Source organism: Hydrogenophaga sp. (assembly GCF_050182545.1).
In the GTDB taxonomy this organism is placed as follows: Bacteria; Pseudomonadota; Gammaproteobacteria; order Burkholderiales; family Burkholderiaceae_C; genus Hydrogenophaga.
In genome coordinates this window covers 1-56,795 of record NZ_JBFXCD010000016.1, presented here as the reverse complement: position 1 = coordinate 56,795, position 56,795 = coordinate 1, and the positions used below count along the sequence as shown (strand labels likewise).

Genomic DNA, 56,795 nt, shown 5'->3' with positions numbered 1-56,795 from the left:
TTGCCTCCACGCAGGTAGCCAACGCGCGCATCGAATCGCGCGGGCGCGGCGCACAGAACGAAGCGCTTTCAATTGGCTGGTTGGCGCGCTTCTTTTTGAGCGTTATCCCGTTCTGAAGCCAATGCATGATGAATCACCCCCGCCGCACTGCGTGCGACCCCCTCAAGGGGGCGGCGCTGGCAGCCCGGCAAAGCCGGCTCTGCGGCGCCCTTGAATCTCTGCACTTCGCGCCGGATCAGTTGGACCCATGAAATGACTATCGACCGCTTCTTCCGATTCTTGATGGTGCTGTGCAGCGCGCTGGCCGTGTTGCCGGTCAGTGCCCAGGCCATCCGCATCAAGGAAATCGCGGCGGTGCAGGGCGTGCGCAGCAACCAGCTCACCGGCTACGGCCTGGTCGTGGGCCTGGACGGCACCGGCGACCAGACCACGCAGATGCCCTACACCGCGCAGAGCCTGAACAACTACCTGCAGCAGCTGGGTCTGTCGCTGCCGCCGGGCGCGAGCATGCAGCTCAAGAACGTGGCGGCCGTGATGGTCACCGCGCAACTGCCGGCCTTCGCCCAGCCGGGCCAGATGATCGACGTGACCGTGTCCTCGGTGGGCAATGCCAAGTCGCTGCGCGGCGGCACGCTCATCACCACGCCGCTCAAGGGTGCCGACGGCGAGATCTACGCGCTCGCGCAGGGCAACCTGCTGGTCGGCGGCGCGGGCGCCTCGGCCGGTGGCAGCAAGGTGCAGATCAACCACCTGAGCGCGGGGCGCGTGCCCGGTGGCGCGCAGGTCGAGCGCGCGGTGGCCACGCCCTTCGCGCTGGGCGAGACCATCGACCTCGGCCTGAACTCGAACGATTTCCAGACCGCCAGCCGCGTCACCGACGCCATCAACAAGGTGATGGGCGCGGGCGTGGCCAACGCCGTGGACGGCCGCGTGGTGCGCCTGCGCGCGCCGGCCAACCCGAACGAGCGCGTGAGCTTTCTCGCCCGGGTGGAAGACATCCGGCTCGACGCCGCGGTGCCCACCGCGCGCGTCATCATCAACTCGCGCACCGGCTCCATCGTCATGAACCAGGCGGTCACGCTGGGTGCGTGCGCCGTCTCGCACGGCAACCTGTCGGTGAGCATCAGCTCCACCCCGGTGGTCAGCCAGCCCAACCCGCTGTCCGTGGGCGGCCAGACCGTGGTGAGCGAGAAGGCCGACATCCAGATCGCCCAGGAAAAGGGCTCGCTCATCAAGCTCGACACCGCGCCGCAACTGGCCGACGTGGTGCGCGCGCTGAATTCCCTCGGCGCGACGCCGCAGGACCTGCTGGCCATCCTGCAGGCCATCAAGGCGTCGGGTGCGCTGAACGCCGAGCTCGAGGTGATATGAACACCAACGCCCTCATGCCCAGCGGCCTGGCCGCCGACCCGACAGCGCTGAACGCGCTGCGCTACGGCTCGGGCAAGGGCGACGACAAGGCCGCCTTGAAAGAGGCGGCCAAACAGTTTGAATCGCTCTTCATGCGCGAGCTCATCAAGAGCATGCGCGAGGCGACGCAGAAGTCCGGCCTGATGGATGGCGAAGGCAGCAATCTCGGCATGGACCTGCTGGACCAGCAGTTCGCGGTGCAGCTCTCCGGCCTTCCGGGCGGCCTGTCCGAAGCCATCGAGCGCCAGCTTGGCCGCCAGATGGCCGGTGCGAAGAACCCCGTCGACGCCAGTGTCTTCACCCCGGAGCAGCCCCTTGGCACCGACGCCAGCACGGTGGGCCGCGCGAGCGCCGGTTCGCGCCAGGCGGGATTCGTGGAACAGCACGGCCAGGCCGCCGCCGCCGCCGCGCGCGAGTCGGGCATTCCCGCCAGCTTCATGCTGGGCCAGGCCGGCCACGAAACCGGCTGGGGCCGCAGCGAGATCCGCCACGCGGACGGTTCGCCCTCGCACAACCTGTTCGGCATCAAGGCCACCGACAGCTGGAAGGGCAAGGTCGCCGAGATCACCACCACCGAATACGTGAACGGCGAGGCGCGCAAGGTCACCGCGAAGTTCCGCGCCTACGACTCCTACGCCGACTCGTTCCGCGACTACGCCCGCCTCATCGGCAACAGCCCGCGCTACGAGGGCGTGATGGACCAGCTTGGCTCCGTCCAGGGTTTCGCCAGCGGGCTGCAGAAGGCCGGCTACGCGACCGACCCGAACTACGCGGCCAAACTCAGTCGCGCCATCAACACCACCCTGAGCCTGCAGCGGGCGCAGGGCTGAACGAGACACCCCGACCATGTCCGCCCTCAACATCGGTGCCCGCGCGCTCAACGCCAACCTGGCGGCCCTGCAGGTCATCGGCAACAACATTGCCAACGTCAACACGCCGGGCTATTCGCGCCAGAACGTGCTGCAGCAGACCTCCGGCTACCAGAAGATGGGCAACGGCTACTTCGGCAAGGGCATGGAGATCGCCACCGTCGAACGCTCGCACAACGCCTACCTCACGCGCGAGGCGCAGATGACCGGCTCCGTGGCTGCGGCCGACGCGTTGCGATACGACCGGCTGCGGCAGCTGGAGAGCGCCTTCCCCATCGGCTCGGCCGGCTTGGGCGCGGCGCTCAACGAGATGCTCAACGCCTGGGGCGACGTCTCGTCCTCGCCGGGCAACCTCACCGCGCGCGTGGTCGTGATCGCCAAGGGCGAGGAACTGGCCTCGCGCCTGCGCAACACCGCCAGCCAGCTCGACGCGTTGCAGCAGGCCACGCAGCAGCAGGTGGAAGGCGCGGTCAATGTCATCAACGGCCTGGCGCGGGACCTGGCCCAGGTCAACGCCCGCCTGACCGAGAGCCGGGGCAGCGGCCACACGCCCAACGACCTGCTGGACCAGCGCGACCAGATCCTGAAAGAGATGAGCAAGCTGGTGCAGGTCAGCACCGTGCCGGCCGACGACGGCAGCGTGAGCGTGTTCGTCGCCGGCAGCCAGCCGCTGGTGCTGGGCCAGCGCGCCAACGCGCTCGCCACCGGGCGCGACAGCACCGACAGCTCGCGCATTGCGCTGTCCTTCGTGCAGGGCGGGCTGAGCACGCCAATCCCCGACAACAGCCTGGGGGGCGGCGAACTCGCCGGCCTCATGCGCTTCATGAACGACGACCTGGTGGACACGCAGAACCTGGTGGGCCGCATCGCCCTGGCCACGGCCACCACGGTGAACAGCCAGCATGCGCTGGGCGTGGACCTGCAGGGCAACCCGGGGCAGAACTTTTTCATCCCACCCGCGGCCGCCGCGGGCCTGCCGGTGCCCACCAACACCGGCAATGCCGACATCAGCGCCACCGTGGCCGACCCGACCGCGCTGGTCGCCTCCGACTACGAGGTGCGCTTTGACGCCGGTGGCATCAACGTGGTGCGCCTGTCCGACGGCACCAGCACGCCCGTGCCGGCGCTGCCCGCCCAGATCGACGGCCTGACCTTCAACCTCGACGCCGGCGCCGCCGCCGTGGGCGACCGCTTCCTGGTGCGTCCGTTCGAGGCCGCCGCGCGCAACCTGCAGGTGGCCATTGGCGCGCCCGACCGGCTCGCCGCGGCCAGCCCGGTCATGGTCACACCCGGCACCGACAACGCCGGCGGCCTGAGCGTGGAGAGCCTGCACGCCTCGTCCATCTCGGCCAACCTCACCGACCCGGTCACCATCACCTTCCTGGCCGACGGCAGCTTCACCGCCACCGGCCTGGGCCCGGGCAACCCGCCGCCGGACAACGCCGGCCCGCCCCCGAGCTACAACTACGCGCCCGGCCAGGCGATCACCCTCAACGGCTGGAGCCTCACGCTGCGCGGCAGCCCCACGGCGGGCGACACCTTCAACATCGACCCCGCGCCCGCCGGTTCGATCGCGCAGAACGCCGGCAACGCCACCGGCATGCTGGGCTTGCGCGACCTGCCCACCTTCGACGGCGTGCCCCTGTCCGACGGCTACGTCAGCATGTTCTCGGACGTCGGCATGCGCGTGCAGGGTGCCGAGTTCGCCGCCAGCTTCTCGGGCCAGATCGCCTCCACGGCAGAGACCGCGCGCGCCAATGTGGCCGGTGTCAACCTCGACGAGGAGGCCGCGCGCCTGCTGCAGTACCAGCAGGCCTACCAGGCCTCGGCCAAGTTTCTCCAGATCGCGCAGAGCACCTTCGACAGCCTGCTGCAGACCGTCGGCCGCTAGATATGAACACCCCCCTGCGCCGCTGTGCGGCTTCCCCCCTCCGTGGCGCGCCTTCGGCGCTTCGAGGGGGGACGGCTTCTTGGGCCGGCGTAGCCGGGCCCTTGAAGCCTCTGGACCAAGTCATCTCGCGCCGGCGGGGTTTTTGTTTGAAGGATTGAGGAATCGCCATGCGAATCTCTACCGCCAACAGTTACGACAACACCATCGCCCTGCTGACCAAGCGCCAGGCCGAGCTGGCCGCGCAGCAGGAGCGTGTGACCACGGGCAAGCGCGTGATGAAGGCCAGCGACGACCCGGTGGCCGCCACGCTGGCCGAGACCGCCGCCAACCGCCTTGCGCGCACCACCGCCGACCTGCGCGCGCTGGAGGCTTCCCGCACCAGCCTGCAACAGGCCGAGAGCGGTCTGGCCGAATCGGGTGATCTGATCCAGAAAGTGCGCGACCTGCTGGTGACCGCCGGCAATGCGACCTTCACCGACGCCGAGCGCGAGGACGTGGCCAAGCAACTCGAAGGCCTGCGCGAGCAGCTCATCGCCGTGGCCAACCGCAAGGACAACGCCGGGCGCACGCTCTACGGCGGCCTTGGCGGCGCGTCCGTCCCCTTCGTGGATCTGTATGGCCCCAGCGGCAATGGCGTGCAGTTCGAGGGCCAGCGCGGCCAGGCCGCCGCGGGCAACAGCGCGCTGCCGCAGGCGCTCGACGGCGACGCCATCTGGATGCGCGTGCCGCAAGGCAACGGCAGCTTCACGCTGACTCTGCCCAACACCAACACCGGCAACGTGCACACCACCATGGGCGAAGTCACCGACGTGGCCCTGCTTACCGGCGACGACTACGACATCACCTTCGCCGAGGTGGCCGGCGTGATGCAGTACACCGTCACCAACGTCAGCACCGGCACGCCCGTGGCCGGCCACGTCGGCCAGCCCTTCGTGGCCAACAGAACGATCGAGTTCGACGGCATGTCGCTGGAGATGCGTGGCGTGCCCGCGGCCGGCGACAGCGTGGAACTGCGCCCCGTGACCGCCCCCACCGACATCTTCTCGGTGGTGCAGAGCGCGGTGGACGCGCTGCGCTACAACGGCCCCAACGAAAGCGCGCACCACACCCAGGCCATGGCGCGCGCGATCACCGAAGTCGATGCCGGCCACGACCGCGTGCTGGCCGCGCGCGGGCGCGCCGGCGAATGGCTCAACCGCGCCGATTCGCTGAACAGCCAGATGGAGAACCGCTCTGTCGACCTGAAAACCGAACAGTCGCGCCTGGAAGACCTGGACATGATCAAGGGCCTGTCGGACCTGGAGATGCAGCGCGTCGGCTTCGAGGCCGCCATCCAGTCCTATGCGCAGGTGCAGCGCCTGTCGCTCTTCAACGCCATCAGCTGATTCCCCGGCTTCCTCTTCCTTGCTCCCATGACGAACCACACCGTGCTCGACAGCATTGCACTGGGCTACGAACCCGTGTGGAACCGCGCACGCGAGCTGGCCGCGGTGCGGCTGGGCGTGCGCGCCATCCACCCCGAAGCCGTCGACGCCGCCCACCTCATGCAGGCCCTGGGCGACGACTGGCCCGAGAGCGCGCCGGTGCTCATCCTGTCGGTGGACAGCCCGCGCCTGCTGCAGCAGACCCTGGCCTGCGAACCCGTGCACAACACCTGGATCGAGGTGCCCGGTTCGCAGTTCGAACAGCCCGAAACCCTGGCCCGCCTGAACGCCGCCGCGCGGCGCGGCCACCGCCTGTTGCGCCACACCGACCTGGAGAGCGTGCGCGACCAGATCACCGCGCCGGCCGATGCGCGCAGCATGGTGCGTCTGAGCACTGCCGACGCCCAGCAACTGTTGGGCACGCCCCGGCCCCGTTTGCCGCTGCAGGACCGCGTGGTCGAAGGCGTGGCCAGCCAGGTGCTGGCGCGCCACTGCCTGGACGAAGCCGGCGCCTGGGGTCTGCTCGGCTGGCCCGATGACGACGTGCTCTACGCGCACCGCCAGGAACCGCTGAACTACGACGCCGTCGTGATCCGGCAGATCCTGCTGGCCATTGGCGATGAAGACTGCTCGATCGAACACCTGGAACGCCTGGTGCGGCAGGACCCGGTGCTGGTCTACCGCATCCTGCTGCTCGTCAACTCCGCCGCCTACGGCCTGCGCCACGACATCGCCTCGCTGCGCCATGCGCTGATGATGCTGGGCTTCAAGGAACTGGGCCGCTGGCTGGCCGAGCAACTGCCCGGCAGCGAACCCGACCAGGACCTGCACCCGGTGCGCTACGCCATGGTGATGCGCTCGCGCCTGGCCCAGCACCTGCTGGCCACCGGCTCGGAAGACAACCTGCGCGGCGAGGTCTATACCACCGCGCTGCTCTCGCAGCTTGACCGCCTGCTGCACCAGCCGCTGGGCGATCTGCTGCACCGCCTGCCCCTGTCGGGCCGCGTGTACGACGCCGTGCTGCGCCGCGACGGCCCCTACCACCCCCTGCTCGACGTGGCGCGTGCCCAGGGCGAAGCCAGCCAGCTGCACCGCCTGCCCGCGGTCTGCCAGCGCCACGAGGTCAGCCTGGAACACGCCAACCGCGCGCTGATCCGCATGCTCGCCACCAGCCGCGACCACGCCAGCCGCAAGTCCGAGCGCATGATGTAGACGGCTTCTGCGCGCGCTACGATCGCGCCCATGAACGCCGCCCCGCCCCCCAACACCCCCCACCACACCAGCGCGCTCGTGCTCTTCTCCGGCGGGCAGGACTCCACCACCTGCCTGGCCCACGCCCTTGCGCGATATCCGCGCGTGGAAACCATCGGCTTCGACTACGGCCAGCGCCACCACGTGGAAATGACGGCGCGCCTGAACGTGCTGCGCGAACTGCGCGAACGGTTTCCGGCCTGGTCAGACCGGCTGGGCGAAGACCACGTGCTCGACCTCGCCGTGCTCGGCAAGGTCAGCGACACCTCGCTCACCCGCGACATGGCCTTTCGCATGGAGGCCAGCGGCCTGCCCAACACCTTCGTGCCCGGGCGCAACCTGCTCTTCCTCACACTCGCCGCCGCGCTCGCCTACCGCCGCGGCATCCAGGTCATCGTCACCGGCGTGTGCGAAACCGACTTCTCGGGCTACCCCGACTGCCGCGACGACACCATGAAGGCGCTGCAGGTGGCACTGTCACTCGGCATGGACCACCGCTTCCTCATCGACACCCCGCTGATGTGGATCGACAAGGCCGCCACGTGGCGCCTGGCCCACGAACTGGGCGAGAACGCGCTGCTGGTCGGTGGTGGCAACGCACTGGTGAACCTGATCGTCGAACACACCCACACCTGCTACCTCGGCGACCGCGAACACCGGCACGCGTGGGGGTATGGCTGCGGCACTTGCCCGGCGTGCGAGCTGAGGGCGCGGGGGTGGGCGGGCTATGTCACCGACGGCACCAACCGGTAGCGCGCACCCGCTGTGTTGTCCGGCGTGAACGTCCATTGCTGGCCGTGGAAGGCCGCCACGGTGGGCCGGTGCGCGATCGACACCAGGGCGCCGTCGCTCTCTTTCACCAGCGCCTGCAGCCGCGCATACAGCGTGGCTTCGGCGGCTTCGTCGAGGGCGCTGGTGGCTTCGTCCACAAACAACCAGCGCGGCTTCTTGATCAGCGCGCGGGCAATGGCCAGGCGTTGCTGTTCGCCGCCGGAGAGCTTCTGGCCCCAGCTGTCGTGGTCGTCGAGCCGGTCGGCCAGCTCGGGCAGCAGGGCCTCGCGCAGCGCGAGTTGCAGGTCGGCGTCGCTGTGGCGATCGGCCGGCTCCGGGTAGGCGAGCGCGTCGCGCAGCGAGCCGTTGGGGAAGTAGGGCCGCTGGGGCAGGAACATCACGCGCGCGTCGAAGTCCGCCGGCCGGTGCAGCAGGCCGCGCGCCCAGGGCCAGATGCCGGCGAGGGCGCGGAACAAGGTGGACTTGCCGCTGCCGGAGGGACCCTTGACGAGCAGCGTGTCGCCGGGCGAGACCTTCAGGCCGCTGGTGGACAGCAGGGCCATGCCGCCGGGCAGGGCCAGCCGCAGGTCTTCAATGGCGAGCGAGCCGTCGGCGCCGGTGTCGGTGGCGGCGCTCTCCTGCGCCGACTGCAGCGCCTGGAAGCTTTCCTCGAAGCTGGTGATGCGGTCGGTGGTGGCGCGCCAGGCCGCCAGGGCGCTGTAGTTGTCCACGAACCAGGAGAGCGAGTCCTGCACGCGGCCGAAGGCGGACGATATCTGGATCAGCTGGCCGAGCTGGATGGCGCCGCTGAAGAAGCGCGGCGCGGCCACGATGAAGGGGAACACCACGGCGGCCTGACCGAAACCGACGGTGAACCAGGTCAGGCGTTTCTGCGCGTTGATGAGCCGGAAATAGTTGGCCAGCACGTCGGTGAAGCGGCCGCCGAGCTGCTGGCGCTCCACCGGTTCGCCGCGGTCAAGGGCGATCGATTCGCTGTATTCGCGCACCCGCACCAGGTGGTGGCGGAAGTCGGCCTCGTAGCGCTGCTGCTTGAAGTTGAGTGCGATCTGCGGGCGGCCGATGTAGTGCGTGGCGATGCTGCCGAGCAGGCAGTAGAGCACCGCCATCCAGACCATGAAGCCGGGGATGGTGTATTCGCTGCCATTGAAGCTGAAGGCGAAGCTGCCCGACAGCGTCCACAGGATGCCGACGAAACTCACCAGGGTGACAACGGCGTTGAGCAGGCCCATGGACAGGCTCACCGAGTAGCTGGTGAAGAGGTTCATGTCCTCGGCGATGCGCTGGTCCGGGTTGTCCGGCGGTGCGTCGGCGCCGCGCGCGAAGCGGGCGAGTTCCAGGTGGTAGAAGGCCTTGTTGGCGAGCCAGCGGTCCAGGTAGTGGCCGGTCATCCATGCGCGCCAGCGCATTTCCAGCAGCTGCGTCAGGTAGAAGCGGTAGACCGCAATGATGATGAAACCGAAGGCCAGGTAGGTGAAGCGGCCGAGTTCGCGCCAGAACACCTCGGCATCCTTGTTCTGCAGCGCGTCGTAGAACACGCGGTTCCATTCGTTGAGCAGCACCAGCATGTAGACCGCGCCCAGGTTGAGCGCGATGATGGCCGCGAGCAGCGCGCGGGCGCGCCACTTCTCGTCCGAATTGAAGTAGGGCATGGCCAAGCGGCCCACCTTGCCCGCGAACGCGCGGAAGCTGCGGAATTTGTCGGTCAGGGTCATGCAATCACCTGGTCTGTGGAGGAAGGAAGCCGATGCAAGACCCGACAGCGCGCCGGAAGGTTCCTGCGCGGCGTGTGGGGTGGGTCAGGGGTTCGAGATGCCGCTGGCCACGTGCCCGGCCGGCACGTGCAGCGCGGCCGATTCGATGTGGCCGGTCTGGTCGTCGAAGAAGAAGTCGGGTTCGAACTCACGCAGGAATTCGCCCTTGGGCAGGCCGCCGAGGAACATGGCTTCGTCGACCTCGATGTTCCAGTTCATCAATGTGCGGATGGCGCGCTCGTGCGCCGGGGCGCTGCGCGCGGTCACCAGCGCGGTGCGCACGCGCATGAGCGGCGTGCCCTCGCTTTGCAGCCGGTGCAGGGCCTCCAGCAGGGGTTTGAACGGCCCGCCGGCCAGCGGCAGTGCGGCCTTGGTGGCTTCGTGCTCCTGGAAGGCCGAGAGGCCGTGCGACTGGAACACGCGTTCGGCCTCGTCGGAGAACAGCACGGCGTCGCCGTCGAAGGCGATGCGCACCTCGTGCGGATGGGCATCGCTGGCGCGCACCGACTGCGGGTAGACCTGCGCGGCGGGTACGCCAGCTTCGAGTGCGGCGCGCACGTCGGCCAGGTGGGTGGAGAGGAACAGGTTGGCGCGCAGCGGGCGCAGGTAGCGCCAGGGCGGCTGGCCGCGCGTGAAGCTGCCGCGCTGGATCGGCAGGCCGTAGTGCTTGGCGGAGCGGAACACGCGCATGCCCGAGACCGGGTCGTTGCGCGACAAGATGACCACCTCGACGCGCTGGGCCTGCTCGTCGTTGAAGGCCAGCAGCTTGTGCACCAGCGAGAACGCCACGCCGGGCAGGGCCGGCTGGTCGAGGCGATCGAGCTGCAGTTTCATGTACGCCCGGTCGTCGCCGGTTTCGAACAGCCGGTTCTCTTCCTCGAAGTCGAACAGCGCACGCGAAGAAATGGCAACGACCAGCTTGCCGTCGAGGGTCACAGCCATGTTCAGGTGACCAGCTGGTTGAGCTGGATGATGGGCATGAGCACGGCCAGCACGATCAGCATCACCACCAGGCCCATGCCGACGATCAGCAGGGGCTCCAGGATGGTGGCCATGTGCATGGCGCGGCGCTGCACCTCGTCGCCCAATTGGCGCGCGGCGCGCTCGAGCATGGCGGGCAACTGGCCGGTTTGCTCACCCAGGCGCGCGAACATCGACACCAGGGGCGGAAACCGCTTCTTGCTGCCCAGCGCCGAGGCCAGCGGCGCGCCCTCGCGCACCAGCACCAGGGCATCGAGCGCGTCGGCGCGCATGGCCTGGTTGGAGAGGGTTTCGGCCGCCGTCTGCAGCGCGCGCAGGATGGGCACGCCCGCGGCCGCCAGCATGGCCAGCGTCGCGGAGAAGCGCGCGGCGTTGTAGCCGCGCGCCAGTCGCCCCACCAGCGGCAGGCGCAGCCAGGTGGCGTCCATGCTCAGGCGCATGCCTTCGTTGCGCCGCGCCAGCACCACGCCGCCCGCGCCCAGCAGCAGCAGGCCCAGCATGAGCCAGCCATAGGCGCGCACGAAGTCGCTCAGGCCGAGCATCACCACCGTGAGGAAGGGCAGGGCGCGCTTGCTGCCGGCAAACACGTTGGCTACCTGCGGCACCACGTAGGACACCAGAAACACCACGATCACGATGGCCACCAGGGTGACGATGGCCGGGTACAGCGAGGCGGCGATGATCTTGTTCTTGAGCGCTTCGCGCGCTTCCAGGTCGTCCGCCAGGCGTTCGAGCACGGTGCCGAGCAGGCCACTTTGTTCGCCGGCCGCGATCACGCCGGTGTAGATGGGTGAGAACTCGCGGGGGTGCTGCGCAAGGGCGCGGGCGAACGGCGAGCCGCCATTCACCTCGGAGCGCAGGGAGGCCATGAGGTTGCGCTGCTTCTCGTCTTCCGCTTCTTCGGTCAGGGCCGAGAGCGCGCGCTCCAGCGGCAGGCCGGCGGCGACCAGGCCGGCGAGCTGGCGCGTCCACACCGCGAGCGCGGTGGCGTTGAACACGCGACCGCCCCACAGGGTGATGTTCAGCCCCGTGGAGACGGCCGCGCCGGTCGAACCCATGGCGGGCTCGACCAACAGCGGCACCAGCGCGCGCGCGCGCAACATGCTGCGCGCTGAGCGGGCGGTGTCGGCGTCGATCAGGCCTTTCTGGGTGGCGCCCTGCGCGTCCAGGGCTTCGAAGGTATAGGCGGGCATGTCGGCGGACGGCTCAGTCTCTTGTCACCGACATCACCTCTTCGGGCGAGGTGATGCCCTCGTCGATCAGGCGCTGACCGTCGGCGCGCATGGAGCGCAGGCCGGCGGCCTCGGCGGCCACGTAGACCTTGCTCTCGGCGGCGCGGTTGTGGATCAGCGCGCGGATCTTGTCGTCGGCCACCATCAGCTCGTAGATGCCGGTGCGGCCCTTGTAGCCGCTGTGGTTGCACTGGGGGCAACCCACCGGGTGCCATTGGCCCTTGTCGTCCTGGCGCCGGCAGTGCACGCACAGGCGGCGCACCAGGCGCTGCGCGAGCACGCCCAGCAGGGAGGAACTGAGCAGGAAGGGCTCGACGCCCATGTCGGTCAGGCGGGTGACGGCGCTGGGCGCGTCGTTGGTGTGCAGCGTGGCCAGCACGAGGTGGCCGGTGAGCGAGGCCTGGATGGCGATCTGCGCGGTCTCGAAATCGCGAATCTCGCCAATCATGATCACGTCCGGATCCTGCCGCAGGATGGCGCGCAAGGCCTTGGCGAAGCTGAGGTCGATGCGCGCATTGACCTGCGTCTGGCCCACGCCCGGCAGCTCGTATTCGATCGGGTCCTCGACCGTCATGATGTTTTGCGCGTTGGCGTCCAGGCGCTGCAGCGCGGCGTAGAGCGTGGTCGTCTTGCCCGAGCCCGTCGGGCCGGTCACGAGAATGATGCCGTGCGGTTGGCCGATCAGCCTGCGGAAGCGTTCCAGCACGTCGCCCTGCATGCCCACCGCCTCCAGACTGAGCTTGCTCTCGCTCTTGTCAAGCAAGCGCAGCACGGCGCGCTCACCGTGCGCGCTGGGCAGGGTGGAGACGCGCACGTCGACCGCGCGCGTGCCGATGCGCAGCGAGATGCGGCCATCCTGCGGCAGGCGCTTCTCGGAGATGTCGAGCTCGGCCATGATCTTCAGGCGCGAGATCAGCGCGGCGTGCAGGGCGCGGTTGGGCTGCACCACCTCGCGCAGCGTGCCGTCCACGCGGAAACGCACGCTGGAGTGGCGCTCGTAGGGCTCGATGTGGATGTCGCTCGCGCCATCGCGCGCGGCCTGCGTGAGCAAGGCATTGAGCATGCGGATGATGGGCGCGTCGTCGGCGGTCTCCAGCAGGTCCTCGATGGCCGGCAGCTCCTGCATCATGCGGCTGAGGTCGGCGTCGCTCTGCACCTCGCTCACCACCGCGGCCGCGCTGGATTCGCCCTGCGCGTAAGCTGCGCTGATGCGTTGCTTGAGGCTCTCGCCGTTTTCCCAGCGGATGTCGTCCACCGCGTGGCAGCGCAGGATTTCCGACAGCGCCGAGAGGCGCCGGGTCTGCGCGCCCGAGTCGGTCGCGGGCGTGCTGCTACCCAGCAGGGTCTGGTTGATGCCGTCGTCTTCGATCAGCCAGTGGTGCTCACGGGCGAACGCGTAGGGCAGCGGGTATTTCACGGCCGCCGCCTCACTGCTGCGGCGTCGCCGGTGCCTGCACGGGCGCGGGGTTGACCGGCGGCGTTGTGCGCGGGTCGGCCAGCGAGCGCACCGGCGCCTGGCCTTCGCGGCCCGTCGGGAAGGTGCCGGGGGCGGCCTGCGGCGGCATCACCGGGGCCTCGTTGACGCCGAGCACCTTGCTCTGGACTGGCTGAGAATCCTTCTGCGCCGAGCGCATGAGCTCGTAGCGGTCCAGTGCCAGGGTGCTGGTCTCGCGCGCGTCACGCACCACCACCGGACGCAGGAACACCATGAGGTTGGTCTTGCGGCGCGAACGCGACTCGCTGCGGAACAGGCCACCGAAGATCGGCACGTCGCCCAGGCCGGGCACCTTTTCCTGGTTGCCGGCGTATTCGTCCTGCAGCAGGCCACCCAGCACCACGATGGAGCCGTCGTCGACCAGCACGGTCGATTCGATGGTGCGCTTGTTGGTGATCAATCCCGTGCTGGAATTGACGGAGGACGGCTGCACGCTGCTGACCTCCTGGAAGATGGTCATCTTGATGGTGCCGTTCTCGCTGATCTGCGGCTTCACGCGCAGCGTCAGGCCCACGTCCTTGCGCTCGATGGTCTGGAACGGGTTGACCGAGCCTTCGTTGCTGCCGGTATTGGTGAACTGGCCAGTCACGAAGGGCACGTTCTGGCCGATCACGATCTTGGCTTCCTCGTTGTCCAGCGTGAGCAGATTGGGTGTGGAAAGAATGTTGCCTTCACCGTTTTCCTGCAGGAAGCGCGCAAGGAAACCCAGCACGTAGACGCCGTTGGTGCGGCGTGCCAGGCCGAAGTTCAGGCCCGTATTGGGGGCCGTTTCACCCTGGGCGAGGTTGACGATGTTGTTGCCGCCGGTGCCGAAGTTGGTGCCGAGCAGGCCGATCACGCGGTCGCCCGAATTGCCGAGCGCGCCCTGCCACTGGATGCCGAACTCGGCCGCCTTCTCGGCGTTGACTTCGGCGATCAGGCTCTCGACGTAGACCTGGGCGCGGCGCGAATCGAGCTGGTCGATCACGGCGCGCAACTGGCGGTACTGCGGTTCGGGCGCGGTGATGATGAGCGAGTTGGTGGCCGGGTCGGCCTGTATCTGGCCGCCTGTGGACGGTGGCGCGCTGGAAGCCACCGCAGCCGTTGCTGGGTTGCCTGCGGCACCGGCCGCAACGCCGGCGGGCAGCGAAACGCGGGTGGTGGAGGTGCCGAGGGCGGAACCGTCGCCAGCACCCGCCTGCCCGGCCAGGGCCGCGCGCAGCGTGGTGGCCAGGGAGGTGGCATCGGCGTTCTTCAGGTAGACCACATGGATGTTGCCGCTCACGTTCTCCGAGGACGGCTGGTCCAGCCGCGCCACCAGGGAGCGCACCAGCGCGAGGCGTGCCGGATTGGCCGCCCGCAGCACCAGGCTGTTGCTGCGGGGTTCGGCCACGAGCGTGGTTTTGTAGGACTGGTCTGTCTGGGCGCCGCCGCCCGCGACGGCCGGGTCGATCAGCCGGCCTACGAGAGCGGCCATGTCAGCGGCCACCGCATGCTGCAGCGGGATGACCTCGACATCGGTCGCCCCCGCCACGTCCAGCGCTGCGATGATGCGACCGATCCGCTGGAGGTTGTCGGCGTAGTCGGTGATCACCAGCGAGTTGTTGCCGGGGTTGACGTTGATGGTGTTGTTGGCACCGATCAGCGGCCGCAGCACCGGCACGAGGTTGTTGGCCGACTCGTGGTTGAGGCGGAAGATTTGCGTGACCACGGTGTTGGACGCTGGCAGCGCCGAGACCGAGCCCGCGCTGACGACGTTGCCCTGCAGCTTGGCGTCCGCCTCCGGCACGATCTTGTACAGGCCGCCCGTGTCCACCAGCGAGAAGCCCTGCAGGCGCAGCACGGCCGCAAACTGGTTGAGCGCGGCAGTGGGGGTGACGGGGCGCTCGGTGGCGAGGTTGACGGTGCCCTTGACGCGCGGATCGACGACGACGTTGCGCCCGGTGATGGTGGCCATGGTGCGAGCGACCGACTCGATGTCGGCGGCGACGAAGTTCAGCACCACCGGCTCGCTGGCGCGCGTGGTCTGCGAAACGCCGTTGCCCGAGGTCAGGCACAAGGCCAGCGCCAGGGCCGTGAGTGCACCGCCGTGGGTCGGTGCGCCGGCGCGGCGGCGAGGCCGGGCGGGCACGACACGGGAGGGGTTCGGATTCATGAGCGGATCGTATCGTGAAGTGTGGAGGAGCGGCGCACGCAATGGTCAGCCGATGTTGAGCAGCGAACGTGGGCCCTGGCGGCGACCCATGATGTTGAGCAGGTTGCCCAGGGCCGCCTCGCTTTCGGGCGCGGCCTCTGCAACGCCTTCGAAGCGCAGGCGCCCGCCCACCCATTGGCCACTGCCCTGGAGCTGCAATGCGCCATGGAGGGTTTGCAGGTCCAGCGTGGTGGTGTTGCCATCGGCCTGCGCGCGCATGTTCATGCGGTAGCTGCCCAGCGGGCGCAGGGTTGAGAGGCGCGAGGCCAGGTCCAGTGCCTCGATGGAGGCTTCGCCCTGCAGACTGGCGCGACCCTGGTCCCAGCGCAGCGTCAGGCCAGGGGTCTGCAGCGCCAGCTGGCCCTCCACCCGCAGGGTGTTCCAGGGCGTGCCGAGACCGGCCAGCAGTTCGGCAGGCCACAGGCTGCTGGTGGCGCCCACACGCAGTTCGGCGCCACCCAGGCGTGGAATCAGCGTGAGGGCCATGGGCTCAGGGGTGCAGCAGGGCGCGCGCAGGGCCAGCGCCAGTGCCACGGAACCCGACGCCAGACGCGGCGCCAGTTGCCAGTGCAGGCCCTGGGGCAGGGCGGTTTGAGTGCGGCTGCCTTCCCCGCCGGTGAAGACGAGGTCGGCCTGGCCGTTCCAGACCGTGCCGCGGGCATTGAGCAGTTGCACTTGCCCACCCGTGGCCGAGGTCACGGAGCTGGCCAGCCAGTGCGCGGGCGCGAACACCACCAGCGCCACCAGCAGCCCGATGAAACCGCCCAGCCAGGCCAGGCGGACGGGCCATAGGCTGTTCATGGCGTACCGCCCAGGGCGGGGCCGGCGAGCACCACGGTGCCGCTCCAGCCTGGGCTGCCGGGTTCCCGGGTGATCTGGCTGTCCACCGGCAGTGCACGGGCGTTGATGCGCACCTGGGCCAGCCATTGGGCCAGTGCTTCGGGTGGCGTGTTGCGCAGGGTGAGCGTGGCGCGATCACCCAGAACGGACAACTGGCCCGTGCCGGCCAGACCGGTGGTGGCCGTCTCGAGCGCGCGCAGCGCGTCGTCGCGGCTGGGCGGCTGGGTCGTGTTCTGGCCGCGCAGGCCCTCGGCGGTGGCGGCCATGCGTTGCATCTGCACGAGCTGGGCGTCCAGTCGGGCATGGCGCGCCGGGGCCTCGCGCAGGGTGGTCAGGGCCGGCGCCACCGCCAGCCACCAGAGCAGGCCCACGCCGATGACCCAGGCGGCGACGGTGACGGCGGTGCGCTCGCGGGAAGACAGCCGCGAGAGCGCGACCGACAGCGCCAGCGTGAGCCGGGCGAAAGGGGAGGTGGCGTCGCGGGTAGCCATGGGGTTCAGGGTTGCGGTGGTCGCAGGGCCAGCTCGTTGCCATTGAAGCGAACCTGCCAGCCGTTGCGTTCCAGCGACTGCTGCAGCGCGCGCAACTGATCCTCGCTGGCGCGCCAGCCGGAGAAGCGGCCCTCGCCTGTGCCGTAGGCAATGACCGAGGGGATCAGGGCCTCGCCAGCGGCGGCCTGATCGATGGCCGCGAGCAGGGTTTCGAGGTCGCCGGCCGAGAGCGCGCCACTGGCCTGTTGCAGGCGCGCGACCTCGCGCTGCATCTGCACCGGCGCGTCCAGCACCACGGTCACCTGCGGAAAGGTCTTCTGCAGTGTCTGCACCACGGCCCGCTGTTTGGTGTCGAGTGCGCTGCGCTCGTGCCAGGCGGCGGCGTTCAGGCCCACCAGTTGCACGCCCAGCAGGGCGGCAAGGCCCCAGCGCGCGGGCCGCCACGCCGGGGCGTTGCGCCATTGCCGCAAGCTGCGCTTGAGTCGCTGGCTGCGCCGTGCGCCGGCCGACAGGCTCAGGTCGAACTGGGCCAGGTTCCAGTCGGACTGGGCGCAGCGCAGCAGCCAGGCGGGCTGGGCCACGAGTTCAAACCGCTGTTGCAGCACCTGTTCGGCCTGGCCGGCCACGGTCGGGTCGGCCAGCCAGACGTCGAACTCGCCCGGCTCGCCGGGGGCATCGATGGCCGGCGGCATGAGGGCCGTGACCACCATGTCGGCGGCGGTGCCGCTGCCCATGGGCGTCTCGCGCACCGGCGAGCAACTCACGCCGAGCAGCCCGGCACTGCCGAGCCAGACCTGGCCGTTTTCGTTGTAGGCCCAGTGGATGTTGGAGGGCACGTCCAGCGTGAAGCTGCGCGAGGCGCCTGGCGATGCACCGGGGGCCTCGGCGGGAACGAGGGGCCACAGCGCGGGCGCGATGCGGCCCACGGGGCGGCTGGCGGACTCCAGGGTTTGCAGCCAGCCGCGCAGCCAGACCTTGTCGCAGGCCGCGACCCAGACCGTCTGGCCCGAGCGGCCGCCGGGCTCCAGGGCGAAGTGCAGTTCCGCAGTGTCGGCCAGCAGGCGGTCTTCCAGCAGACCGTCCAGCGCCGCGCGCAGGCGCGCCGGGGCTACCTTGGGCAACGCGACCCGGTGCCATGACACGGCGCGCGGGGGCAGCACCAGCACCAGGTCGTCGTCGCGCGGCAGCAGCGCGGCGGCGCACTGGCCATGGTCGTTGATCTGCTGGCCGTTGCCGGACCGCGCCCAGTCGAACAGGGCCGTTGGCCCTGCGGCGGGAGCGGCGGAGAAGTCCGAGGGGGTGACGATCAGCACGGTGATGCAGTCATGCGAAGGTGTTACCGAAGGGTGAATGCACCATTCTAGAGACCCTGTGTGTCCCGCAGGGCATTGCGCGCACTGTGAGCCCGGCTGAATTCAGCGCCTGGCAAAGCGCTCGCGCCAGCTCACACGCACTTCCAGGTTGTTGCGCACCACGAGGGAACGCTCCTCGATGGTGGTGTTGTCCAGCCGCAGGCGCCCGCGCACCTCGAAATGGTTGCTGCGCACTCCGTGGTACAGATCAGACAGTTGGCCGGCGATGGCGGGCACCGCGGTGCTCACATTGGCCAGGCTCTTGAAGGGTTCGCGTTCGCGCGCGGCCGTGAGCTGGCGGGCCTGGGCCAGGTCCATGCCGGGCACGCTGGCACAGATGGTCTGCGCGCTGGCGGTGTTGAAGTTGAGCGTGGCGCGGTTGGGCAGAACGGTGACATGGGGCTCCAGCACCGCCAGACTGCGCTGACCGATGCCGAGCCAGGCAAGCTGGGCAAACTTCTTCGGCAGCAGGGACGTGCGCGAGGGCAGCGGGTCGCTCAGCGCCAGGCGCATCGAGGCGCGCAGCTCGTTGGCGGCGGCGTTGAGTTCCGAGGTGGGCAGGCCCAGCAGTTCATAGAGTTTGGCGAAGCTGCGCATGTCGGCTTCGGAGAGCTCGACGGTGGTTTGCGCGCCGGTGCCCACGACGCGCACCACGTTGAGGAAGTTCATGCGCGACTGCAGGTCGATCACCTCGCCCGAGAGGAAGGCTTCCAGCATGCCGTCGGTGTTGTTGTTCTTGTCGGCGGCGAGGAAGCTGGAGAGGCGCGCCTCTTCCAGCGGCGTGGCCCAGGGTTCGCCCAGGTGGTCGGCATTGCCGCTGCTCTGGTTGTCCCGCGCGTCCTCGCGCAGGATCAGGCGCGCCCAGTCGAGCGCCCCGGTGAGGATCCAGCCGGCCTGCACGCGCTGGCGTTCGGCCTGCTCCACTTCGGCGGCGCGCCATTGCTGCCACAGCGCGGCCGAGGCCAGCGTTGCCACCAGCGTGACCACCAGCATCGCCAGCAGCAGCGCGGCGCCGCGCTGGGTGTGGCGCAGGGCAGCGGTCTTCATCAGCGTCCTGCCTCCAGGGTGGGACGTACCCAGTCGCGCACCAGGCTGCCGCTGAGGCCTTCGCCGGTGCCGAGCACGAGTTCCAGGCGCACACCGTTGGGCAGGCTGCCGGAGCGCGAATCGTCGGCGGCGCCCACCGGCTCTTCGGTGCCCACGGAAGATTGGGGATTCGACCAGCCGTCACCCCGGTGGAAGAACAGCCGCCACTGGTCGATGCCCAGCAGCGCGATGGTGCTGTCGGTGCTGCCGGTTTGCGAAGGCAGGGCGCCACGGCCCCAGTCAGCGGCCCGCTGCCAGGCGCGCGCGAGTTCGTCGCGCCGCAGCAAAGGCCCCGATTGCCAGCGCACCCACTGTCCGCTGGCGCGGCTGCTCGACGAGATGATGGGCAAGCCCGCGAGCGCCACGCCGGTCAGTCGCGTCCAGGCAACGACGCGAATACCCCGGCTGTCCAGGCGCGACTCGCCGCTGTCGCGCCGCGTCATGCGCAGCACCTGGCCGTTGAATTCGATCGCGTTGACCTCGCCGGTGTCGATTACCGCATCGAGGTCGGCCGCCCACTGGCCCATCGCCGCCTGCATGCGCAGCAGGTCGTCGGCGCGTTGCTGGGTGAGCGTTTGCGTGCGCGTCATGCCGTCGAGCGAGCGCCAGCTCAGCAGCGCGAGCATGGACATGACGACAATGGCCACCAGCAGCTCGACGAGGGTGAAGCCACGCGCCTTCATGCTCAGTAGCGCCCCATCACGGTGGAGAGGGTCAGCAGGCGCACGTTCACGCCATCCACCGCCGCTTCCACCACCGTGTCCACGCGCCGGAAGTTCGGGTTGGGCGTTGGCAGCACGGACAGGTGCACGCGCATTTCGCGCCCGGCCTGCACGCAGCCAGCGTCGCTTTCGCCGGTGCCGGGCAGCTGGCGCTGCAGGCGCAGCCGGGTTAACTCGTTTTCCGCGCACAGCTGCGCCAGCCACTGGTCGCTCTGCCGGCTGGCGGCGCGCGTGAGCGCGCCCGTGGCCTGCAGGCCCGCCGCCAGCGTGATCGCGACCACGGCCAGGGCCACGAGCACTTCGATCAGCGTGAATCCACGGGCGATGCTTTTCATGGCGCTGGGCCCAGCACGGCGAAGGGCGACAGGCCGTCGGTGCCGAGCGTGATGCGGCGCTCGCCCTGCACCAGCACCAGGCGCTGCGCGGGAATCAGGGGCTCGGGACCGAGCACGAGGGTCTGCGCCCCGGGAGGTTGAATCACCTGGGCCTGGGTGTCCGGGCTCAGCCAGGGGCGCGGACCCGCCAGCGAGCCCGGGCCGGCCTGCGTGGGCAGGCCGATGAATTCAAAGCCCTGCGGCAGGCCGGTCCAGACCACCGGCAAGCCACTGGTGCGCGACTGCGCGCGCGCCGACTCCAGCAGGGCCGACAGCCGCAGGCCCTCGCGTTCGAGCCGCGTGGCGCCGGTGTCGCGCAGGGCCAGGCTCACCCCCGCAGTGGCCAGCGCCACGATCACCAGCACGACCATGAGCTCGAGCAGGGTGAAGCCGTGGGCCTTGCCGGGCATGGATCGACCTCAGCGAAAGGGCGTGAAGGCGGCGGTGGAGCGCGGGGGCTCGACCATCCTCAAGCTCACTGCCAGCTGCCGATGTCGGCGTCGCGGCCCTCACCACCGGCCTGGCCATCCGCGCCCAGCGAGAGCACGTCGACCTCTCCCTTGACGCCTGGGTTGATGTACTGGTACGGCCGGCCCCACGGATCACCCGGCAGCTTGTCCAGGTAGGGGCGCCAGTTCGGTGGCACCGGGCTCGCCGAGGGCTTGACCACCAGGGCGTTCAGACCTTGTTCGCCCGTGGGGTAGCGCTGGTTGTCCAGCCGATAGAGCTTGAGCGCCTGCATGAGGTTGTTCACGTCGGTTTTGGCGGCGGTCACGCGCGCGTCGTCGGCGCGGTCCAGGACGTTGGGCACGATCAGCGCGGCGAGCACGCCGATGATGACCAGCACCACCATGAGCTCGATCAGGGTGAAGCCGCGTTGTACCGTGCGCCGCGCGACAGTGGCCCAACGCAGGGTCCGAAGGGGTGGGAGAGGGGTGATATGAGGCATTCGATCTCCCGCAAACAGGGGCACGTGGAAGGCCTTGACAACCGGGTCGCAAAGCGCTGCTGTCGATCATAATGCGCGCATGAAGAAGGTTCCCGCGTTCGGACACTCCGGTTTCCTCATGGAAAGCCCGGCGGCTCTGCAGACGGCAGGCCGCCGCGGCCCGACCGTGGCGGCCGGGCTGCTGTGGCTGGCCGCCGGCCTGAGCGCGGGCTATTGGGTATTGCTGGCCTGGGGCCGGGCGCCGGTGACGCCGGTCTCGGCCCTGACCACCGAGCAGGTGAGCGCCGACACCGCAGCGGTGGCCCGCACGCTGGGTGCGCTGCCCGCGGTCGCGACCGCGGCGGTGGCCGCCAATGCCGCGCCCCCGCGCTACAACCTCCTGGGGGTGGTGGCGGTGGGCACGCGCGACGGAGCCGCGCTGATTGGCGTCGATGGCCAGCCGCCCCGGCCCTACCGCGTTGGCGCGGCGCTGGATGGCGGCCTTGTGCTGCAGGCGGTCACGCGCTCGACCGTGCGGCTGGGCCCCTCGCTGGAGGCGCCAGCCACCTTGGAGCTGACCCTGCCCGAGGCGGCTGCTCCGTCCTGAACGGTAGCCGCGCGCAGGGCGCTGCGGCCTGTGCATGGCCCAAGGCATGACCCACAGTCCCCACCCCGCCGAGTGGCCCCGTCCGCCGGACAACCTCGTTGCCCAGCTGTGCGACGAGTTGCAGGGCCATTCCCCGTTCCGCGAGATGCAGCCGGCCGACGTGCGGGCCTTTGTCGAGGCATCGCGGCACGCCTATTTCCGGCCTGGCGAGTCGGTGGTCGCGCCCGAGGACGGGCCCGTGCGGCACCTGTTCTTCATCCGGCGCGGCGCGGTGGTAGGGCAGCGGGGGCTCTCCGATGTCGCCGGTGGTGCTTTCCAATACGAGGCCGGCGACCTTCTTCCCGTGAGCGCTGTGCTGGCCGAGCGCGCGCCGACGACCCGTTACAGCGCCGCCGAGGACACGTTCGCGCTGGTGATCACCGCCGAGGACATGCGTGCCTTGGCCGAGCGCAGCGCGGTGTTTGGTGACTACCTCAACCGGCGCATCCTGCGTTTTCTCGACCTGTCCCGCGCCGCGCTGCAGGTGGCCTATGCATCGCAGGCCCTGGGCGAGCAGTCGCTGGAGACACCGCTGGAGCAGCTGTGCCACAAGACGCCGGTCAGCTGCGCGCCGTCCACGCCGTTGCGCCAGGCGCTGGCGCAGATGCACGAGCAGCGCGTCGGCTCCATGCTGGTGGTGGATGCCGCCGGGATGCCGGTGGGGATCCTGACCCGTTCCGACGTGCTGGGCCGCATCACCCTGGCGGAACTGCCGCTGACGCTGCCGATCGGGCAAGTCATGGTGCAACCCGTGCGCACGCTCACGCACGCGCACACCGCGCAGGACGCGGCCCTGCTGATGACGACCCACGGCATTCGCCACGTGCCCGTCACGCGCGACGGGCGGGCCGTGGGCGTTGTCTCCGAGCGCGATCTGTTCGCGCTGCAGCGCCTGAGCATCAAACAGGTGAGCAGCAGCATTCGCCACGCAGACGATCTGCCCAGCCTGCAGGGCGTTGCGCAGGACATTCGCCGCTTCGCGCGCAGCCTGCTGGCGCAGGGGGTGCAGGCGAAACAGATCACCTCGCTGATCAGCCACCTCAACGATGTGCTGACTGCGCGGTTGATCGACATGACGGCCTCCCGGCACGGGATTGGCCCGCTGGCGTTCTGCTGGCTTGCGCTGGGCTCGGAAGGACGCAGCGAGCAGACCATTGCGACCGACCAGGACAACGCCCTCATCGTGGCCGAGTTGACCGAGGGACCTGCACCCGACAAGGAGCGCCTGCTGGCCTTCGCGCGCGAGGTCAACGAAGCGCTCGACGCCTGCGGCTATCCGCTGTGCAGGGGCGGCATCATGGCCAGCAATCGGGCGCTGTGCCTCACGGCGCAGGAATGGGAGCAGCGTTTTGCGCAATGGATCGACCAGGGCTCACCCAAGGATCTGCTCAATTCCAGTATCTATTTCGACTTCCGCGCGCTCGCCGGCCAGAGCGCATTGGCCACGCGCTTGCGCGAAGTCGTCACGCCGCGCGCCGCGCGCAACCCTCGCTTCCTGCGGCAACTCGCGCTCAATGGCCTGGGCCAGAGCGCGCCACTGAACTGGCTGGGCCGCATAGACACCACCACAGTCGACGGCAAGGAAACGCTCGATCTGAAGTTGCAAGGCACGGCGATATTCGTTGACGTGGCGCGGCTGTATGCGCTCGCCCATGGCGTGACCGCCACCGGCACGCGCGAACGACTTGAGGCGGTCGGGCCGCTGATGGGCGTGCCCGAGCGCGAATACCAGGCCTGGGTAGGGGGATTCGAGTTCCTGCAAATGTTGAGATTGCGCGCCCAGCTCGATGGCACCACGGTGGGCGACAACCCCAACCGCATCGCGGTCGACGAGCTCAACGACATCGACCGCCGCATCCTGCGGGAAACCTTGCGCGTTCTGCGATCGTTGCAGCAGCGCGTGAAACTCGACTACGAGCGTTAGCGTTGCAGCAAGGCCTGCGCCGCCAGCAGCAGTGGCCAGGCCATCAGGGCGCCAGCACCCTGTCCCATGCGCATCCCCATGTCGAGCAGGGGCTGCGCCTGCAGGTGGATCAGCATCAGGCGATGGCCCGTCTCCGCCGACCGGTGGCCGAACACGAGATAGTCCGCCACCGCCGGGCTCAGGCCGCGCGCCACCAGGGCCGCAGCGCTCGCCACATAGCCATCGACCAGCACCACGCGGCGTTCGCTCGCCGCCTGCAACATGGCGCCGGCCATCATGGCGATTTCGAATCCCCCGAGCGCGGCCAGCGCATCCAGCGGCGCCAGTGCCTTGCGGTGCCGGGCGGCGGCGGTCGAGAGCTTTTCAATGCGTTGTTCAAGCACGGCGTCGTCGAGGCCGGCGCCCTGGAAATCGTCGCGTCCGCAGGCATCGACCAGCGGCACGCCACACAGGCGGGACAGCAGGAGCGATGCGCTCACGGTGTTGGCCACGCCCACATCGCCGAGCGCGATCACGTTGCCCGGCAGGTGGCGCACCACGTCCATGCCGGCATGCAATGCCGAAATCGCCTGGGTCTGCGACATCGCGGGACCAAGCAGCAGGTTGCGCGTGCCGTGGCCGATCTTGCGTGGCAGCAGCGCGGCCTTGCGCCGCGCCTCGCCGGGCAGGGCGATGTGGGACGCGACCCCCGCGTCCACCACCGTCAGGTCAAAGCCATGCAACTGCGCCAGCGCATTGACCGGCGCGACACCCAGCAGCAACTGCAGCACGTGTTCGCAGGTCATGGACTGGGCGAGTTCGGACATGCCTTCGTCGGCGATACCGTGGTCGGCGGCAAACACCAGCAGTTGCGGCGAATCGAAGGTCAACCGCTCGAAGGCCCGCGGACCATGGTGCTGGACGCGCGCGAGTTGCAGGACCAGGGCCTGCATGCGGCCCAGCGCGTGCTCCGGGAACCCCTCAGGAGCCAGCCGGCGCGTCAGCGCATGCTCGAGCATCGTGTCGCCAGTCGGTGCAATGCGGGGCAGCTTCAGCCCTGCGGGCAGTTCGGGTGCGCGGCGGGTGATGGGTTCGAATACCGGGTCGCGGGCCATGGCGGGGCTCAGCTTTTCAGGAACAGACGGTACACCGGGTTGCCGGTCTCTTCCACGTAGGGATAGCCCAGCGTGTCCAGGAACTTGTCGAAAGCCTTGTGGTCTTTGGACGGCACCTGCAGGCCGACCAGTATGCGGCCGTAGTCGGCGCCCTGGTTGCGGTAGTGGAACAGGCTGATGTTCCAGCCCGGGCGCAGCAGACTCAGGAACTTCAGCAGCGCTCCCGGCCGCTCCGGAAACACGAAACGCAGCAGGCGCTCTTCCTGCGCGAGCGGCGAATGACCGCCCACCATGTGGCGGATGTGCTCCTTGGCCAGTTCGTCGTGCGTCAGGTCCAGGGTCTCGAAGCCGTGCCGGATCAGATGGGCCGCGATCTTTCCGGACTCGCCCCTGCCGTGGGTGGTCATGCCCACGAACACATGGGCCCGGCTGCCATCGTGAATGCGGTAGTTGAATTCGGTGACGTTGCGCGGCCCACCGGGCAGTTCGCCGATGAGTTCGCAGAAGCGCCGGAAACTGCCGCGCTCCTCGGGCATGGTGACGGCAAACAGCGCTTCGCGCTCCTCGCCCACCTCGGCGCGCTCGGCCACGAAGCGCAGCCGGTCGAAGTTCATGTTCGCACCGCACAGAATGGCGGCGTAGGTCTCGCCGCGCGTCTTGTGGGTCGCCACGTACTGCTTGATGGCCGCAACCGCCAGCGCACCGGACGGCTCGACGATGCTGCGCGTGTCCACGAACACGTCCTTGATGGCCGCGCACACCGCGTCCGTGTCGACAGTAATGAATTCGTCGACCAGGGTGCTGGCGATCCGGAAGGTTTCCTCGCCCACCAGCTTGACCGCCGTGCCATCGGCGAACAGGCCGACGTCGGGCAGGGTGACGCGCTGCCCGTCCTGCACCGAACGCAGCATGGCGTCCGAATCGGTCATCTGCACGCCGATGACCTTGATCTCGGGGCGCACCGCCTTGATGTAGTTGGCCACGCCCGAAATGAGGCCGCCGCCGCCAATGGCGACGAACACCGCGTCGAGGTGGTCGGAACCCAGGCTCTGCAACTGGCGCAGGATTTCCATCGCGATCGTCCCCTGGCCGGCGATGACGTCCGGGTCGTCGAAGGGGTGCACGAAGGTCAGGCCCTGCTTCTTCTGCAGCGTCAGGGAGTGCAGATAGGCGTCGGAGTAGCTGTCGCCGTGCAGCACCACCTCGCCGCCGAAGCCACGCACTGCGTCGATCTTCACCTGCGGCGTGGTGGTCGGCATCACGATCACGGCACGCGTGCCCAGCTTGCGCGCGCCCAGCGCCACGCCCTGGGCATGATTGCCGGCTGACGCGCAGATCACGCCCTTTTTCAACTGCTCGGGTGACAGGTGCGCCATCTTGTTGTAGGCGCCGCGCAGCTTGAAGCTGAATACCGGCTGCTGGTCCTCCCGCTTGAGCAGCACGGTGTTGCGCAGGCGCCGGCTGAGGTCGCCGGCGGTCTCCAGGGCCGATTCCACCGCCACGTCGTAGACACGCGCCGTCAGGATCTTTCTCAGGTAGTCGGCCGGCCCCATGGACGTGAGCGGCGAAACGCCGGTGGCGGGTTGTTCTTTTTGTGGGGGGCGGGGGGACTGTGGCGGCATGGGATTCCTCGTCGCACATCATATCGGTGGCGAAAAAAAGCCCGGGCTGGCAGAACCAGACCGGGCTTGAATCCACCCGTGGAGGGTAGAGGAGACAACCGTAAATACAATGACGCGAGTATAGCGCGGCCATGCTGCGTTGCAACATCGGACTCGAAATTTCTATGATTTTTAGAGCGCCCACCCCAATACCTTTGGTTATTTCATGACAGGACACCTTATGGAATGCACCGTCACCTGGACCGGCGCCGCCGGCACACGCTCCCACATGGGCTTCATCGCCGAGACCGGCACCGGCCATGTGATCGCCATGGATGGTGCGTCCGACGCGGCCAAGCCCGAGAACGGCGGCGCCAACCTGGCCCCTCGCCCGATGGAGACCGTACTGGCGGGCACCGGTGGCTGCACGGCTTACGACGTGGTGCTCATCCTCAAGCGCGGCCGGCACGACGTGCGGGGTTGCTCGGTGAAACTGACCACCGAGCGCGCCGAGACCGACCCCAAGGTGTTCACCAAGATCCACATGCACTTCAGCGTCAGTGGCAAAGGCATTCCCGCCGCGGCGGTGGAGCGCGCCATTGCCATGAGCCACGACAAGTACTGCTCGGCCAGCATCATGCTGGGCAAGACCGCCGAGATCACCACCAGCTTCGAGCTGTCGGAGGCCTGAGCGCCAATTGCTGGCAGCGCGCCGCTCAGATGCGGTGCGCCACGGTCGTCATCACCCTGGCGGCGGCGCGCATCAATGCCTTGGCCGGGCCGGGCAACTCCACGGCGCCGGCTTGCTGCGCCTCGCGCGCATGGCGTGCCTCGTCGTCCTGCATCTGCGCCACGATGGCCCGGGAGGCCTGGTCCACGGCGGGCAGGCGGTCCATGTGGCTGGCCAGATGCGCCTCCACCTGGCGTTCGGTCTCCACCACGAAACCCAGGCTCACCCCCGGCCCCAGGCGCCCGGCCAAGAGGCCCAGACCGAAGGCGCCCGCGTACCACAGCGGGTTGAGCAAGGACGGGCGCGCACCCAGTTCGTCCAGGCGCGCCTGGGTCCATGCCAGATGGTCGGTTTCCTCCCGGCCGGCCGCCTCCAGCTGCCGCGCCAGCGCCTCGTCGGGCGCCTTTCCCCCCGCGCGCGGCCAGCGTGCCGCCAGCGCCTGCGCCGTGTAGAGCGCCTGCGCGCACACCTCGCCAACGTGGTTGACGCGCATCAACGCGCCCGAGAGCGCCCTCTCTCCGGGCGCCAGCTCGGCATCGGTGGCCCGCTCGGGCAGCGTGGGGCACTCACGCGAAGCGCGAGGGGAGACGAACAGTGTTCTCAGTGCGGAATCGGCGGCGGTCAGCAGGGCATCGGTCGGTGTCGACATGGTCGGAGCCTTGTGTGCGAAAAAAGTCAGGGGTGCCCATGCTGCCACGGATCGCGTGGCGCGGCGGTCGGCGTGCCACGTGCGGAACCGTTTCTCTGGCGGAACGGATACGTTCCCCCGTGACTTTGTCGGTACGGGTAAACACTAGCTTCGTGGCAAGGGTGCAACGGATGCACCACCGTGATGCTTCAAATGCGTGCCCCACCATGGCGCGGCGCGAAACTTTCTGATGCAATTGGTCCAGCTTCCTGAACGGAGGTTGGCTCGGTGGCAGAGACCCCCGGCCCTTATCAACCCTTGGAGAACCCTTCCATGAAAAAGACCCTGATCGCTCTGGCCGCCGTGGCAGCCACCAGCGCCGCATTCGCACAATCCACCGTGACCCTGAGCGGTACCGTTGACGTCGGCCTGCAAGACGTGGGTGGCACGAACTCGCCGCTGTCGATGGTGTCCAGCCGCCACGGCACCAGCAACTGGACCGTGTCCGGCGCTGAAGACCTCGGTGGTGGCCTCAAGGCCATCTTCAAGATCTCGACCTCGTTCAACGCTGACGACGGCACCACTGCTGGCAACGTGCTGGGCAACAACGACATGTTCGTTGGCCTGCAAGGTGGTTTCGGTTCCCTGAAGCTGGGCCGTTCGTTCAACCCCGCGTTTTTCTATGCGCTGACCGCCAACAGCACCAAAGGCGTGACTGGCTACAGCACCCGCGCGGGTACCGTGGAAACGGACGGTGTTTACATCTCCAACCAGGTGCTGTACACGACCCCGAACTTCGGCGGCTTCACCGGCCAGATCTCGTACGCCCCGTCTGAAGTGGCCGGCGCTAGCGCCCACCGCGGCGTGGGTATCGGTTACGCCGCCGGCCCGCTGGCTGTGAACTTCGCTCACTCGAAGCTGGCTGCCGCCGCTGCCGGTGCCACCGTGAACGCCCTGAACCTGATCGCCGCGTCCTACGACTTCAGCGTGGCCAAGCTGCACTTCACCTACACCGATCGCAACAACGTGGCATCGGATGCCGACAACACCTGGGGTCTGGGCGTGACCGCGCCTGTGGGCCCTGGCCTGGTGTATGCCTCCTATGACCGCAGCGAAGTCGGTGCCGGCACCACGCGCGTGATCCACGGTGGCTACAAGTACTTCCTGAGCAAGCGCACCACCGCTTACCTGAACATCGGCAACAAGAAGAACGCCCAGCAAGCCTTCAACGGCTCCGCCGTCGGCAAGGCCGTCACCGGCTGGGGCGTGGGTCTGGCCCACAACTTCTAATCACCTCGCTGGCCTCGTGCCAGCAGGCTGATCGGCAGTTCAAAACCGCCTGTCCGCAAGGACAGGCGGTTTTTTCATGGGCGCACGAAAGCGGTGCAGTCCTGCCGGCGCGAAATTTGCTGTTGTTGCACCGGTGCAACGAAAGGCGTCGAACACAGGTCCTTTTTCAGGGCTTACCCTAGGTTCGTTTGCCTTTCGTCCTACCATCCACAAGTCAGTTTTCCAACTTTGTGGTCTGTCACCACAACATACTTAAGGAAGTAACCATGAAAAAATCCCTGATCGCCCTGGCGGTTCTTGGCTCCGTGGCCGGTGTGGCCCAGGCCCAATCCAGCGTGACCCTGTACGGCGTCGTGGACGCTTACGCCGCGCGCGTGAAGTCGGGCGCCGTGGGCGCCGAAACGTCGACGACTGTGCTGAACTCCGGTGGCTTGCTGAGCAGCCGCTTTGGTGTCATGGGCACGGAAGACCTGGGTGGTGGTCTGAAGGCCATCTTCAAGCTGGAGCAGGGCTTTGACGCTTCCAACGGCACGGCCAACGCCAACACCGCCTTTGACCGCCAGTCCTGGATCGGCCTGGAAGGCGGCTTCGGTACCGTGCAGTTCGGCAACGTCTGGTCTGCTTTTGACGACGTGTTCTACATCGGCAACTCGGTGTTCGACTCGTTCGTGTTCTCGCCTGGCGCCGCTGGCTTCAGCCTGAACGGCGGCCCTGTGCTCAGCGTCTACAACTACACCGACAAGCCCCGCAACGCCATCCGCTACACCACCCCCAGCTTCGGTGGTTTCAGCGCAGCCGTGTCGCATGGCCTTGACGAGAACGCCGCCGCCAAGACCGACCAGACCGACTTCAACGTGCAGTACGCCAACGGTCCCCTGACCGTGGCCTTCGCCTACCAGCTGCGTCGTGACTCTGGCGCCATCACCGCGACTGAAGACCAGAAGTTCGCCTACCTCGACGCTGCCTACGATCTCGGCCCTGTCGTGCTGAAGGGTGGCTTTGGTCAGACCCGCGAAGTGCTGGCCACCAAGACCAACGACTACCAGTTGGGTGTGGACTTCCCCCTGTCCTCCGCCCTGACCCTGTCGGCCGGCTACGCTGGCTCCAAGGACAAGGACGGCAGCGACACCAAGCGTCAAGGTCTGGCTGTGGGCGCCACCTACACCCTGTCCAAGCGCACCCTGGTGTACACCGCGTTGAACAGCTCCAAGCGCAAGGCCGCTGGCACCACGAGCCACAAGTACTCGTTCATCGGCGCTGGCCTGCAGCACAAGTTCTGATCCCCGCTCTGCGGAGCAAAGATCAGCAAAAAAGCCACCCGGCACGCCGGGTGGCTTTTTTTTCGCGCGTGGTGCGGATTATTTTGCGGCAGGCTTCTTCTGCGCCGCAGCAGGTGTGGCCGCTGCCGGTGTGAAGGCCGCACCATTGACGGTCAGCCCTTCCGAAGACAGCTTCGCCGCGCGCTTGTCTCCGATGCCGGGCACCCGCTGGATCAGGTCGCTCCAGTCCTTGAAGGGCGCGGCTTTGCGCGCCTCCAGGATCTTGGCCGATGTGCCGGGGCCGATACCCTTGATGCTGTCAAGATCGGCCACGGTGGCGGTGTTGATGTCGACGGCGGCAAAGCTTGCCGCGGCAAGCAGGGAGACCAGACAGGCCAGCGCTTTTTTGAACATTGATTCCTCCACTGAGTAAAAGGTTGATATACCGGAACCGTGATGCGGCCGTGTGCCACGGCCCGCAGTCACGGAGGAAGAATTTAATTTAAAAGAAGTACTTCATGTGAAAAACATGAAAAATATGATCAAAAAAGAACACATTTTCGATGTGTGCCCCCGTAAGCGACCGGCCGCCGCTCGGGTGGTGGCGGCCGTTTGCATGGCGGCGCTGTTGGCCTCTCTGGGTGGATGCGCGACGTGGCCTTTATCGGAGAGCGATGGATCAGACCTCTTGCTGCAGAAGGCGGTCGAACGGTTGTTTTCCACGCCGATGGGCAAGCATGCGCTCTGGGAACCCTTCTTCTTCCCCGGCAAGCGCCATGCTGACTTTGAACCGGTCCTGATGCAGGGGCGCCCGGCTCTGCGTGTGCAGGCCCGCAGCTCGGTGAGCATCCTGCGGCACCGGCTGGAGCCAGCACTGGCCGCGCCGGGCAGCTTGTCCTTTTCATGGCGCGTGAACGGTCTGCCCAGGAATGCCGATCTGGCGGTGCCGTCCCGGGCGGATGCGGCGGTGCGTGTGGTGCTGGCGTTTGACGGTGATCGCGCGCAGTGGAACGCCCGAACCCATCGTCTGTCGGAGATGAGCCGCCTCCTTACCGGCGAGGAGCTGCCCCATGCCACGCTGATCTATGTATGGAGTGCCGGGTCGGCGCCGGGCACCGTTCTGTCACACGCGCGCACCGACCGCATCCGCAAGCTCGTGCTGGACAGCGGCACGGCGCACGTGGGCCAATGGCGCGATCATGTGCGCGACGTGCGGGCCGATTTTCGCCATGCCTTCGGCGAAGAACCTGGGCCGCTGCGCTCGTTGGCACTGATGACGGATACCGACAACACGGAGAGTGAGCTCACCGCGTGGTATGGCGCGCTGACGCTCGAGCAAGCTACCGACTGAGCACCGGCGGGAAGCGCATCACAAGCGCTTGCTCGCCATCAAAGATGCTGATGCAGGCACGGCGCTGGCGCACAGGTGACGGTTTTCAGCGGCAGGCGCAACGCGCTTCGGGTTAGTCCCGTGCTGGGCCGGGAACGTTTGTTGCATAGTAGCGCGATGTTCAATTTTATTTTAGGTGTCAACAAATGAAGTTTTCACTTGCACTTCTGTGCGCGGCATTGGCTTTGGGCGCCACTTCCGCGCAGGCAAAGACCTTCAAATGGACCAGCGCCAGCGACATCCCCACCTGGGACATCCATTCGCAGAACAACGCCCTGGCCAATGGCGTGCATGCGTCGGTGTACGAGTCATTGGTGTACTACAACAGCCGCACCTTCAAGCCCGAACCGATGCTGGCCAGTGGCTGGACGCAGGTGTCACCCACGCAGCTGCGCATTACCTTGCGCAATGGCGTGAAGTTTCACGATGGTGCTCCGTTCACTGCGGATGACGCGGTGTTCTCGCTGGAGCGCGCCATGGCCAAGACCTCGAACTTCACGGTCTACACGCAAGGCATCACCAAAGTGGTGAAAGTCAATGCAAACACGATCGACATCATCACCGGCGGCCCCAATCCGGTGCTGGTCAACCAACTGACCGAGCTGCGCATGATGAACAAGGCCTGGGCGGAGAAGAACAATTCAACCGCGCCCAAGGACATCAAGACGCAGGACGAAAACTTCGCGCACCGCAATGCCAACGGCACCGGGCCCTTCATGCTCAAGGAGTGGCAACCGGACCAGAAGATCGTGCTGGTGAAGAATCCCAACTGGTGGGGCAGTGCCGAGGGCAACGTGACCGAGATTGTCTACACCCCTGTGAAGGCGGTGGCCACCCGCATGGCCGCACTGCTTTCCGGTGAAGTGGACTTCGTGCTGGATCCCAGCCCGCAGGATCTGCCTCGCATCCGGCAGGATGGCAGCCTGAAGGTCATCGACGGGGTGGAGAACCGCACGATCTTCTTCGGTATGGACCAGTTCCGCGACGAGTTGCCCGGCAGCAATGTCAAGGGCAAAAACCCATTGAAAGACCAGCGCGTGCGCAAGGCGCTGTACCAGGCCATCGACACCGCAGCGATCACGCGCGTCACGCTGCGGGGGTTGGGACAGTCCACCGGCGCGCTGGTGGCGCCGCAGGTCGCGGGATGGTCTGAGGCGGTGCATGCCCGGTACCCCTTTGATGTCGCCGCAGCGCAAAAGCTGCTGGCCGACGCGGGCTACAAGGATGGTTTCGAGGTGGACTTCGCGTGTCCCAACAACCGCTACATCAACGACGAGGCTATTTGTCAGGCGGTGACGGCGATGTGGGCGCGCATCGGTGTCAAGGCCAAGCTGCGTACCTTGCCGCTGGTGACTTACTTTCCCATGATCCAGCGCTACGAAGCCAGTATCTACATGCTGGGCTGGGGTGTTCCGACCTTCGATGCTCTCTACAGTCTGCAGTCGCTGGTGCGCACCGTGGGCCCGGGCGGAGACGGCAACTACAACGTCGGCCGCTACAGCAACCCGAAGATGGACGCAATCATCGACCGCGCGAAGACCGAGACCGACCCGTTCATTCGCCCGCGCCTGCTGACCGAAGCGCTGGCATTGCAGAACGAGGATGTTGCGCACATTCCCCTGCACAACCAGATCATTCCGTGGGCCATGAAGAAGAACATCGATGTGGTGCACCGCGCTGACAACCGCCTGGACTGGCGCCTGATCAAGGTAAACTGATTTCCGGCATATCAGCTGAGGGTCGCGCACCGCATGGGGCGACCCTCTCTTTGTTTTCAACACCATGTTCGCATTCATTCTCCGGCGGTTGGCTCAGGCCGTGATCGTCATGGTCAGCGTGGCGCTGATCGCCTTCATGCTGTTCCAGTACGTGGGCGATCCGGTGGTCTTTCTCCTGGGTCAGGATGCAACTCCCGAACAGGTGCGTGAACTGCGGGCCGACCTTGGTCTGGACCAGCCCTTCTTCGTGCAGTTCTGGCATTTCCTCGCCAATGCGGTGCAGGGCGAATTCGGTCTGTCACTGCGTCAGGGGGCGAAGGTCTCGCGCCTCATTGCCGAACGTTTTCCGGCCACGCTGGAGCTTTCAATGGTGGCGGCATTGCTGGCGCTGGCGGCAGGCATTCCCATGGGCGTGTACGCGGCGCTCAAGCGCGGCAGTTTCATGAGCCAGATGTTCATGACCGTGTCGCTGCTGGGCGTGTCCTTGCCCACTTTCCTGATTGGCATCCTGTTGATTCTGGTGTTCGCCGTGAATCTGGGCTGGTTCCCGAGCTTTGGCCGTGGCGATGTGATGCAACTGGGCTGGTGGAGCACGGGCCTGCTGAGCGCCAAAGGCTGGCACCACATCACCTTGCCAGCGATCACGCTGGCCATCTTTCAGCTCACGCTGATCATGCGCCTGGTGCGTGCCGAGATGCTCGAGGTGCTGCGCACCGACTACATCAAGTTCGCGCGGGCAAGAGGCCTGACCAACCGGGCCGTGCATTTCGGCCATGCGTTGAAGAACACCCTGGTACCCGTCATGACCATCACCGGCCTGCAACTGGGTGGTTTGATCGCCTTTGCCATCATCACCGAGACCGTGTTCCAGTGGCCGGGCATGGGGCTGTTGTTCATTCAGGCAGTGACGTTCGCGGACATTCCCGTGATGGCGGCTTACCTGTGCCTGATTGCGTTGATCTTCGTCGTCATCAACCTGATCGTCGACCTGTTGTACTTCGCGGTGGACCCACGTTTGCGCGTGGAGAAGGCGGGCGGCCACTGATGTCGATTGCCCGCATCAAGGCCCATGGGCGCGCCTTCGCGCACATATCGGCATTCCATCCCGAGCTGACGGCACTGCGCCACGATCTGCATGCCCATCCAGAGCTGGGATTCGAGGAGCACTACACCGCCAAGCGCGTGGTCGAGGCCCTCAAGGTGTGTGGTGTCGATCACATCCACACCGGCATCGGCAAGACGGGCGTGGTGGCGGTGATTCACGGACGCCAGCGTGGTAGCGGTCGCATGATGGGTCTGCGCGCGGACATGGACGCGCTGCCCATGACCGAGGACAACGACTTTGCCTGGAAGTCCACCCGAAACGGCATGATGCACGGCTGTGGCCACGACGGGCACACGGCGATGCTGGTGGGCGCGGCGCGTTACCTGGCCGAGACGCGCCAGTTCGACGGCACCGCGGTGCTGATCTTCCAGCCCGGCGAGGAAGGGTTTGCCGGCGCCAAGGCCATGATCCAGGACGGGCTGTTCGACCGCTTTCCCGTGCAATCGGTCTACGGCATGCACAACTGGCCGCAGATGCGGCCCGGCACGGTGGGCGTGAATCCGGGGCCCATGATGGCCTCGGCCGACCGCATCACGATCGAGGTGACCGGCAAGGGTGGACATGGCGCCCATCCCTACCAGACCGTGGATCCAGTGCTTGTCTCGGCCCACATCATCACGGCGGTTCAGAGCATCGTCTCGCGCAATGTGCGTGCCATCGACAGCGCGGTCATCAGTCTGTGTGCCATGCAGGCGGGCGACATGGGGGCGTTCAGCGTGACGCCGGGCAAGGCCACGCTGGTGGGGACCGTGCGCACCTTCAACCCCGAGGTGCAGAACATGATCGAGAAACGACTCCAGGAGGTCTGCTCGGGTGTGGCGCTGGGCCTGGGCGCGGCCGCGCACGTCCACTACGAACGCATTTACCCGGCCACCATCAACAGCCGGGACGAAGCCCGCTTCGCGGCCGACGTGGCGCAGAAGCTGGTCGGCCACGAGCATGTGGACCGCAACATGGACCCCAGCATGGGCGCGGAAGACTTTTCGTTCATGCTGCAGGTCAAGCCCGGCGCGTACCTGCGTCTGGGCCAGGGTGCCGAGAACGGCGTGGGCAGCTGCTTCCTGCACAACAGCCGCTACGACTTCAACGACGACGTGCTGCCGCTGGGCGCGGCGCTCCACGCTGGCCTGGTGGAGCAGGGCATGCCCCTGGCCGAACCGGCGCACACGGCGTCGGCCAAACCCATTTCCGCAATCCCAACCCCTGTAAGGAGCGATGCATGAACTTCAAGACCACAACCGCAGCCAGTCTGCTGATGATCGCGATGGGTGTCGCATCAGCGCAGACCATCCGGATCGGCAATCAGGGGGACGCGCTGTCGATGGACCCGCACTCGCTCAACGAGTCGCTGCAGCTCAGCGTCACCGGCAACGTGTATGAGCCGCTGGTGGGGCGCGACCGCAACCTCAAGCTTGCGCCCGCACTGGCCACCAGCTGGAAGCAGACTTCGCCCAGTGTGTGGCGCTTCGAGCTGCGCAAGGGCGTGAAATTCCATGACGGCACGGCGTTCACCGCCGACGACGTGCTGTTCACGTTTGCCCGAGCCTCGGGCGAGGGCTCCGACATGAAGAGCTACACCAATGACGTGAAGGAAGTGCGCAAGGTCAACGACTTCACGGTGGACATCGAGACCAAGGGGCCGTTCCCCATCCTGCCCGATGTGCTTTCGCTGCTCTACATCGTCAGCAAGAAGTGGTCCGAAGAGAACCAGGCCACGCGCCCGGTGGACCGCCGCAAAGGCATCGAGAACGCCGCGTCGTTCCGCGCCAATGGCACGGGCCCGTTCCGCTTGCGTGAGCGCCAGCCGAACGTGAAGACCAGTTTCGTGCGCAATGGCAACTACTGGGGCAAGATCGAAGGCAACGTGGTGAACGTGGAGTACACGCCGATTGGCAACGATTCCACGCGCGTGGCGGCCTTGCTCTCGGGCCAGGTGGACGTGATCGAGCCGGTTCCCCTGCAGGACGTGGCGCGCATCAACGCGGGTGGCAAGACCAAGGTGATGCAGGGCCCTGAGCTGCGCACCATCTTCCTGGGCATGGACCAGAAGCGCGACGAGCTGCTCTACTCCAGCGTCAAGGGCAAGAATCCGTTCAAGGACAAGCGCGTGCGCCAGGCGTTCTACCAGGCGATCGACATCAACGGCATCCAGCGCACGGTGATGCGCGGCGCCTCCAAGCCGACGGCGCTGATGGTGGGGCCGGGCATCAATGGCTTTGACGATTCGATGAACACGCGACTGCCGTACGACCCGGATGCGGCGAAAAAGCTGCTGGCCGACGCCGGCTACCCGAACGGCTTCGAGGTGGCCATGAATTGCCCGAACGACCGCTATGTGAACGATGGCGCGATCTGCCAGGCGGTGGCGGCGAACCTGGCCCGTATCGGCGTGAAGATCAATTTGCAGGCCGAGACCAAGGGGACCTATTTCCCCAAAATCCTCAAGCGCGACACCAGCTTCTACCTGCTGGGCTGGACACCGGGCACCTACGATTCGCACAACGCGCTGAACGCGCTCATGCGCTGCGTGGACGACAAGGGCAGCGGCCAGTTCAACCTGGGTTCGTACTGCAACCCGAAGGTGGACGAGCTGACGGTGCAGATCCAGTCGGAGACCGATAAGGCCAAGCGCGACGGGCTCATCAAGGAAGCCTTCAAGCTGCATGCCGACGACATCGGTCATTTGCCCTTGCATCAGCAGGCGCTGGCCTGGGGCGTGGCGAACAACGTGACCCTGGTTCAGCTGGCCGACAACTTCATGCCATTCCGCTACATGTCGGTGAAGTAGAAATTCCCCCCTGCGCCGCCTGCGGCGTCTTCCCCCCAGGGGGACGCCAGCAGCGGCCCGGCAAAGCCGGTTCCGCGCTGGCTACTGGACGGCGCGGAGCCGCCTTTGCCAGAGTCAACAATTCGAGAATGCCCACGTGATCAGCCTCATCAAGCGCGCGCTCGACAGCGATGTCGGCCACAGCTTTCGCACCTCACCCACCGCGGTCATTGCTGCGGTGATCGCCCTGGTCTGCGTGTTCTGCGCGGTGTTCGCGCCGTGGGTGGCGCCGCACAACCCGTTCGACCTGGCCACGCTCGAACTCTCCAACGCGCGCCTGCCGCCGGCATGGAGTCCCGAGGGCTCGCGCAACTTCCTGCTGGGCACCGACGACCAGGGCCGGGACATTCTTTCGGCACTGATGTATGGCGCGCGCATTTCGCTGGCCGTTGGGCTGGCCTCCGTGTTGCTGTCGGTGGTGATCGGTGTGACCTTCGGTCTGCTGGCTGGTTTTCTCGGGGGCTGGATCGACGCCTTCCTCATGCGCCTGTGCGACGTGATGCTGTCGTTCCCACCCATCCTCATCGCACTGCTGATTGCCGGCGTGGGCCGCGCCCTGTTTCCTAACGCGCATGAAACGCTGGCCTTTGGCGTGCTCATCATCTCCATCACGCTCACCGGCTGGGTGCAGTACGCGCGCACGGTGCGCGGCTCCACGCTGGTGGAGCGCAACAAGGAATACGTGCAGGCCGCGCGCGTGACGGGCGTGGCGCCGCTGCGCATCATGCGCAGCCATGTGCTGCCCAACGTCATGGGTCCGGTGCTGGTGCTGGCCACCATCCAGGTGGCCACGGCCATCATCACCGAAGCCACGCTGTCCTTCCTGGGCGTGGGCGCTCCGCCCACTTCGCCGTCGCTGGGCACGCTGATCCGCGTCGGCAACGACTACCTGTTTTCCGGCGAATGGTGGATCACCATCTTCCCGGGCGCCATGCTGGTGCTGATCGCACTCAGTGTGAACCTGCTGGGCGACTGGCTGCGCGATGCATTGAACCCCCGACTGCGCTGAACATGAGCCTGCTTCAAGTCAAGAACCTGGTCGTCGAGTTTCCCAACCGCCGCGGTACGCTGCGTGCGCTGGACGACATTTCCTTTGACATCGCGCCAGGAGAGATCCTCGGTGTGGTGGGCGAGTCCGGAGCGGGCAAGTCGCTCACCGGTGCGTCCATCATCGGTTTGCTCGAACCGCCGGGGCGCGTGGCCTCGGGCGAGATCGTGCTGCAGGGCCAGCGCATCGACAACCTGCCGCACGAGGAAATGCGCAAGGTGCGTGGCCGCAAGATCGGCGCGATCTTCCAGGACCCGCTGACCTCGCTCAATCCCTTGTACTCGGTGGGCCGGCAGCTCGTGGAGACGATCACCACCCATCTGCCGGTGAACGCTGCCGAGGCGCGCCGGCGCGCGATCGAGCTGCTCAAGGACACCGGCATTCCCGCTGCCGAGCAGCGCATTGACCACTTTCCGCACCAGTTCTCGGGTGGCATGCGCCAGCGCGTCGTGATCGCCCTGGCGCTGGCGGCAGAACCCCAGCTCATCGTGGCGGACGAACCCACCACGGCGCTGGACGTGTCCATCCAGGCGCAAATCATCACGTTGCTCAAGACCGTCTGCAAGCAGCGCGGCGCGGCGGTGATGCTGATCACCCACGACATGGGCGTGATCGCCGAAACCTGCGATCGCGTCGCTGTGATGTACGCCGGGCGCATTGCCGAGATCGGACCGGTGCACCAGGTCATCAACCATCCGGCGCATCCCTACACAGCCGGGCTGATGGCCTGCATTCCCGACATGAGCATGGACCGCGAACGCCTGCACCAGATCGATGGCGCCATGCCGCGCCTCAACGCCATACCCACAGGCTGCGCCTACAACCCGCGCTGCGAGAAGGTATTTGATCGTTGCCATGTGGAGCGCCCGGACCTGCTGGTGGCAGGTGCCACCCGCGCCGCCTGCTGGCTGCACGCGGGCACGGAGGTCGTGGCATGAGCAGCGACATGTCCGAGCGGGCTTTGCCGGCCGAAGAGACGCGGTTGCAGACGGCACGGTCCCATGCCGCCGTGTCGGCCGCCACCCACGAAGCAGCGACGCGAGCACCTCTGGTGCGCGCCACCGATTTGGCCAAGACCTTCGACGTCTCCCCACCCTGGCTCAATCGAGTGATCGAGCGCCAGCCCCGTCAGTTGCTGCGCGCGGTCGACGGCGTGTCCTTCGACATCCCCCGCGGCCAGACATTGGCACTGGTCGGCGAATCCGGTTGCGGCAAGAGCACGGTGGCGCGCTTGCTGGTTGGGTTGTATGAACCCACGCGCGGCGGCTTCGAGTTCGACGGGCAAGACGCGCACGCGGCCTTCAAGACGCCTGAGGGCCGCAAGCTGCGCCGGCGCATCCAGATGATTTTTCAGGATCCGTACGCCAGCCTGAATCCGCGCTGGCGCGTCGAAGACATCATCGCCGAGCCGCTGCGCGAGCACGGCATCGAGACCGAACCCGTGGCCTTGCGCGCCCGGGTGGACGACTTGTTGAAATCGGTCGGCCTCTCTCCCCTGGATCGGGTGAAGTACCCGCACCAGTTCAGCGGCGGGCAGCGCCAGCGCATTTCGATCGCGCGTGCCCTGGCCACGCAGCCGGAGTTCCTGGTTTGCGACGAGCCCACCTCGGCGCTGGATGTGAGTGTCCAGGCACAGGTGCTCAACATCATGAAGGACCTGCAGCGCGAGCGCGGCCTGACCTACCTCTTCATCAGCCACAACCTCGCGGTGGTGCGCCACGTGAGCGACCAGGTCGGTGTGATGTACCTGGGACGCCTGGTCGAACTCGCGCCCAAGCACACGTTGTTCGACAGTCCGCGCCATCCCTACACGCGCATGCTGCTCGATGCGATTCCCAAGATGCACGACACCGGCAGGGCACGCACACCCGTCTCCGGTGAGGTGCCCAATCCGCTGAACCCGCCCGGTGGCTGCGCCTTCAACCCGCGGTGCCCACACGCAAACGACCGCTGCCGCAGCGAGCGGCCCAACCTGCTCACGCTGGACGGCATCCGCATTGCCTGCCACGCGGTGGAAGAGGGACGCCTCTGAGTCAGGCGTAGCGCTTGCTTTTCAGGTTGTTCTTCATTTCCCTGAGCAAGGGCTGCAGCTTGGTGCCACCGATGCGCAGTGCCAGGCAGGTGGCCACGATGTCGATGACCATGAGGTGCATCAGGCGCGAGGTCATGGGGCTGTAGCGGTCGTAGCCTTCGGGGTGGTCTGCGGACAAATGAATGTGTCCGATTTGCGCCAGCGGTGAGCCGCTGGTGGTGATGACGATCACCGTCGCGCCGTGCTTGCGCGCGATGTCGGCCGCGTCCATCAGGTCGCGCGTGCGGCCCGAGTTGGAGATGATCACCAGGCAGTCGCCCGGACCCAGCAGCGAAGCGCTCATCACCTGCATGTGGCCGTCGCTGTAGGCGATGGCGTTGATGCCCAGGCGGAAGAACTTGTGCTGGGCATCCTGTGCCACGATGCCCGAATTGCCCGCGCCGTAGAACTCGATCCGACCGCGGTTCCTGTAGGTCTCCACCAGCGCGTCCACCGCCTTTTCGATGGCGTGGCTGGAGGCGTCGTTGCGGTACTTCAGGAAGGCCGCGACGGTGTTGTCGATCACCTTCACGAGCACGTCGCTGGTCTTGTCGTCCACGTCCACGCTGCGGTGGATGAAAGGCACGCCTTCGCTGACCGTGCCCGCGAGCTTGAGCTTGAAGTCCGACAGGCCGTCGTAGCCCATGCTGCGGCAGAAACGCACCACGGTGGGTTTGCTCACGTGGGCGCGTTCTGCCAGTTCCGTCACGGGCAGACTGGCGAAGGTGCGCGGGTCCAGCAGCACGAGCCTGGCCACGCGCTGCTCGGCAGGTGCCAGGGAGGGCATGGAGGCTTTGATCCGTTCGAGCATGGTGGTATGGCGTGGGGTTACAAGGCTGGCGTGGATGGGTGAAATTTTATTACGGGAATTGTTCGATAATTCGCCCATGAACCAGCTCGACGCCCTCAAACAGTTCACCACCGTCGTGGCGGACACCGGTGACTTCCAACAGCTCGCGACCTATGCGCCACGCGATGCGACCACGAACCCCTCGCTCATCCTCAAGGCCGTGCAGATGCCGGCATACGCCCACCTGCTCAAGGACGCGGTCGCAAAGTACGCCCCGCAAGGCCTGGACGAAGTGACGAACCGCCTGCTGGTGAGCTTTGGCTGCGAGATCCTGCGCATCATTCCCGGCCGCGTGTCCACCGAAGTGGACGCGCGCCTGAGCTTCGACACCGAAGCCACCGTGACGCGTGCACGCCGCATCGTCGATCTGTACCAGGGCGAGGGAGTGCATGTCGACCGGGTGCTGATCAAGATCGCCTCCACCTGGGAAGGTATTCAGGCGGCGGCGCGACTCGAGCGCGAGGGCATCCACACCAACCTGACCCTGCTGTTCTCGTTTGCCCAGGCGGTCGCCTGTGGTCAGGCCAGGGTGCAACTGATCTCGCCCTTCGTCGGACGCATCTACGACTGGTACAAGAAAAGTGCGGGCAGCCACTGGGACGAAGCCGCCATGGCCGGACCCAACGACCCGGGCGTGCGTTCGGTGCGCAGCATCTACGAGTTTTACAAGAAGCACGGCATCGCCACCGAAGTGATGGGCGCGAGTTTCCGCAACGTGGGCCAGATCACGGCACTGGCCGGTTGTGACCTGCTCACCATCAGCCCGGACCTGTTGGCTCAGCTGGCCAGCAGCGAAGCGCCATTGAGCCGCGCGCTCGATGCGGACGCGGCGAAAGCCAGGGACATTCCCTTCGTCACCCACGACGAGGCCAGCTTCCGCTATGCGCTCAACGAAGACGCCATGGCGACCGAGAAACTGGCCGAAGGCATCCGGGCGTTCGCGGCCGACACCATCAAGCTCGAATCCCTGATGAAATAGTCCGGATTCTCGAAACAAAAAAGCCCCGCGATCGCTCGCGGGGCTTTTTCGTTTGGAGGCAGGGAGCGCGGAAGCGTCCCTACGACGCAGCATGAGGCGCCAGGCCAAGGCGCAAGGGCACAGACAGTGGCAGCGCCACGGCAAGCCCTTGCAACGCCGGCATGGCGTCTCAGGCAAGGAGCACTTACATGCCCATGCCGCCCATGCCGCCCATGTCCCCCATGCCGCCAGGCATGCCACCCGCAGGGGCTTCGTCCTTCGGGGACTCAGCCACCATGCACTCGGTCGTCAGCATCAGGCTGGAGACCGAAGCGGCGTTTTGCAGGGCGGTGCGGGTCACCTTGGTGGGGTCCAGGATACCCATTTCGATCATGTCGCCATAGGTGTCGTTGGCGGCGTTGAAGCCGTAGTTGCCCTTGCCAGCCAGGATGGCGTTGACCACCACCGAAGGCTCGCCACCAGCGTTGGCCACGATTTCGCGCAGAGGGGCTTCGATGGCCTTGAGCACCAGCTTGATGCCGGCGTCCTGGTCGGCGTTGTCACCCTTGATGGTGCCAGCGGCCTGACGGGCGCGCAGCAGGGCCACGCCACCACCGGCCACGATGCCTTCTTCCACCGCAGCGCGCGTAGCGTGCAGGGCGTCTTCCACGCGGGCCTTCTTTTCCTTCATCTCGACCTCGGTGGCAGCGCCGACCTTGATCACGGCCACGCCGCCGGCCAGCTTGGCCACGCGTTCCTGCAGCTTCTCGCGGTCGTAGTCGCTGGTGGCTTCCTCGATCTGCACGCGAACCTGCTTCACACGGGCTTCGATGTCAGCGGCAGCGCCGGCGCCGTCGATGATGGTGGTGTTTTCCTTGCCGATTTCCACGCGCTTGGCCTGGCCCAGGTCGGCCAGGGTCACCTTCTCGAGCGTCAGGCCCACTTCTTCGGCGATGACCTTGCCGCCGGTCAGAATGGCGATGTCTTCCAGCATGGCCTTGCGGCGGTCGCCGAAGCCAGGTGCCTTGACGGCCACGACCTTCAGGATGCCGCGGATGGTGTTGACCACCAGGGTCGCCAGGGCTTCGCCCTCGACGTCTTCCGCGATGATCAGCAGCGGACGACCGGCCTTGGCGACTTGCTCCAGCGTGGGCAGCAGATCACGGATGTTGGAAACCTTCTTGTCGTACAGCAGCACGAAGGGGTTGTCCAGCAGCGCCGATTGCTTCTCGGGGTTGTTGATGAAGTAGGGCGACAGGTAGCCACGGTCGAACTGCATGCCTTCGACGACGTCGAGTTCGTTCTGCAGCGACTTGCCGTCTTCCACGGTGATCACGCCTTCCTTGCCGACCTTGTCCATCGCGTTGGCGATGATCTCGCCGATGGAGGAGTCGCTGTTGGCGGAGATGGAGCCGACCTGGGCGATTTCCTTGCTGGTCGTGGTGGCCTTGGAGGCCTTCTTGAGCTGCTCGATCAGGGCTTCCACAGCCTTGTCGATGCCGCGCTTGAGGTCCATCGGGTTCATGCCGGCGGCCACGTACTTCATGCCTTCGCGCACGATGGCCTGGGCCAGCACGGTGGCGGTGGTGGTGCCGTCACCGGCGTTGTCAGAGGTCTTGGAAGCGACTTCCTTGACCATCTGCGCGCCCATGTTCTGGAGCTTGTCCTTGAGTTCGATCTCCTTGGCCACGGACACGCCGTCCTTGGTCACGGTGGGGGCGCCGAAAGAGCGCTCCAGCACCACGTTGCGGCCCTTGGGACCCAGGGTCACCTTGACCGCATTGGCCAGGATGTTCACGCCTTCAACCATGCGTGCGCGGGCTTCGCCGCCGAAAATGACGTCTTTTGCTGCCATGTTGATTTCTCCGGAATATTAAAAAGTTAATCAGTTGAGGACAGGGCGACCGGGCGCGCGGCGCGTCGGTCGGTCAGTCCCGCAAAATCACTTGGACTCGACCACGGCGAACAGATCGTCTTCCTTCATGACGAGCAGTTCGTTGCCGTCAACCTTGACGGTCTGGCCGCTGTACTTGCCGAACAGCACGCGGTCACCGACCTTGACGTTCATGGCGGACAGTTCGCCTTTGTCGTTTTTCTTGCCGGGACCAACGGCCAGGATCTCGCCCTGGTCGGGCTTCTCGGCGGCCGCGTCGGGGATGACGATGCCGGAGGCGGTCTTGGTTTCGCTGTCAATGCGCTTGACGATCACGCGATCGGCGAGAGGACGAAGGTTCATTGCATCTCCTGGGAATGGAACGGATGGGGTTGTTCAGAACGGTGGCGTCCACCGGGTCTGGTGGACGGGTACCGCAGATCGACTTGGACCGAGTGTTAGCACTCAAGTCCAGCGAGTGCTAATCATAAGGGCGCCACAGGCCGTTTTCAAGATTCCGCCGCTTTATTTGTGCCGTGGACTCGCCGCAAGCGCACGCGAGACCTGCTTCTAGAATACCCACCGGGGTACCAGCTGCGAATCCAAGACCATCCCGGGCTGCGCAGGGACGATGCCCGTTTCAAGGGGGATGGTGGTGCGTCTTCGCGAGCTGGAAGTCCCGTTGCTGGGGGTGTTGACGGTGGTGCTGGTGGTGTGGACCGCCCGCACCCATTCGTGGCTGACGCTCGTGCTGGTGCTGGCCTCGCTGGCCATGTGCTGGGCCTGCCTCTGGTCGGCCGCAGTGCTGCTGGGCCGGCGTCGCGCCCGCGCGATGGCCGCGCTCGGCCTTGGCTTGGGCTGGGTTGCAGAGCAGATGGGGTCGTCGCACGGGTGGTTCTTTGGCCGCTACACCTACACCGAGGTGCTGGGGCCGCGGCTGGGCGATGTGCCGCTGGCCATTCCGCTGATGTGGTTCGCCTTGTGTCTGGTGGGCTACGTCATGGCCAACCTGATTCTCTGGCGACAACCCGTTCACCCCCGACCGAGCCTGGGGCAGGGCGCGCTTGTTGCCTGGCTGGCGGCCATGATCGTGACCGCGTTCGACCTTGGCGCCGATCCTTATTTCGTCTATGTGCTCAAGGCCTGGGTGATGGAGAAGCCGAACGGGGGCTGGTTCGGCGAGACGCTGCAGGGCTTCGTCGGCTGGATGTTTGTGGCGTTCACGATCATCTCGGTTTTCCTGGCCTGGGCCGCGCCCACCCGCTTGCCCGCTGCAGGGACCCCGGTGCGCTGGGCCGCCGGGCTGCCGCTGGGCATTTACGCCAGTGCCCTGGTGTTCCAGTTGGTGTGGGGCTATCCGATCGAGATCCGCGCGGTGGCCTTTTTTGCCATGGGCATGCCCATGCTGGTGGCCGCTGTGGCCTGGTGGCGCTGGGTGCCCGCTGCGCGGACCCCCGAGCCATTGCCCGCAGTCGGCGGCGCTCCGCTGGCGCCCTGGGAGCGCGAAGCCGACCCGCTGGCCGACCGCGCCGTGGCGGCGCTGATGGGGCCGAGGGCCTCCGACGGAGGCTGGAGCGTCGATGCACAGGCGCGGCTGGCCCAAGTCAACCGGCTCATGGCCGGCTGGGACCACAACGGCGATCTGGCCGCCTGGGGCAAGGCGGGAACGCCGCAGGATGCGCCGGAGGTGGCCGCTCTGCGCCACTATGTGGCTCAGGGCCATGCACTGCCCGATTGGACTGACGCGGCCCAAGTGGCACGGGCCGAGGCGATCTTCATGGAGCAGGGCCCGCTGTCGTGCACGCTGCTGTTCTGCGCGAGCCTGCCGTCCTGCTACGTCATGCCTCACCTGGCGGAAGTGCTGCACATCTCGGGCCAGCTGGAAGAGCACACCGAGCAGCGCATCCGCCAGACCGCCGCGATGGTGTTTCCCGTCATGATGCGCGGCGGCCTGACCGACCCCGAGGGCGCGGGCGTGGCCCAGGTGCTCAAGGTTCGGCTCATTCATGCCACGATCCGGCACCTGATCCTGCGCGGCGAGCCCGGCGCCGCGAGCGGCCGCATTGCGTCCACGCGCGATGCGGCGGCCCCGGCAAGGGGCATGCACGATGCCCTGGCATCGCATGGCTGGGACGTGGACCGGCAGGGTCTGCCGTGCAACCAGCTCGAACTGGCCTACACGCTGCTCACCTTCAGCTACGTGTTCCTGCGCGGCATGCGCACCATGGGGTTGGGTCTGCCCCGGGCCGATGAAGAGGCCTATCTGCACGCGTGGAACGTGATGGGCCATGTGCTGGGCGTGCGACGCGAGCTGATGGCCGACACCATGGACGAAGCCGCCGCCTTGTTCGAGCGGCTGCGGGCGCAGGTGTGCGACGCACCGGTGGTGCCTCCCGACGTTCGCCCGGCCTTGGGCCGCGCGCTCATGGCCACGATGAGGCGCAGCATCGCACTGCCGGTGGTTCGTGGCATTCCCGTGCCCCTCACGCGCTGGCTGTTGGGCGCGCGCGATGCGCGCGCCGTCGGTGTCGACGCCCATGTTGGCTGGGCCACGCGCCTGCTGTTCGACGCGGGTCGGCTGGTGCTGCGCGCGCTCGACACCTTGGTGCGGTGGGTGGTGCCTGGCTTCTCGCTGTCGCGCCTGCTGGTGCGCGTGGTCGGCTACCACTTCCTGACGCGCTTCCTGCTCGACCAGACCCGCCCACTGGCGCTGCCCGAGCGCCTGCTCGATCCCATGGCCCGCACCGTGGCCGGCTGGAGCGACGACCCGGCCGCGCCCGGCTGGCTCAGCCGTCTGGAAGACCGGCTGACCACGCACGGCCCCTGGCGGTCCGTGAGCCCGCCGGGGGCCGTTCGGTCCGGTTCCGACCCCCGTGTGTCCCGCGAGAGTGCATGACGCCGTACACAAACACTTACGATTCGGCCATGGATTCACTTCACATCTCTGGGCGCCCGAAGGCGCGGGCGGCGGGCCGTTCCACGCGCGCGACGGTCCTGCTGCCGCTGTTGTGGCTCTTGTTTGCCGGCTGGCTGCTGCTGGGCCCGCGCCCAGCGGCGGCTGCGCCGGTGGAAACCGACGTCACCCTGCAGGCCCGGCACTGGATCGACCCGTCCGGTACGCGGGAGATCGAGGACGTGGCGGCGCTGACACCAGACCCCTTCGAGACAACGGACGACTACCGCAGTTTCGAGCTCGGCAAGGGCGCGCTGTGGCTGCGGCTGGAACTGCCGCCGCGCGACGCCAGCCAGCGCTGGTACCTCATGCTCACCGCCGCCGCGTTCACCAACCGGGCCACGCTGTACATGAGTGCGGCGGACGGGCGCTGGTCGCGGCAGCAGGCCGGCGACCACCTGCCCGTTGCACAGTGGAGCCACCCGGACCAGACGCCGGTGTTCCTGCTCGATCCGCAGGCCACGGGCCCAGTCTGGCTGCGCCTGGAGAACACGCCGGCGCCGATGAGCCCGCGCCTGGCCTTGCTGAGCGAGACACAACTGCAGCAAAAGCGCTACTGGACGTTCCTGATGGTCGGCGGCTACCTGGGCTTCGGGCTGCTGGTGCTGTTCCTGGGCTGGGTGCATGCGCGGCTGTACGGCGATCGCGCGTTCGTGGCGTACTGTTGCTACGTGGTCAGCATGCTGGGATTCCAGGCCGCATTCACAGGCATCGGGGGTCTGTTCTTCTGGGGGCACTGGGCCTGGTGGAACGACGCGGCCCCGGCTGTCTTCATGCTGTGGCTCACCGGTTCGGGCATCTGGTTCGTGCGCGAAGCCTGCGCGATACCGCGCCATCACCGGGGGCTGGACCGCTTCGTGCTCGCCTGGTCGCTGTTTGGCCTGGTCTACCCTGTGCTCTACCTGCTCCTGCTCAACCGCCCGGCCTTCCTGGTGCTCAACCTTTATGGCCTGCTGTCGGTGCTGCTGAGCTTCTTCCTGTGCATCTGGGCCTGGCGCCGTGGCGAAACTTACGCCGGCTGGCTGGCGTTGGGATTCCTGCCGGTGCACCTGAGCTACCCGTTTCCGGCGCTGCGCAGTGCGGGCGTTTTGCCCGATGGGTGGGCCACGCAGTACGCGCTGCTGATTGGATCGGCGATCGAGATTCCCCTGTTGCTTTACATCCTGCACCGCCGCGCCCAGGAGTTCAACGAGAACCGTGCACGCATGCGGGCGATCGAGAGCACCGATCCCCTGACGGGCCTGACCATCGCGCCCGTGCTCAAGCTGCGGCTGCGCGACGCCTTGCGCCGCGCAAGGCGCTACGGTCATCAGTGCGGGCTGGTGCTGGTGGACCTGTCCAACCATGGCGACATCGTGGGGCGCGAGGGACGTGAAGCCGGTGATCGGGCCCTGGTGGTGGCGGCGTCCCGCCTGTCGATGGTGGTGCGCGATGTCGACACGGTCTGCCGCATCGCGGACACCCGCTTTGCCATGCTGGTCGAAGGGCCGGAAGATCTCAGGCTGCTGGGCCAGCACATCGTGGCCAAGGGGCTGGAGCGTGTACCACTTCTGCCGAGTGACGTGGCGCTGCGTTTCCGTCTGGTTTCGCTGGCGCTTCCGCTCGAGCGCGAAGATGAAACCGACGATGTGCAACTGCTCGCCCACCTTCAGCGCGCGCTTGATCAGCTGGCGGACGATCCGCGCAAGGTGGTGATGCACCTGCCTCAGGCAGCCCCTGCGTAGTCGGGTTTCGCCTTGACCGGCCCTCAGAAATGGGCCAGGTAGCCACCATCGACCACCAGCACCTGACCGCTGATGTAGCTCGCCGCGGGCGAGGCCAGGAACACCGCTGCGCCGCCTATCTCGTCGGGCTGGCCCCAGCGGCCGAGCGAGCTGCGCTGGCGCAACCATGCCGCCGTGGACGCGTCCTCCACCATGCCGGCGTTGGTGTCGGTGGCGAAATAGCCCGGCGCGATGGCATTGACGTTGACGCCGTGCGGGCCCAGTTCGGCCGCCAGCGCGCGCGTGAGCGCCTCCAGCGCGCCCTTGCTGGTGGTGTAGGCGGCATCGCCGGCGCGCGCAATCGGCCCGGCGATGGACGTCACATTGATGATGCGTCCGAACCCCTGGGCGCGCATGGGGCGCGCGGCCTCCCTGCACAGGTGCCAGGCGGAGACGAGGTTGGCCTCCAGCAGCTCGCGCAGGGACGATGCAGGCAGCTCGTCCATCGGCAAGCGCCGGCGCTGGCCGACGTTGTTCACCAGGATGTCGAGTCTGCCGCTCGTGGCAAGCACCTGCTGCACCGCGGCGCTGGCCGCCGCTTCATCGGTGACATCGAAAGGCAAAGCGTGCGCCGCACCACCCGTGGCCTGCCCCGCCGCCTGGGCCTGGTCGACCGCTTGGGTCAGACCCTGCGCATCGCGCCCGTTGAGCCAGACACTGGCCCCGTGCGAGGCCAGCGCGCAGGCCATGGCCAGGCCCAGCCCACGGCCTGCGCCAGTGACCAGGGCCACATGGCCTTGCAGGGAAAACAGCGGGGAGGGCGTCGGGGCAAAGTGCACCGCGTGATTATCGGCGCGCCCCGCCAGGTCCTTGTCAGGCCGGGAGCTCGGCCAGTGACGACTCGGGGAACGCCATCTCGGGATTTGCGCCGTCGAACGGCAGCGTGAAGTAGAAGGTGCAGCCTTCGCCGGGCGCCGTCTCCGACCAGATGCGGCCGCCATGGCGTTCGATGATGCGTTGCGACAGCGCCAGGCCGGTGCCCGTGCCCTCGAAGTCCATCGAGTGGTGCTGGCGCTGGAACATCACGAACAGATTGTGTGCCTTCTCCAGATCGAAGCCGACACCGTTATCGGCAACGAAGAAGGTGCGTCCGCCCACCGGGTTGACCTTCCAGCCCACCTCGATGCGCGCCACGTCGCGCGTGCGGGTGTATTTCACCGCGTTGTCCAGCAGGTTGCCCAGGGCCTGGGCCAGCAGCATGGCGTCTCCTCGCACCACGGGCAGGTCTTCCTCGACCACCCACTCGATGCGGCGGTCCGGGTTCTCCTGCTTGAGATGGGCCATCACCCCATGCAGCAGCGGCGCCATTGGCACGGGCTGCGCGGTGATGGTCACGCGCCCGAGCCGCGCGTATTCCAGCAGACCTTCGATCATCAGGCTCATGCGTTTGGCCGCCTTGGCGATCGAGTTCTGGTACTGCAGCGCCAGCGTGTCTCCGGACTCGCCCATCTGCTCCTGCAACAGGCTCACGAAGCTGGCAATGTGGCGCAGCGGCGCGCGCAGGTCGTGCGAGACCATGTGCGAGAACACGTCGAGGTCCTTGTTGGCGGCCACGAGCTGCTGTGTGCGCTCGGCCACGCGCTTCTCCAGTTCCCGGTTGAGGTCGTTCATCACGTCCTCCAGGCTCTTGGCCGCGGTCATGTCGCGCGTGATGCTGGAGAGACCCTGCAGCTCGCCCGACTCGTTGCGCAGCGCGGTGAGCACGGTGTGCGCCCAGAAGCGCGAGCCGTCCTCGCGCAGCCGCCAGCCGCGCGTCTCCCATTGGCCGTGGGCCTTGGCCAGGCGCAACACCTGTCCCGGATCGACCTCGTCCTCGCCGGCGTTGTCACCGGCCAGCAGCACCTCGTACGAACGGCCCATGATCTGCGAGCGGGTATGGCCGTGCAGGCGCTGTGCACTCTCGGTCCATTCGGTGATGCCGCCGTTCTCGTCGACAAAGTAGATGCAGTAGTCCTGGATCGCGTCCACCATGAGGCGGTAGCGCTGCTCGCTGGCGAACAGCTCGGCGGAGCGTTCACGCACGCGCTGTTCCAGGTCCTGGTTGGCGTGCAGCACGAACTCCTCCGTGCGGCGGCGCTCGGTGATGTCGTGCAGTTCGATGAAGATGCCTTCAACAGCGCCGTTCTGGAAGTCGGGGATGTAGTGGATTTCGAAGTAGTTGCGCAGGCCGTCCGCGCCCAGGCGCTCGGCCTCGAACGTCTGGGTCTGCCCCGAGAGCGCCTGCGCCACGCGCGGCAGGATGTCGGGCAGGATTTCCGGGCGCACCACCTGGCTCAGCGGAGAGCCCACCATTTCCGCCGGCGTCTTGCCATAGCGGGCGGCGTGCGCCTGGTTGGCGAAGCGGCAGATCAGGTTCTTGTCGTAATAGGCCAGGCGCGCGGGAATGCGGTCGGTGATGCTCAGCAGCAGGCTGTCCGCCGTGGCCGGTGGCGTGTCCACGCTGGCGTGCTCGCCCGGTAGCGTCAGGACCGCGCTGCCGTGGAGGAAGTGGCCCTCGGCGTCAAACACGGGCGTGGAGGCCATGCGAACGCGAAACGCCCTGCCGTCCGGGCGCAGCATCTCCAGCTCTACCGGATCACAGTGGCCACTCTGGCGCAGCGATTCCACGTGCGTGTTCAGCGCGTCCCGCCAGGCGGGCGCGACCAGCTCGCTGAGGTGCTGCGGGGCGTCCGTGCGGCCCAGCCAGCCGCGCAGGGTCTGGTTCACGTGCACACAGCGTTGCTCCGCGTCGAAGGTGATCAGGCCACAGGGGGCCTGGTCGCTCAGCGCGCGCGCGCTGTTCAACGCGTTCTGGAGTTCTTGCGTCCGCAGGGCCAGCAACTGCTCCACATCCAGTGCGGCGGCGTCCATCCCGTCGGGGCAGATAGAGGTGTCCATGGTTCGTGGCTCCAGGTCGTTGCAGTGCAAACCAGAAAATGGCTTGTACTCCCATATCGGACACGTTGGCAAAAAATTCAGCCCCGTGCAACCACGGAATCTTGTGCGGGTAAGGAAAAAGCGTCAAAAAAAGCCCCGAGGCCGGGGCGGCGGGGCTTGTTGGTTCATATTCACCGCGGCGCAGCGCGGCGGTCGGCCTACTTGATGCCGGCTGCGGCGCGCAATGCGGCCGCCTTGTCGGTGCGCTCCCAGGTGAACTCGGGCTCTTCGCGGCCGAAGTGGCCGTAGGCGGCTGTCTTGGTGTAGATCGGGCGCAGCAGGTCGAGCATCTGGATGATGCCCTTGGGACGCAGGTCGAAGTGTTCGTTGACCAGCGCGGCGATCTGCTCATCGGGAATCACGCCAGTGCCCTCGGTATAGACCGTCACGTTCATGGGCCGGGCCACGCCGATGGCATAGGCCACCTGGATCTGGCATTGCTTGGCCAGGCCGGCGGCCACGATGTTCTTGGCCACGTAGCGTGCGGCGTAGGCGGCCGAGCGGTCGACCTTGGACGGGTCCTTGCCGGAGAACGCGCCACCGCCGTGCGGGCAGGCGCCGCCGTAGGTGTCCACGATGATCTTGCGACCGGTCAGGCCGCAATCGCCCTGTGGGCCGCCAATGACGAAACGGCCGGTCGGGTTGATCAGGTACTTGGTGTCCTTGAGCCACTCCTTGGGCAGCACCGGCTTGATGATCTCTTCGATGATGGCTTCGTTGAACGACGCCTTCATCTTGGTTGCGGTCTCGCTCTGGTCGGGTGAGTGCTGGGTGGAGAGCACCACGGTGTCGATGCTGTGCGGCTTGCCGTCCACATAGCGCATCGTCACCTGGCTCTTGGCGTCGGGGCGCAGGAAGGGCAGGCGCCCGTCCTTGCGCAACTGCGCCTGGCGCTCGACGAGGCGGTGCGCGTAGTAGATCGGCGCGGGCATCAGCTCGGGCGTCTCGTCGCAGGCGTAGCCGAACATCAGGCCCTGGTCGCCGGCGCCGGTGTTGAGGTGGTCGTCGGAGGCGTGGTCCACACCCTGGGCGATGTCGTTGGACTGCTTGTCATAGCAGACCATGACCGCGCAGCCCTTGTAGTCGATGCCGTACTCGGTGTTGTCGTAGCCGATGCGCTTGATGGTGTCGCGTGCGACCTGGATGTAGTCGACGTGCGCATTGGTGGTGATCTCGCCAGCCAGCACCACAAGGCCGGTGTTGGTCAGGGTTTCGGCGGCCACCCGGCTGCGCGGATCCTGCGCAAAGATCGCGTCAAGGATGGCATCGGAAATCTGGTCGGCCACTTTGTCGGGGTGGCCTTCGGAGACGGATTCGGAGGTGAAAAGGAAATCGTTCGCCATGTATAAACTCCACGTTGGTTGATCGGCGTTGCCGGTCTGTCAGAGTTCGGCGAACGCTTTAGCGGTATTTGTGAATCGCCCCGCAATTAGTTCGATAACTCGGCGATGGCGGGATTCTAAATCAAGCCGGCGCGCCCGGCGTTCCCCCTCATTCTTCCCGCGTCCTTCCCTTGGCCCTGCTGATCCACAGTATTTTTCGTGCACTGAGCTGGTTGCCGCTGCCGGTTCTGCACGCCCTGGGCTGGCTGCTGGGTTGGTTGAGCTTCGCACTGTCGGCGCGTTACCGGCGACGCCTCTTCGCGCACGCAGCACAGGCGGGCTATTCGCGTGGTGTGGCACTGGCCTCCGTGGGCGAATCGGGCAAGCTGGTGGCGGAGCTGCCGCGGCTGTGGCTGGGGCGCCCGGCACCCATCGAATGGGCAGGTGCGGAACTCATCGAGGCCGCGCACTCACAGGGTGCGGGGGTCCTGTTCCTCACGCCCCATCTGGGTTGTTTCGAGATCACCGCGCAGGCCTACGCCCACCGTTTCGGGACCGTCCGGCCCATGACCGTGCTGTTCCGTCCCGCGCGCAAGCCCTGGTTGCGCGAACTGGTGGCCAATGCGCGCTCCCGCCCCGGCCTGCAGGCCGCCCCAACGACGTTGTCGGGTGTCAAGCAACTCATGCAGGCACTCAAGGCCGGCCAGTGCGTGGGCCTTTTGCCCGACCAGGTGCCGCCGGCGGGGCTGGGCGTGTGGGCCCCGTTTTTCGGACGCGATGCCTACACCATGACCCTGTCCGCGCGACTGGTCCGCGCGGGCGACGTGCAGATTCTCCTGAGCTGGGGAGAGCGGCTGTCCTGGGGTCGGGGCTATCGCGTCCATGTGCGCTCCTTTGACACCGTGAACGGCGGACCCTTGTCGGTGCAACCCGCCGAGGCCGCCGCACAGATCAACCGCGCCATGGAGGCCCTGGTGCGAGAATGCCCGGCCCAATACCTCTGGTCGTACGACCGGTACAAGACGCCGCAACGGTCGGCCCATTCCCTGCGCTGATGTCTCCCCCGTCCGATCACTCCGAGCCGACGCTGCCTGCCGGCAACCTGGCCAACCGCCTGGGTGTGGCTTTCATGCGCGTGCTGGCGGCATTGCCGCTGTCCTGGGTGCGGGCCCTCGGCTGGTTGCTGGGTCAGTCGCTGCATGCCGTGGCACTGCGCCGGCGGCGCATCGCACGCATCAACTGGGCCCTGTGCTTTCCCGAGAGCACGCAAGCCGAGCGCGACCGTGCCGTGCGCCGTCACTTCGTGTACTTCGCGCAGGCCTGGCTGGACCGCAGCTGGCTCTGGGAAGCGCCACTGGCGACGGTGCGCCAGCGTCTGACGCTCACCGGCGACCTGCAGGCGCTTGCCGGGAATGAACCCACCGTGCTGTTCGCGCCCCATTTCGTGGGCATGGACGCGGGCTGGACAGGGCTCACCGCCCACCTGGAGCGGCGCTTCTGCGGGCTGTACGCCGAGCAACTCAACGCCGATGTGGACCGCTGGATGGCACAGGGACGTCAGCGTTTTGGCCAGCCCCATGTCGTGGGCAAGCGCCAGGGCATCAAGCCGCTGGTGGCGGCCATGCGCCAGGGGCTGCCGCTGTACCTGTTGCCCGACATGGACCACGGCATGCGGGATGCGGCCTTCGTCCCCTTCTTTGGCGTCCAGACCGCCACCCTGATGTCGCTTCCCCGTTTGGCGCGGTTGGGGCGCGCGCGCGTTGTGCCGGTGGTCAGTCGGCTCACGCGCGACGGCTATGAGGTGCGGGTGATGGCGCCCTGGGTCGACTACCCGTCGGATGACGCCGAGGCCGACACGGCGGCGATGAACCGGTACCTCGAAGGCTATATCCGCGAGGCGCCCGAGCAGTATTACTGGGTGCACAAGCGTTTCAAGACACGTCCGGAGAACGAGCCCTCGTTTTACGCGGGTCTGTGAGGGTCCTGCGCAGGGGGCGTCAGAAAGCCACCAAGCAACGAGGCCACCTGGCCAGGCTGCTCATGCACGATCCAGTGCGTTGCGCCGGGCACACGCTCGATGCGCAGATCGTTCACGTAGGTGTCCAGGCCGTCCAGCAGTGCTTCGGGCAGCGCGGTGTCGCCCAGTCCCCAGATGACCAGTGTGGGCACCTTCACGGAGACCCGTTCGCGCGGCAACTGCACCGCTGCTGCACCCGGGTCGTCCGCCGTGGGAGGCCGAAGGGGTGAGGCGGCGTAGTAGGCGCAAGGTCCCGACAGGCCCTGGCGCCACACCGAGCGATAGCGCTCGCGGGTGGCCTCGTCGAGCCAGGCCGTCGGCCCGCTGTCGGCCGCCATGTGGGTGAAGAAGGGCCAGAGACGGGCGAAGTCGTTCTCTGCCAGCAACGCCGCGGCATCGGGTCGGGCCAGGAAATTCATGTACGCGCTGGCGGTCTGCTGCGCAGGTGAGTGCGCCAGTTCGCGCTGGAAGGTCGCCGGGTGCGGTGCATTCACGATCACCAGCTGGCGCATCAGACCGGGTTGCGAGGAGGCCAGACCCCAGGCCAGCGCGCCGCCCCAGTCGTGCGCGATCAGCGCGGCAAGTTGCCCGGGGGATGGGCTGTCCGCCGTGATGGCGCTGATCAGGGCTGCGAGGTCTTGCAGCAGGGGTTTGGCGCGGTAGGCCGACACCTCGGTTGGCGCGCTCGATCGCTCGAAGCCGCGCAGGTTGGGTGCCACGCAGCGGTAGCCACCGTGCTCAGGGCAGGCGAAGTGTTCGAGCAGGGCATCCCAGACGAAGGCGGCCTCGGGGAATCCGTGCAGGAACAACAGCACAGGGCGGCCGGCCTCGCCGGTGGCGCGGCAACTTAACGTGATGCCGTGGGGCAGGGCTTGCTGGAAGGTCTCGATCATGCGGGCTTTTCCTGGCAGAGCCCGCACGGGTTCAATCCAGTGCGGGCGGTTCGTCGTCGGCGGGTGCGGGGGCGTCTGTGGTGGTGGCGCCATGCGTCCAGTCCCAGAGCATCAGCGCCACATCGTCCAGGCCCTGCTTCTTCAGGGCTGAAAAGAGTCTCGCCTCGCCGCCGCCGGACTGCAGTCGCGCAATCGACAGGGCCTTTTGTGACTCGGTGCGGTTGAGCTTGTCGGCTTTGGTCAGCAGGATGAGGAACTTCAATCCCGCGGCCACGCGGGGGCGAATCACGTCCAGCAGGATTTCGTCGAGCTCGGTCAGGCCCAGGCGCGGGTCGATCAGCAGCACCACGCCCTTGAGGTTCTCGCGCGTGAGCAGGTAGTTGCCCATGACGCGCTGCCAGCGCAGCTTGGCCTCGCGCGGCACAGCCGCGTAGCCATAGCCCGGCAGGTCGGCCAGCACCGCGTCGGTGATGCCCTGCTTGCCCAGCGAGAACAGGTTGATGCTCTGTGTGCGCCCGGGCGTCTTGGAAGCGAACGCCAGGCGCTTTTGCTGCGTGAGCGTGTTGATGCAGGTGGACTTGCCCGCGTTGGAGCGACCGACGAAGGCGATCTCGGGCACGTCCAGCGGTGGCAGGAACTCGAGTTGCGGCGCCGTGGTGAGGAAGCGAGCCGTGTGCAGCCAGCCGTGTGCGGCCTTCGGGTCGCGCTTGAAGGGGGAGGGGGATTTTCCAGCTCGGGGTAGCGGGGCTTTGAGGCCCGGGGCGTCCTGGGACGGTGAAGAGGTCGTGGGGGCTGGAGTGGGGCGTTGGGTCATTTGGGGGTTTTCCCGGTGGGGCATTGTAAAATCGATTGGCTTT

General features: G+C 67.1%; 50 protein-coding genes (1 of these 50 running past the window's edge). 25 read left to right on the top strand and 25 right to left on the bottom strand.

Annotated features, from left to right (window positions below; translation table 11 throughout):
• The 7 genes from AB7P10_RS15580 to queC all read left to right on the top strand — a co-directional run.
• Positions 1-116, top strand: partial view of a flagellar basal body L-ring protein FlgH gene (locus tag AB7P10_RS15580; protein WP_428294762.1) — the end only. The gene continues 571 nt to the left of window position 1, outside the view; 116 of the gene's 687 nt are visible here — the last part of the coding sequence; the start codon falls outside the window, past its left edge; it ends in the stop codon at positions 114-116.
• 136 nt (positions 117-252) lie between these two features.
• On the top strand, positions 253-1,371 hold the full coding sequence (locus tag AB7P10_RS15575; protein ID WP_428294761.1) for a flagellar basal body P-ring protein FlgI: 1,119 nt from the start codon (positions 253-255) through the stop codon (positions 1,369-1,371).
• Entirely contained in the window at positions 1,368-2,240 is an 873-nt protein-coding gene (gene flgJ / locus AB7P10_RS15570) for a flagellar assembly peptidoglycan hydrolase FlgJ (RefSeq protein ID WP_428294760.1), read from the top strand. Before AB7P10_RS15575 ends, flgJ begins: the two co-directional genes overlap by 4 nt.
• Before the next feature lie 16 nt (positions 2,241-2,256).
• Complete coding sequence (gene flgK / locus AB7P10_RS15565; RefSeq protein ID WP_428294759.1) at positions 2,257-4,170, top strand: flagellar hook-associated protein FlgK; 1,914 nt, start codon at positions 2,257-2,259, stop codon at positions 4,168-4,170.
• Positions 4,171-4,337: 167 nt separating this feature from the next.
• Positions 4,338-5,555 carry a flagellar hook-associated protein FlgL gene (gene flgL / locus AB7P10_RS15560; RefSeq protein ID WP_428294758.1) on the top strand — a complete coding sequence of 406 codons (1,218 nt, stop codon included), beginning with the start codon at positions 4,338-4,340 and terminating at the stop codon, positions 5,553-5,555.
• 27 nt (positions 5,556-5,582) lie between these two features.
• Entirely contained in the window at positions 5,583-6,806 is a 1,224-nt protein-coding gene (locus AB7P10_RS15555; protein WP_428294757.1) for an HDOD domain-containing protein, read from the top strand.
• Positions 6,807-6,836: 30 nt separating this feature from the next.
• On the top strand, positions 6,837-7,598 hold the full coding sequence (queC, locus tag AB7P10_RS15550) for a 7-cyano-7-deazaguanine synthase QueC (RefSeq protein ID WP_428294756.1): 762 nt from the start codon (positions 6,837-6,839) through the stop codon (positions 7,596-7,598).
• Here queC and AB7P10_RS15545 read toward each other — a convergent pair.
• The 13 genes from AB7P10_RS15545 to gspG all read right to left on the bottom strand — a co-directional run bounded on the left by AB7P10_RS15545 (position 7,571) and on the right by gspG (position 21,083).
• Positions 7,571-9,349 carry an ABC transporter ATP-binding protein/permease gene (locus AB7P10_RS15545; protein WP_428294755.1) on the bottom strand — a complete coding sequence of 593 codons (1,779 nt, stop codon included), beginning with the start codon at positions 9,347-9,349 and terminating at the stop codon, positions 7,571-7,573. The genes queC and AB7P10_RS15545 overlap by 28 nt on opposite strands.
• A gap of 84 nt (positions 9,350-9,433) precedes the next feature.
• Entirely contained in the window at positions 9,434-10,330 is an 897-nt protein-coding gene (locus AB7P10_RS15540; RefSeq protein WP_428294754.1) for a 5'-nucleotidase, read from the bottom strand.
• Positions 10,331-10,332: 2 nt separating this feature from the next.
• Positions 10,333-11,562 carry a type II secretion system inner membrane protein GspF gene (gene gspF, locus AB7P10_RS15535; RefSeq protein WP_428294753.1) on the bottom strand — a complete coding sequence of 410 codons (1,230 nt, stop codon included), beginning with the start codon at positions 11,560-11,562 and terminating at the stop codon, positions 10,333-10,335.
• Positions 11,563-11,575: 13 nt separating this feature from the next.
• Positions 11,576-13,018: a type II secretion system ATPase GspE gene (gene gspE / locus AB7P10_RS15530; RefSeq protein ID WP_428294752.1), complete on the bottom strand. Its 1,443-nt coding sequence runs from the start codon at positions 13,016-13,018 to the stop codon at positions 11,576-11,578.
• Positions 13,019-13,028: 10 nt separating this feature from the next.
• Entirely contained in the window at positions 13,029-15,230 is a 2,202-nt protein-coding gene (gspD, locus tag AB7P10_RS15525; protein WP_428294751.1) for a type II secretion system secretin GspD, read from the bottom strand.
• 45 nt (positions 15,231-15,275) lie between these two features.
• A complete protein-coding gene (gene gspN, locus AB7P10_RS15520) occupies positions 15,276-16,070 on the bottom strand; it encodes a type II secretion system protein N (protein WP_428294750.1) in 795 nt (264 codons plus the stop codon).
• Complete coding sequence (gene gspM, locus AB7P10_RS15515) at positions 16,067-16,600, bottom strand: type II secretion system protein GspM (RefSeq protein ID WP_428294749.1); 534 nt, start codon at positions 16,598-16,600, stop codon at positions 16,067-16,069. Before gspM ends, gspN begins: the two co-directional genes overlap by 4 nt.
• Before the next feature lie 5 nt (positions 16,601-16,605).
• A complete protein-coding gene (gene gspL, locus AB7P10_RS15510) occupies positions 16,606-17,913 on the bottom strand; it encodes a type II secretion system protein GspL (protein WP_428294748.1) in 1,308 nt (435 codons plus the stop codon).
• Positions 17,914-18,015: 102 nt separating this feature from the next.
• Positions 18,016-18,999, bottom strand: a complete 984-nt coding sequence (gene gspK, locus AB7P10_RS15505; RefSeq protein WP_428294747.1) for a type II secretion system minor pseudopilin GspK — start codon at positions 18,997-18,999, stop codon at positions 18,016-18,018.
• On the bottom strand, positions 18,999-19,721 hold the full coding sequence (locus tag AB7P10_RS15500; protein ID WP_428294746.1) for a PulJ/GspJ family protein: 723 nt from the start codon (positions 19,719-19,721) through the stop codon (positions 18,999-19,001). The genes gspK and AB7P10_RS15500 overlap by 1 nt, the downstream gene beginning before the upstream one ends.
• Positions 19,722-19,723: 2 nt before the next feature.
• A complete protein-coding gene (gspI, locus tag AB7P10_RS15495) occupies positions 19,724-20,095 on the bottom strand; it encodes a type II secretion system minor pseudopilin GspI (RefSeq protein ID WP_428294745.1) in 372 nt (123 codons plus the stop codon).
• A complete protein-coding gene (locus AB7P10_RS15490) occupies positions 20,092-20,544 on the bottom strand; it encodes a prepilin-type N-terminal cleavage/methylation domain-containing protein (protein ID WP_428294744.1) in 453 nt (150 codons plus the stop codon). Before AB7P10_RS15490 ends, gspI begins: the two co-directional genes overlap by 4 nt.
• Before the next feature lie 65 nt (positions 20,545-20,609).
• Positions 20,610-21,083 (bottom strand): type II secretion system major pseudopilin GspG, encoded by a 474-nt coding sequence (gspG, locus tag AB7P10_RS15485; protein WP_428294743.1) that lies wholly within the window; start codon positions 21,081-21,083, stop codon positions 20,610-20,612.
• Between the two features lie 79 nt (positions 21,084-21,162).
• On the opposite strand from gspG, the gene AB7P10_RS15480 reads away from it, so the two are divergent.
• Both AB7P10_RS15480 and AB7P10_RS15475 read left to right on the top strand, forming a co-directional pair.
• Positions 21,163-21,669 (top strand): type II secretion system protein N, encoded by a 507-nt coding sequence (locus tag AB7P10_RS15480; protein ID WP_428294742.1) that lies wholly within the window; start codon positions 21,163-21,165, stop codon positions 21,667-21,669.
• 46 nt (positions 21,670-21,715) lie between these two features.
• A complete protein-coding gene (locus AB7P10_RS15475) occupies positions 21,716-23,632 on the top strand; it encodes a DUF294 nucleotidyltransferase-like domain-containing protein (protein WP_428294741.1) in 1,917 nt (638 codons plus the stop codon).
• Here AB7P10_RS15475 and AB7P10_RS15470 read toward each other — a convergent pair.
• Positions 23,629-24,726, bottom strand: coding sequence for a nicotinate-nucleotide--dimethylbenzimidazole phosphoribosyltransferase (locus AB7P10_RS15470; protein ID WP_428294740.1), 1,098 nt, complete (start codon positions 24,724-24,726; stop codon positions 23,629-23,631). The two genes, AB7P10_RS15475 and AB7P10_RS15470, sit on opposite strands and share 4 nt — an antisense overlap.
• A gap of 8 nt (positions 24,727-24,734) precedes the next feature.
• Entirely contained in the window at positions 24,735-26,279 is a 1,545-nt protein-coding gene (gene ilvA / locus AB7P10_RS15465; protein ID WP_428294802.1) for a threonine ammonia-lyase, biosynthetic, read from the bottom strand.
• 289 nt (positions 26,280-26,568) lie between these two features.
• Here ilvA and AB7P10_RS15460 point away from each other — a divergent pair, with 289 nt between their 5' ends.
• A complete protein-coding gene (locus AB7P10_RS15460; RefSeq protein ID WP_428294801.1) occupies positions 26,569-27,018 on the top strand; it encodes an OsmC family protein in 450 nt (149 codons plus the stop codon).
• A gap of 25 nt (positions 27,019-27,043) precedes the next feature.
• On the opposite strand, the gene coq7 is transcribed toward AB7P10_RS15460, so the two are convergent.
• Complete coding sequence (coq7, locus tag AB7P10_RS15455) at positions 27,044-27,706, bottom strand: 2-polyprenyl-3-methyl-6-methoxy-1,4-benzoquinone monooxygenase (RefSeq protein WP_428294739.1); 663 nt, start codon at positions 27,704-27,706, stop codon at positions 27,044-27,046.
• Between the two features lie 312 nt (positions 27,707-28,018).
• Between coq7 and AB7P10_RS15450 the strand changes: the two genes are divergently transcribed.
• Positions 28,019-28,975 carry a porin gene (locus tag AB7P10_RS15450; RefSeq protein WP_428294738.1) on the top strand — a complete coding sequence of 319 codons (957 nt, stop codon included), beginning with the start codon at positions 28,019-28,021 and terminating at the stop codon, positions 28,973-28,975.
• 266 nt (positions 28,976-29,241) lie between these two features.
• Positions 29,242-30,255, top strand: coding sequence for a porin (locus tag AB7P10_RS15445; RefSeq protein ID WP_428294737.1), 1,014 nt, complete (start codon positions 29,242-29,244; stop codon positions 30,253-30,255).
• Between the two features lie 78 nt (positions 30,256-30,333).
• Here the strand turns inward: AB7P10_RS15445 and AB7P10_RS15440 are convergent, their stop codons facing one another.
• Positions 30,334-30,648, bottom strand: a complete 315-nt coding sequence (locus tag AB7P10_RS15440) for a ComEA family DNA-binding protein (RefSeq protein ID WP_428294736.1) — start codon at positions 30,646-30,648, stop codon at positions 30,334-30,336.
• Between the two features lie 115 nt (positions 30,649-30,763).
• Here AB7P10_RS15440 and AB7P10_RS15435 point away from each other — a divergent pair, with 115 nt between their 5' ends.
• The 8 genes from AB7P10_RS15435 to AB7P10_RS15400 all read left to right on the top strand — a co-directional run bounded on the left by AB7P10_RS15435 (position 30,764) and on the right by AB7P10_RS15400 (position 40,354).
• Positions 30,764-31,585, top strand: a complete 822-nt coding sequence (locus tag AB7P10_RS15435) for a DUF3047 domain-containing protein (protein WP_428294735.1) — start codon at positions 30,764-30,766, stop codon at positions 31,583-31,585.
• A 185-nt stretch (positions 31,586-31,770) separates the two neighbouring features.
• Complete coding sequence (locus tag AB7P10_RS15430) at positions 31,771-33,342, top strand: ABC transporter substrate-binding protein (RefSeq protein WP_428294734.1); 1,572 nt, start codon at positions 31,771-31,773, stop codon at positions 33,340-33,342.
• Between the two features lie 64 nt (positions 33,343-33,406).
• Complete coding sequence (locus tag AB7P10_RS15425; RefSeq protein WP_428294733.1) at positions 33,407-34,387, top strand: ABC transporter permease; 981 nt, start codon at positions 33,407-33,409, stop codon at positions 34,385-34,387.
• Positions 34,387-35,670 carry a M20 aminoacylase family protein gene (locus AB7P10_RS15420; RefSeq protein WP_428294732.1) on the top strand — a complete coding sequence of 428 codons (1,284 nt, stop codon included), beginning with the start codon at positions 34,387-34,389 and terminating at the stop codon, positions 35,668-35,670. Before AB7P10_RS15425 ends, AB7P10_RS15420 begins: the two co-directional genes overlap by 1 nt.
• A complete protein-coding gene (locus AB7P10_RS15415; protein ID WP_428294731.1) occupies positions 35,667-37,235 on the top strand; it encodes an ABC transporter substrate-binding protein in 1,569 nt (522 codons plus the stop codon). Before AB7P10_RS15420 ends, AB7P10_RS15415 begins: the two co-directional genes overlap by 4 nt.
• Before the next feature lie 136 nt (positions 37,236-37,371).
• Positions 37,372-38,283: an ABC transporter permease gene (locus tag AB7P10_RS15410; RefSeq protein ID WP_428294730.1), complete on the top strand. Its 912-nt coding sequence runs from the start codon at positions 37,372-37,374 to the stop codon at positions 38,281-38,283.
• Between the two features lie 2 nt (positions 38,284-38,285).
• The gene (locus AB7P10_RS15405; protein WP_428294729.1) at positions 38,286-39,260 is read left to right on the top strand and encodes an ABC transporter ATP-binding protein; all 975 of its coding nucleotides are present in this window, start codon (positions 38,286-38,288) and stop codon (positions 39,258-39,260) included.
• Entirely contained in the window at positions 39,257-40,354 is a 1,098-nt protein-coding gene (locus AB7P10_RS15400) for an ABC transporter ATP-binding protein (RefSeq protein WP_428294728.1), read from the top strand. Before AB7P10_RS15405 ends, AB7P10_RS15400 begins: the two co-directional genes overlap by 4 nt.
• A gap of 1 nt (position 40,355) precedes the next feature.
• On the opposite strand, the gene AB7P10_RS15395 is transcribed toward AB7P10_RS15400, so the two are convergent.
• Positions 40,356-41,204: a MurR/RpiR family transcriptional regulator gene (locus tag AB7P10_RS15395; RefSeq protein ID WP_428294727.1), complete on the bottom strand. Its 849-nt coding sequence runs from the start codon at positions 41,202-41,204 to the stop codon at positions 40,356-40,358.
• 76 nt (positions 41,205-41,280) lie between these two features.
• Here AB7P10_RS15395 and tal point away from each other — a divergent pair, with 76 nt between their 5' ends.
• A complete protein-coding gene (tal, locus tag AB7P10_RS15390) occupies positions 41,281-42,222 on the top strand; it encodes a transaldolase (protein WP_428294726.1) in 942 nt (313 codons plus the stop codon).
• Between the two features lie 184 nt (positions 42,223-42,406).
• On the opposite strand, the gene groL is transcribed toward tal, so the two are convergent.
• Positions 42,407-44,056 (bottom strand): chaperonin GroEL, encoded by a 1,650-nt coding sequence (groL, locus tag AB7P10_RS15385; protein ID WP_428294725.1) that lies wholly within the window; start codon positions 44,054-44,056, stop codon positions 42,407-42,409.
• 87 nt (positions 44,057-44,143) lie between these two features.
• Positions 44,144-44,437, bottom strand: a complete 294-nt coding sequence (locus tag AB7P10_RS15380; protein ID WP_305334028.1) for a co-chaperone GroES — start codon at positions 44,435-44,437, stop codon at positions 44,144-44,146.
• Between the two features lie 292 nt (positions 44,438-44,729).
• On the opposite strand from AB7P10_RS15380, the gene AB7P10_RS15375 reads away from it, so the two are divergent.
• A complete protein-coding gene (locus AB7P10_RS15375; RefSeq protein WP_428294724.1) occupies positions 44,730-46,970 on the top strand; it encodes a carotenoid biosynthesis protein in 2,241 nt (746 codons plus the stop codon).
• A gap of 29 nt (positions 46,971-46,999) precedes the next feature.
• Positions 47,000-48,751, top strand: coding sequence for a sensor domain-containing diguanylate cyclase (locus AB7P10_RS15370; protein WP_428294723.1), 1,752 nt, complete (start codon positions 47,000-47,002; stop codon positions 48,749-48,751).
• A gap of 23 nt (positions 48,752-48,774) precedes the next feature.
• Here AB7P10_RS15370 and AB7P10_RS15365 read toward each other — a convergent pair whose 3' ends face one another.
• From AB7P10_RS15365 to metK, 3 genes are all read right to left on the bottom strand, one after another.
• Positions 48,775-49,569, bottom strand: coding sequence for an SDR family oxidoreductase (locus AB7P10_RS15365; RefSeq protein ID WP_428294722.1), 795 nt, complete (start codon positions 49,567-49,569; stop codon positions 48,775-48,777).
• Between the two features lie 34 nt (positions 49,570-49,603).
• Positions 49,604-51,667: a PAS domain-containing sensor histidine kinase gene (locus AB7P10_RS15360; protein ID WP_428294721.1), complete on the bottom strand. Its 2,064-nt coding sequence runs from the start codon at positions 51,665-51,667 to the stop codon at positions 49,604-49,606.
• A gap of 197 nt (positions 51,668-51,864) precedes the next feature.
• On the bottom strand, positions 51,865-53,049 hold the full coding sequence (gene metK, locus AB7P10_RS15355) for a methionine adenosyltransferase (protein WP_428294720.1): 1,185 nt from the start codon (positions 53,047-53,049) through the stop codon (positions 51,865-51,867).
• Positions 53,050-53,219: 170 nt separating this feature from the next.
• On the opposite strand from metK, the gene AB7P10_RS15350 reads away from it, so the two are divergent.
• Both AB7P10_RS15350 and AB7P10_RS15345 read left to right on the top strand, forming a co-directional pair.
• Positions 53,220-54,083, top strand: coding sequence for a lysophospholipid acyltransferase family protein (locus tag AB7P10_RS15350; protein ID WP_428294719.1), 864 nt, complete (start codon positions 53,220-53,222; stop codon positions 54,081-54,083).
• Entirely contained in the window at positions 54,083-55,006 is a 924-nt protein-coding gene (locus AB7P10_RS15345) for a lysophospholipid acyltransferase family protein (RefSeq protein WP_428294718.1), read from the top strand. The genes AB7P10_RS15350 and AB7P10_RS15345 overlap by 1 nt, the downstream gene beginning before the upstream one ends.
• Here the strand turns inward: AB7P10_RS15345 and AB7P10_RS15340 are convergent.
• Together AB7P10_RS15340 and yihA are read right to left on the bottom strand one after the other, a co-directional pair.
• Positions 54,991-55,938 (bottom strand): alpha/beta fold hydrolase, encoded by a 948-nt coding sequence (locus tag AB7P10_RS15340; protein ID WP_428294717.1) that lies wholly within the window; start codon positions 55,936-55,938, stop codon positions 54,991-54,993. The two genes, AB7P10_RS15345 and AB7P10_RS15340, sit on opposite strands and share 16 nt — an antisense overlap.
• Positions 55,939-55,969: 31 nt before the next feature.
• Positions 55,970-56,752 carry a ribosome biogenesis GTP-binding protein YihA/YsxC gene (gene yihA, locus AB7P10_RS15335; protein WP_428294716.1) on the bottom strand — a complete coding sequence of 261 codons (783 nt, stop codon included), beginning with the start codon at positions 56,750-56,752 and terminating at the stop codon, positions 55,970-55,972.
• Positions 56,753-56,795: the final 43 nt, after the last annotated feature.

What these genes read in the sequence shown, in the direction of transcription:
- AB7P10_RS15575 (WP_428294761.1), top strand. Translation starts at nt 253, where the DNA reads ATGACTATCGACCGCTTCTTCCGATTCTTGATGGTGCTGTGCAGCGCG.
- flgJ (WP_428294760.1), top strand. Translation starts at nt 1,368, where the DNA reads ATGAACACCAACGCCCTCATGCCCAGCGGCCTGGCCGCCGACCCGACA.
- flgK (WP_428294759.1), top strand. Translation starts at nt 2,257, where the DNA reads ATGTCCGCCCTCAACATCGGTGCCCGCGCGCTCAACGCCAACCTGGCG.
- flgL (WP_428294758.1), top strand. Translation starts at nt 4,338, where the DNA reads ATGCGAATCTCTACCGCCAACAGTTACGACAACACCATCGCCCTGCTG.
- AB7P10_RS15555 (WP_428294757.1), top strand. Translation starts at nt 5,583, where the DNA reads ATGACGAACCACACCGTGCTCGACAGCATTGCACTGGGCTACGAACCC.
- queC (WP_428294756.1), top strand. Translation starts at nt 6,837, where the DNA reads ATGAACGCCGCCCCGCCCCCCAACACCCCCCACCACACCAGCGCGCTC.
- AB7P10_RS15545 (WP_428294755.1), bottom strand. Translation starts at nt 9,349, where the DNA reads ATGACCCTGACCGACAAATTCCGCAGCTTCCGCGCGTTCGCGGGCAAG.
- AB7P10_RS15540 (WP_428294754.1), bottom strand. Translation starts at nt 10,330, where the DNA reads ATGGCTGTGACCCTCGACGGCAAGCTGGTCGTTGCCATTTCTTCGCGT.
- gspF (WP_428294753.1), bottom strand. Translation starts at nt 11,562, where the DNA reads ATGCCCGCCTATACCTTCGAAGCCCTGGACGCGCAGGGCGCCACCCAG.
- gspD (WP_428294751.1), bottom strand. Translation starts at nt 15,230, where the DNA reads ATGAATCCGAACCCCTCCCGTGTCGTGCCCGCCCGGCCTCGCCGCCGC.
- gspN (WP_428294750.1), bottom strand. Translation starts at nt 16,070, where the DNA reads ATGAACAGCCTATGGCCCGTCCGCCTGGCCTGGCTGGGCGGTTTCATC.
- gspM (WP_428294749.1), bottom strand. Translation starts at nt 16,600, where the DNA reads ATGGCTACCCGCGACGCCACCTCCCCTTTCGCCCGGCTCACGCTGGCG.
- gspK (WP_428294747.1), bottom strand. Translation starts at nt 18,999, where the DNA reads ATGAAGACCGCTGCCCTGCGCCACACCCAGCGCGGCGCCGCGCTGCTG.
- AB7P10_RS15500 (WP_428294746.1), bottom strand. Translation starts at nt 19,721, where the DNA reads ATGAAGGCGCGTGGCTTCACCCTCGTCGAGCTGCTGGTGGCCATTGTC.
- gspI (WP_428294745.1), bottom strand. Translation starts at nt 20,095, where the DNA reads ATGAAAAGCATCGCCCGTGGATTCACGCTGATCGAAGTGCTCGTGGCC.
- AB7P10_RS15490 (WP_428294744.1), bottom strand. Translation starts at nt 20,544, where the DNA reads ATGCCCGGCAAGGCCCACGGCTTCACCCTGCTCGAGCTCATGGTCGTG.
- gspG (WP_428294743.1), bottom strand. Translation starts at nt 21,083, where the DNA reads ATGCCTCATATCACCCCTCTCCCACCCCTTCGGACCCTGCGTTGGGCC.
- AB7P10_RS15480 (WP_428294742.1), top strand. Translation starts at nt 21,163, where the DNA reads ATGAAGAAGGTTCCCGCGTTCGGACACTCCGGTTTCCTCATGGAAAGC.
- AB7P10_RS15475 (WP_428294741.1), top strand. Translation starts at nt 21,716, where the DNA reads ATGACCCACAGTCCCCACCCCGCCGAGTGGCCCCGTCCGCCGGACAAC.
- AB7P10_RS15470 (WP_428294740.1), bottom strand. Translation starts at nt 24,726, where the DNA reads ATGGCCCGCGACCCGGTATTCGAACCCATCACCCGCCGCGCACCCGAA.
- ilvA (WP_428294802.1), bottom strand. Translation starts at nt 26,279, where the DNA reads ATGGGGCCGGCCGACTACCTGAGAAAGATCCTGACGGCGCGTGTCTAC.
- AB7P10_RS15460 (WP_428294801.1), top strand. Translation starts at nt 26,569, where the DNA reads ATGGAATGCACCGTCACCTGGACCGGCGCCGCCGGCACACGCTCCCAC.
- coq7 (WP_428294739.1), bottom strand. Translation starts at nt 27,706, where the DNA reads ATGTCGACACCGACCGATGCCCTGCTGACCGCCGCCGATTCCGCACTG.
- AB7P10_RS15450 (WP_428294738.1), top strand. Translation starts at nt 28,019, where the DNA reads ATGAAAAAGACCCTGATCGCTCTGGCCGCCGTGGCAGCCACCAGCGCC.
- AB7P10_RS15445 (WP_428294737.1), top strand. Translation starts at nt 29,242, where the DNA reads ATGAAAAAATCCCTGATCGCCCTGGCGGTTCTTGGCTCCGTGGCCGGT.
- AB7P10_RS15440 (WP_428294736.1), bottom strand. Translation starts at nt 30,648, where the DNA reads ATGTTCAAAAAAGCGCTGGCCTGTCTGGTCTCCCTGCTTGCCGCGGCA.
- AB7P10_RS15435 (WP_428294735.1), top strand. Translation starts at nt 30,764, where the DNA reads ATGAAAAATATGATCAAAAAAGAACACATTTTCGATGTGTGCCCCCGT.
- AB7P10_RS15430 (WP_428294734.1), top strand. Translation starts at nt 31,771, where the DNA reads ATGAAGTTTTCACTTGCACTTCTGTGCGCGGCATTGGCTTTGGGCGCC.
- AB7P10_RS15425 (WP_428294733.1), top strand. Translation starts at nt 33,407, where the DNA reads ATGTTCGCATTCATTCTCCGGCGGTTGGCTCAGGCCGTGATCGTCATG.
- AB7P10_RS15420 (WP_428294732.1), top strand. Translation starts at nt 34,387, where the DNA reads ATGTCGATTGCCCGCATCAAGGCCCATGGGCGCGCCTTCGCGCACATA.
- AB7P10_RS15415 (WP_428294731.1), top strand. Translation starts at nt 35,667, where the DNA reads ATGAACTTCAAGACCACAACCGCAGCCAGTCTGCTGATGATCGCGATG.
- AB7P10_RS15405 (WP_428294729.1), top strand. Translation starts at nt 38,286, where the DNA reads ATGAGCCTGCTTCAAGTCAAGAACCTGGTCGTCGAGTTTCCCAACCGC.
- AB7P10_RS15400 (WP_428294728.1), top strand. Translation starts at nt 39,257, where the DNA reads ATGAGCAGCGACATGTCCGAGCGGGCTTTGCCGGCCGAAGAGACGCGG.
- AB7P10_RS15395 (WP_428294727.1), bottom strand. Translation starts at nt 41,204, where the DNA reads ATGCTCGAACGGATCAAAGCCTCCATGCCCTCCCTGGCACCTGCCGAG.
- tal (WP_428294726.1), top strand. Translation starts at nt 41,281, where the DNA reads ATGAACCAGCTCGACGCCCTCAAACAGTTCACCACCGTCGTGGCGGAC.
- groL (WP_428294725.1), bottom strand. Translation starts at nt 44,056, where the DNA reads ATGGCAGCAAAAGACGTCATTTTCGGCGGCGAAGCCCGCGCACGCATG.
- AB7P10_RS15380 (WP_305334028.1), bottom strand. Translation starts at nt 44,437, where the DNA reads ATGAACCTTCGTCCTCTCGCCGATCGCGTGATCGTCAAGCGCATTGAC.
- AB7P10_RS15370 (WP_428294723.1), top strand. Translation starts at nt 47,000, where the DNA reads ATGGATTCACTTCACATCTCTGGGCGCCCGAAGGCGCGGGCGGCGGGC.
- AB7P10_RS15360 (WP_428294721.1), bottom strand. Translation starts at nt 51,667, where the DNA reads ATGGACACCTCTATCTGCCCCGACGGGATGGACGCCGCCGCACTGGAT.
- metK (WP_428294720.1), bottom strand. Translation starts at nt 53,049, where the DNA reads ATGGCGAACGATTTCCTTTTCACCTCCGAATCCGTCTCCGAAGGCCAC.
- AB7P10_RS15345 (WP_428294718.1), top strand. Translation starts at nt 54,083, where the DNA reads ATGTCTCCCCCGTCCGATCACTCCGAGCCGACGCTGCCTGCCGGCAAC.
- AB7P10_RS15340 (WP_428294717.1), bottom strand. Translation starts at nt 55,938, where the DNA reads ATGATCGAGACCTTCCAGCAAGCCCTGCCCCACGGCATCACGTTAAGT.
- yihA (WP_428294716.1), bottom strand. Translation starts at nt 56,752, where the DNA reads ATGACCCAACGCCCCACTCCAGCCCCCACGACCTCTTCACCGTCCCAG.